The sequence below is a fragment of the Rhizobium sp. WYCCWR 11128 genome (genome assembly GCF_013416305.1).
Classification (GTDB): domain Bacteria; phylum Pseudomonadota; class Alphaproteobacteria; order Rhizobiales; family Rhizobiaceae; genus Rhizobium; species Rhizobium indicum.
On the sequence record NZ_JACCEZ010000012.1, the window covers coordinates 1 to 57336 of the forward strand.

General features: G+C 61.3%; 53 protein-coding genes (1 of these 53 only partly in view). 24 read left to right on the forward strand and 29 right to left on the reverse strand.

Annotated elements, in window-relative coordinates; genetic code table 11:
- The 6 genes from HX898_RS27465 to bcsN all read right to left on the reverse strand — a co-directional run.
- Positions 1-556 (reverse strand): HAD family hydrolase (locus HX898_RS27465; RefSeq protein ID WP_180196337.1); only part of this gene is annotated, 556 nt, incomplete at its 3' end.
- 113 nt (positions 557-669) lie between these two features.
- On the reverse strand, positions 670-3051 hold the full coding sequence (locus HX898_RS27470) for a cellulose synthase (protein WP_180196338.1): 2382 nt from the start codon (positions 3049-3051) through the stop codon (positions 670-672).
- Positions 3048-4094 (reverse strand): glycosyl hydrolase family 8, encoded by a 1047-nt coding sequence (locus HX898_RS27475; protein ID WP_138328295.1) that lies wholly within the window; start codon positions 4092-4094, stop codon positions 3048-3050. The genes HX898_RS27470 and HX898_RS27475 overlap by 4 nt, the downstream gene beginning before the upstream one ends.
- The gene (locus HX898_RS27480) at positions 4091-6541 is read right to left on the reverse strand and encodes a cellulose biosynthesis cyclic di-GMP-binding regulatory protein BcsB (protein ID WP_180196339.1); all 2451 of its coding nucleotides are present in this window, start codon (positions 6539-6541) and stop codon (positions 4091-4093) included. The genes HX898_RS27475 and HX898_RS27480 overlap by 4 nt, the downstream gene beginning before the upstream one ends.
- Positions 6538-8730, reverse strand: a complete 2193-nt coding sequence (bcsA, locus tag HX898_RS27485; protein WP_138328297.1) for a UDP-forming cellulose synthase catalytic subunit — start codon at positions 8728-8730, stop codon at positions 6538-6540. Before bcsA ends, HX898_RS27480 begins: the two co-directional genes overlap by 4 nt.
- 167 nt (positions 8731-8897) lie before the next feature.
- Complete coding sequence (bcsN, locus tag HX898_RS27490; protein WP_180196340.1) at positions 8898-9878, reverse strand: cellulose biosynthesis protein BcsN; 981 nt, start codon at positions 9876-9878, stop codon at positions 8898-8900.
- Positions 9879-10203: 325 nt separating this feature from the next.
- On the opposite strand from bcsN, the gene HX898_RS27495 reads away from it, so the two are divergent.
- Positions 10204-10518: a DUF1236 domain-containing protein gene (locus tag HX898_RS27495; protein ID WP_138328298.1), complete on the forward strand. Its 315-nt coding sequence runs from the start codon at positions 10204-10206 to the stop codon at positions 10516-10518.
- A gap of 40 nt (positions 10519-10558) precedes the next feature.
- On the opposite strand, the gene HX898_RS27500 is transcribed toward HX898_RS27495, so the two are convergent.
- Positions 10559-12205, reverse strand: a complete 1647-nt coding sequence (locus HX898_RS27500; protein ID WP_180196341.1) for a response regulator — start codon at positions 12203-12205, stop codon at positions 10559-10561.
- A 377-nt stretch (positions 12206-12582) separates the two neighbouring features.
- Between HX898_RS27500 and HX898_RS27505 the strand changes: the two genes are divergently transcribed.
- Positions 12583-12930: a response regulator gene (locus HX898_RS27505; RefSeq protein WP_138328300.1), complete on the forward strand. Its 348-nt coding sequence runs from the start codon at positions 12583-12585 to the stop codon at positions 12928-12930.
- A gap of 9 nt (positions 12931-12939) precedes the next feature.
- Here the strand turns inward: HX898_RS27505 and HX898_RS27510 are convergent, their stop codons facing one another.
- The 6 genes from HX898_RS27510 to HX898_RS27535 form a co-directional block, all read right to left on the reverse strand.
- Positions 12940-13479 carry a MerR family transcriptional regulator gene (locus HX898_RS27510; RefSeq protein ID WP_020049428.1) on the reverse strand — a complete coding sequence of 180 codons (540 nt, stop codon included), beginning with the start codon at positions 13477-13479 and terminating at the stop codon, positions 12940-12942.
- A gap of 150 nt (positions 13480-13629) precedes the next feature.
- Positions 13630-13968: an integration host factor subunit alpha gene (locus tag HX898_RS27515; RefSeq protein ID WP_180196342.1), complete on the reverse strand. Its 339-nt coding sequence runs from the start codon at positions 13966-13968 to the stop codon at positions 13630-13632.
- Positions 13969-14073: 105 nt separating this feature from the next.
- On the reverse strand, positions 14074-15045 hold the full coding sequence (locus tag HX898_RS27520; protein WP_029872898.1) for a beta-ketoacyl-ACP synthase III: 972 nt from the start codon (positions 15043-15045) through the stop codon (positions 14074-14076).
- A gap of 19 nt (positions 15046-15064) precedes the next feature.
- Entirely contained in the window at positions 15065-16111 is a 1047-nt protein-coding gene (gene plsX, locus HX898_RS27525; protein ID WP_011651316.1) for a phosphate acyltransferase PlsX, read from the reverse strand.
- Positions 16112-16209: 98 nt separating this feature from the next.
- Entirely contained in the window at positions 16210-16764 is a 555-nt protein-coding gene (locus HX898_RS27530; RefSeq protein WP_138328301.1) for a DUF177 domain-containing protein, read from the reverse strand.
- A gap of 11 nt (positions 16765-16775) precedes the next feature.
- Positions 16776-17432, reverse strand: a complete 657-nt coding sequence (locus HX898_RS27535) for a ubiquinol-cytochrome C chaperone family protein (RefSeq protein WP_180196343.1) — start codon at positions 17430-17432, stop codon at positions 16776-16778.
- Positions 17433-17569: 137 nt separating this feature from the next.
- Here HX898_RS27535 and HX898_RS27540 point away from each other — a divergent pair, with 137 nt between their 5' ends.
- Positions 17570-18103 (forward strand): outer membrane protein assembly factor BamE, encoded by a 534-nt coding sequence (locus HX898_RS27540; RefSeq protein ID WP_020049423.1) that lies wholly within the window; start codon positions 17570-17572, stop codon positions 18101-18103.
- A gap of 97 nt (positions 18104-18200) precedes the next feature.
- Here HX898_RS27540 and HX898_RS27545 read toward each other — a convergent pair whose 3' ends face one another.
- From HX898_RS27545 to ribH, 3 genes are all read right to left on the reverse strand, one after another.
- Positions 18201-20339: a sodium-translocating pyrophosphatase gene (locus HX898_RS27545; protein ID WP_138328303.1), complete on the reverse strand. Its 2139-nt coding sequence runs from the start codon at positions 20337-20339 to the stop codon at positions 18201-18203.
- A gap of 199 nt (positions 20340-20538) precedes the next feature.
- Positions 20539-21021: a transcription antitermination factor NusB gene (nusB, locus tag HX898_RS27550; RefSeq protein ID WP_003547217.1), complete on the reverse strand. Its 483-nt coding sequence runs from the start codon at positions 21019-21021 to the stop codon at positions 20539-20541.
- Between the two features lie 3 nt (positions 21022-21024).
- Positions 21025-21480, reverse strand: a complete 456-nt coding sequence (gene ribH, locus HX898_RS27555; protein WP_003547214.1) for a 6,7-dimethyl-8-ribityllumazine synthase — start codon at positions 21478-21480, stop codon at positions 21025-21027.
- Positions 21481-21827: 347 nt separating this feature from the next.
- On the opposite strand from ribH, the gene HX898_RS27560 reads away from it, so the two are divergent.
- The 9 genes from HX898_RS27560 (at position 21828) to rfbA (ending at position 30207) form a co-directional block, all read left to right on the forward strand.
- Entirely contained in the window at positions 21828-22187 is a 360-nt protein-coding gene (locus HX898_RS27560; RefSeq protein ID WP_072638854.1) for a hypothetical protein, read from the forward strand.
- Positions 22188-22391: 204 nt separating this feature from the next.
- The gene (locus HX898_RS27565; RefSeq protein WP_180196344.1) at positions 22392-22895 is read left to right on the forward strand and encodes a cupin domain-containing protein; all 504 of its coding nucleotides are present in this window, start codon (positions 22392-22394) and stop codon (positions 22893-22895) included.
- A 27-nt stretch (positions 22896-22922) separates the two neighbouring features.
- A complete protein-coding gene (locus tag HX898_RS27570; protein ID WP_180196345.1) occupies positions 22923-23438 on the forward strand; it encodes a GNAT family N-acetyltransferase in 516 nt (171 codons plus the stop codon).
- A 310-nt stretch (positions 23439-23748) separates the two neighbouring features.
- On the forward strand, positions 23749-24555 hold the full coding sequence (locus HX898_RS27575) for a hypothetical protein (protein ID WP_180196346.1): 807 nt from the start codon (positions 23749-23751) through the stop codon (positions 24553-24555).
- 249 nt (positions 24556-24804) lie between these two features.
- On the forward strand, positions 24805-26772 hold the full coding sequence (locus HX898_RS27580) for a glycosyltransferase family 1 protein (RefSeq protein ID WP_180196347.1): 1968 nt from the start codon (positions 24805-24807) through the stop codon (positions 26770-26772).
- Positions 26773-26795: 23 nt separating this feature from the next.
- Entirely contained in the window at positions 26796-27374 is a 579-nt protein-coding gene (gene rfbC, locus HX898_RS27585; protein WP_180196348.1) for a dTDP-4-dehydrorhamnose 3,5-epimerase, read from the forward strand.
- A 6-nt stretch (positions 27375-27380) separates the two neighbouring features.
- A complete protein-coding gene (gene rfbB, locus HX898_RS27590) occupies positions 27381-28436 on the forward strand; it encodes a dTDP-glucose 4,6-dehydratase (protein ID WP_180196349.1) in 1056 nt (351 codons plus the stop codon).
- Positions 28437-28439: 3 nt separating this feature from the next.
- A complete protein-coding gene (rfbD, locus tag HX898_RS27595; RefSeq protein WP_180196350.1) occupies positions 28440-29327 on the forward strand; it encodes a dTDP-4-dehydrorhamnose reductase in 888 nt (295 codons plus the stop codon).
- Positions 29328-29337: 10 nt separating this feature from the next.
- A complete protein-coding gene (gene rfbA / locus HX898_RS27600; RefSeq protein WP_138387593.1) occupies positions 29338-30207 on the forward strand; it encodes a glucose-1-phosphate thymidylyltransferase RfbA in 870 nt (289 codons plus the stop codon).
- A 119-nt stretch (positions 30208-30326) separates the two neighbouring features.
- Here the strand turns inward: rfbA and HX898_RS27605 are convergent, their stop codons facing one another.
- The 7 genes from HX898_RS27605 to HX898_RS27635 form a co-directional block, all read right to left on the reverse strand.
- Positions 30327-30938, reverse strand: coding sequence for a riboflavin synthase (locus tag HX898_RS27605; RefSeq protein ID WP_026158618.1), 612 nt, complete (start codon positions 30936-30938; stop codon positions 30327-30329).
- On the reverse strand, positions 30938-32248 hold the full coding sequence (ribD, locus tag HX898_RS27610) for a bifunctional diaminohydroxyphosphoribosylaminopyrimidine deaminase/5-amino-6-(5-phosphoribosylamino)uracil reductase RibD (RefSeq protein ID WP_180196351.1): 1311 nt from the start codon (positions 32246-32248) through the stop codon (positions 30938-30940). Before ribD ends, HX898_RS27605 begins: the two co-directional genes overlap by 1 nt.
- A gap of 3 nt (positions 32249-32251) precedes the next feature.
- Positions 32252-32728, reverse strand: coding sequence for a transcriptional regulator NrdR (gene nrdR, locus HX898_RS27615; protein WP_003547190.1), 477 nt, complete (start codon positions 32726-32728; stop codon positions 32252-32254).
- Between the two features lie 9 nt (positions 32729-32737).
- Positions 32738-34036 (reverse strand): serine hydroxymethyltransferase, encoded by a 1299-nt coding sequence (gene glyA, locus HX898_RS27620; protein WP_029872910.1) that lies wholly within the window; start codon positions 34034-34036, stop codon positions 32738-32740.
- Positions 34037-34226: 190 nt separating this feature from the next.
- Entirely contained in the window at positions 34227-35528 is a 1302-nt protein-coding gene (locus tag HX898_RS27625; RefSeq protein ID WP_012756884.1) for a L,D-transpeptidase family protein, read from the reverse strand.
- A 445-nt stretch (positions 35529-35973) separates the two neighbouring features.
- Positions 35974-36489 carry a MarR family winged helix-turn-helix transcriptional regulator gene (locus HX898_RS27630; RefSeq protein ID WP_003547156.1) on the reverse strand — a complete coding sequence of 172 codons (516 nt, stop codon included), beginning with the start codon at positions 36487-36489 and terminating at the stop codon, positions 35974-35976.
- A 128-nt stretch (positions 36490-36617) separates the two neighbouring features.
- Positions 36618-37055 carry a DUF6163 family protein gene (locus tag HX898_RS27635; RefSeq protein ID WP_064653904.1) on the reverse strand — a complete coding sequence of 146 codons (438 nt, stop codon included), beginning with the start codon at positions 37053-37055 and terminating at the stop codon, positions 36618-36620.
- A 228-nt stretch (positions 37056-37283) separates the two neighbouring features.
- On the opposite strand from HX898_RS27635, the gene hemB reads away from it, so the two are divergent.
- The 6 genes from hemB to HX898_RS27665 all read left to right on the forward strand — a co-directional run bounded on the left by hemB (position 37284) and on the right by HX898_RS27665 (position 41587).
- Entirely contained in the window at positions 37284-38297 is a 1014-nt protein-coding gene (gene hemB / locus HX898_RS27640) for a porphobilinogen synthase (protein ID WP_138328319.1), read from the forward strand.
- A 281-nt stretch (positions 38298-38578) separates the two neighbouring features.
- Positions 38579-39037 carry an RDD family protein gene (locus tag HX898_RS27645; protein WP_003547150.1) on the forward strand — a complete coding sequence of 153 codons (459 nt, stop codon included), beginning with the start codon at positions 38579-38581 and terminating at the stop codon, positions 39035-39037.
- A 217-nt stretch (positions 39038-39254) separates the two neighbouring features.
- Entirely contained in the window at positions 39255-40031 is a 777-nt protein-coding gene (locus tag HX898_RS27650; protein WP_003558295.1) for an arginyltransferase, read from the forward strand.
- The gene (locus tag HX898_RS27655; protein WP_138328321.1) at positions 40032-40919 is read left to right on the forward strand and encodes a DMT family transporter; all 888 of its coding nucleotides are present in this window, start codon (positions 40032-40034) and stop codon (positions 40917-40919) included.
- 57 nt (positions 40920-40976) lie between these two features.
- The gene (locus HX898_RS27660) at positions 40977-41198 is read left to right on the forward strand and encodes an AbrB/MazE/SpoVT family DNA-binding domain-containing protein (RefSeq protein ID WP_018070513.1); all 222 of its coding nucleotides are present in this window, start codon (positions 40977-40979) and stop codon (positions 41196-41198) included.
- Positions 41195-41587, forward strand: a complete 393-nt coding sequence (locus HX898_RS27665; RefSeq protein ID WP_138328322.1) for a type II toxin-antitoxin system death-on-curing family toxin — start codon at positions 41195-41197, stop codon at positions 41585-41587. Before HX898_RS27660 ends, HX898_RS27665 begins: the two co-directional genes overlap by 4 nt.
- Here HX898_RS27665 and HX898_RS27670 read toward each other — a convergent pair.
- Together HX898_RS27670 and parC are read right to left on the reverse strand one after the other, a co-directional pair.
- Positions 41577-42035: an SRPBCC domain-containing protein gene (locus HX898_RS27670; protein ID WP_138328323.1), complete on the reverse strand. Its 459-nt coding sequence runs from the start codon at positions 42033-42035 to the stop codon at positions 41577-41579. The genes HX898_RS27665 and HX898_RS27670 overlap by 11 nt on opposite strands.
- A 257-nt stretch (positions 42036-42292) precedes the next feature.
- Positions 42293-44548 carry a DNA topoisomerase IV subunit A gene (gene parC, locus HX898_RS27675; protein ID WP_180196352.1) on the reverse strand — a complete coding sequence of 752 codons (2256 nt, stop codon included), beginning with the start codon at positions 44546-44548 and terminating at the stop codon, positions 42293-42295.
- Between the two features lie 235 nt (positions 44549-44783).
- Here parC and HX898_RS27680 point away from each other — a divergent pair, with 235 nt between their 5' ends.
- The gene (locus tag HX898_RS27680; protein WP_138328325.1) at positions 44784-45971 is read left to right on the forward strand and encodes a DUF945 domain-containing protein; all 1188 of its coding nucleotides are present in this window, start codon (positions 44784-44786) and stop codon (positions 45969-45971) included.
- A 58-nt stretch (positions 45972-46029) separates the two neighbouring features.
- On the opposite strand, the gene HX898_RS27685 is transcribed toward HX898_RS27680, so the two are convergent.
- Entirely contained in the window at positions 46030-46671 is a 642-nt protein-coding gene (locus HX898_RS27685) for a TetR/AcrR family transcriptional regulator (protein ID WP_138328326.1), read from the reverse strand.
- Between the two features lie 83 nt (positions 46672-46754).
- Here HX898_RS27685 and HX898_RS27690 point away from each other — a divergent pair, with 83 nt between their 5' ends.
- Positions 46755-47903 carry a serine hydrolase domain-containing protein gene (locus tag HX898_RS27690; RefSeq protein ID WP_180196353.1) on the forward strand — a complete coding sequence of 383 codons (1149 nt, stop codon included), beginning with the start codon at positions 46755-46757 and terminating at the stop codon, positions 47901-47903.
- Positions 47904-47966: 63 nt separating this feature from the next.
- On the opposite strand, the gene aspS is transcribed toward HX898_RS27690, so the two are convergent.
- The gene (gene aspS, locus HX898_RS27695) at positions 47967-49757 is read right to left on the reverse strand and encodes an aspartate--tRNA ligase (RefSeq protein ID WP_138328328.1); all 1791 of its coding nucleotides are present in this window, start codon (positions 49755-49757) and stop codon (positions 47967-47969) included.
- 254 nt (positions 49758-50011) lie between these two features.
- Between aspS and HX898_RS27700 the strand changes: the two genes are divergently transcribed.
- The 4 genes from HX898_RS27700 (at position 50012) to HX898_RS27715 (ending at position 55438) form a co-directional block, all read left to right on the forward strand.
- Complete coding sequence (locus HX898_RS27700; RefSeq protein WP_180196354.1) at positions 50012-51403, forward strand: multicopper oxidase family protein; 1392 nt, start codon at positions 50012-50014, stop codon at positions 51401-51403.
- Positions 51404-51567: 164 nt separating this feature from the next.
- The gene (gene rnd, locus HX898_RS27705) at positions 51568-52713 is read left to right on the forward strand and encodes a ribonuclease D (protein ID WP_003558275.1); all 1146 of its coding nucleotides are present in this window, start codon (positions 51568-51570) and stop codon (positions 52711-52713) included.
- Between the two features lie 150 nt (positions 52714-52863).
- Positions 52864-53925 (forward strand): adenylate/guanylate cyclase domain-containing protein, encoded by a 1062-nt coding sequence (locus HX898_RS27710; RefSeq protein ID WP_062940726.1) that lies wholly within the window; start codon positions 52864-52866, stop codon positions 53923-53925.
- Positions 53926-54079: 154 nt separating this feature from the next.
- Entirely contained in the window at positions 54080-55438 is a 1359-nt protein-coding gene (locus HX898_RS27715) for an esterase-like activity of phytase family protein (protein WP_180196355.1), read from the forward strand.
- 280 nt (positions 55439-55718) lie between these two features.
- Here the strand turns inward: HX898_RS27715 and ppx are convergent, their stop codons facing one another.
- Entirely contained in the window at positions 55719-57236 is a 1518-nt protein-coding gene (gene ppx / locus HX898_RS27720; RefSeq protein ID WP_180196356.1) for an exopolyphosphatase, read from the reverse strand.
- A gap of 12 nt (positions 57237-57248) precedes the next feature.
- Positions 57249-57336: the final stretch of an RNA degradosome polyphosphate kinase gene (locus HX898_RS27725; protein ID WP_062940729.1), read on the reverse strand. It continues 2117 nt past the right edge of the window; the window shows 88 of its 2205 coding nt (coding positions 2118-2205); its start codon lies beyond the right edge, outside the window; it ends in the stop codon at positions 57249-57251.

The window sequence follows — 57336 nt, forward strand, 5'->3', positions numbered from 1 at the left end:
TGCGGGTGGCGTCGGCGCCGGCGGCCTCGCCGGCGAGGATGCCGGCGACCGCATCTTCGAAGACCAGGCATTTTTTCGGATCGACGCCGAGGCGACTTGCGCCGAGCAGATAACCTTCGGGGCTGGGCTTGCCTGATTTGACCTCTTGGCCGCTGACGATGACCCTCGGCATCGGGATGCCGGCGGCTTCCATGCGGCGCCTGGCGAGCTCGATCGGCGCCGAAGTGACGATTGCCCATCGGCCCTCAGCGATGGCGGAGAGGAAGCGGACGGCGCCGGGGATCTCGACGATGCCGGAGAGATCCTCCATTTCCTCGGCGAGCAGCAGATCCGCCTCATGGGCAGGATCGACGCCGGGCAGGCCGAGCCCGCGGATCACATCGGAGGCGCGGATGCCGTGGATCGTCTTCAGGAAGACCTCCGGCTCGAAGCCGTGGCGCCTTGCCCATTCGCTCCAGACGCGTTCGACGACCGCAATGGAATTCAAGAGCGTACCATCCATGTCGAAAAGGAAGGCGTCATAGGATCTGTCGAGGATGTTATGGAGAGCGGGCACGGGCGTTTCCTTGCGTGTCCACAGCGCCGCGCGTCTTTAAAGACGCACAAAGGGACGCTGCGGTATTTTGAAGCTACGCAGGCGACTAGCGGAGAGCGGAAGCGGCGTCAACGTCAGTTGTTGGTGTCTGGATGCGTGACGTTGCGGACGTCGGCAAGACCGCGGGCCGCGTCGCGGCTGCCGGTCGCGGCAGCGGCTTCGAAGACACGGGTCGCATCGCCGTACATTTTGAGATTGAGGTAGCAGTAGCCGCGCAGAACCATCAGGTCGATGCGTTCCTGCTGCAGCCGGGCGCGCTGATCGAGATAGATGAGGGTTTCGCGGTAACGTCCGGCGTCGAAGGCTGAAAGCGCCCGGTCGGCGAGGATCGCCACCTGAAGCTCGGCGGCCCGCTGGCGGTTCTGCGGCGCCTTGGTGGCCGCGACGGCGGCATTGCCGGAGAGGCCGGCGCGGAGATAGGCAAGGCTCTGGCCGTAGGCTGCATCTTCACGGACCTTGCGGGCCGGGCTCTGCAATGCCGCCTCGAAGGCCGAGATCGCCTCCATCGGCCGGTTGATATCCATCAGGCACCAGCCGCGCGACAGCGCGTCGGCCGGCTTAAGCTGCCCCGCATCGATGGTCGTCGAGCAGCCGCGCGTCTGGCGTGGACCGCGCGGGACGGTCACCGTGTCCATCGCCGGTCTCGCCGCACGAACGACCACTTCCGCACCCGGCTGCAGGGTCACGCGGCGTTCTGCCGGAAGCGGCTCGGCCGGGGGACGCTGCGTCGGCTGAGCCGCCGGTTGCTGTGCGGCAAGCGCCCCCTTCTCCGGCGGCGGCGTAACGGCATTCGGTATCAGGGAGGACGTGTCTTCGAGATTGGTGATTCGGCTCGACCGGCCGGCCCAGGCGCGCTGGAGGTCGAGCACGCCCTTGCGGTCGCTCAGTTGCTCGCGGGTGATGACAAGGCCATAGGCGGACGGTTCGTCGTCGGGTTTCCAGGCAAGCGCCGTCTCGAACCAGCGCGCGGCGGTCTGGAACTGGTTGAGGGAGCGGGCATACCAGCCGAATTGCTGCGCCGTCGGCACATATTTCCGGGCGATGACCTCGCCAGCGATGCGGTGCAGTACGTCTTCGGCCAGATCGGCCGGCGGCTGCAGCGCCATCAGGTTGGCGGTGGCGGCGAGATAGGTTGATGTCGCATCCTCGGAATCTGTGCGCCAGCGAAACATCACCTCTTCGGCTTCCTCAGGCGCCTTGCGGGCGATCAGCGCCAGCGCCAGCCCCTGCGAGGCGGCCGCCGAATCTTGCTTGGCTCGGGCGGCGCGGAACCATTTCTCGGCATCGGCATCATTGTTGCGGCGAAGCTGGTACCAGCCGAGCAGCAGCGCATCGGAGGCAAGCCCTTCCGTCTCGGCGAGTTTTTCGAGGCGGGCGAGATAATCTGGCGCGATGGCGAGATTCGGATCGTCATCGCCCTCGGCCATGAAGCGTCGGGCGAGGTTGTCGCGGATCGCGTCGAATTCCTTGCTGCCGTCTGCGGCAGGCCTTTCCAGCGCGAGCAGCGCCTGCATCGGCTGGTAGGCAAGCAGCGTCGAAGCCTTCTCGACCGTCGCCTGCCGCTCGGCCGGATTGGTGCAGTTCTTCAGGATATAAGTGTAGGCGTCCTGGCCGCGCTGCGCCCTCTCCGTCTGGATGAAGGCTTCGGCGACGCGCCAGAGAACATCGACCTCGCTGCAGGTCAGCAGGCTCGGTGTTGCAGCAGCGATATCGACCACAGTCGCATATTGCTTGAGGTCCGAAGCATTGACGAGGCGGGCACGGCCCTCGGCGACGTCAAGCCGGTCGAGCAGATCGGCCGGCGGCTGCCATCCGGCATCGGCTGCCTGCCGGTCGGCGACAACCTTGCGCAGTTCCGCATAGCGGCCATCGGAATAGAGCTGCCACATGGCCTCGAGCTGCTTGTCGCCATTCTGCGGCACGGCGAGCGGATCGGCCGGGGGAACCCAGTTAGGATAGAGCGCCTGAAGGCGGGAGATCTCGGCCTGCAGGCGCACCTTGTCGCCGCGGCTGGCGAAATAACGAAGCGCACTTTCATCGACGGCAGGCTGCGGCGCCGCGGCCGCCTGTTGTGGTGCCGGCGGCTCGGAAACGATGGGGGGTGTGACTGGTGCCGGCTGAGCGACCGTCTGAGCCGGCGGAGCAGCCGTCTGAGGTGCCGCAAGCTGCGGTGCTGCAGGCTGCGATGCAGCGGCATCCGGCTCGGACGTGTCCGGTGTTGGCGGCGGCGGGGAAGTGATCGCCTCTATCTTGTCGGCGACGAGTTGCGCATTGAATTCGGGATTGCCGGTAGGAGCATCGGCCGGCTTGATGCGGCCCATCATCATCAGCTCCGGCGCCGGCTTGCCGGCGGCCCCAAGGCCGAACTTTTCCTGCAGAGCGGCGCGATCTTTCAGCCCGGTGACGAGGGTCGCCACCACGACTGCCGCTGAAACCGCCACGAGAGAAGACTTCACAGACACTCCGGATGCTTCTCCCCGATATAGGCCAGCCCCAGCAGCTGGAGCGTGGACGGATAATAGAGTGCGGGCGCAAATTGCAGGGCCGAGCCCGGCAGCTTGGTCCCATCGACAACACAGGCCACAACATCGTTAACAATTCGATAACCGGGATCCTGCAACACAGTCTTCGGCCGGCCGGTGGTCAGATCGATGGTGGCGGGAACACCGTCTTGCGACATCCCTTGTTGCAGGCGGGTCAACAGCGCCTTGTCGGTGACGCCGCCACGAGCGAGATAGAGCGGGATACGGATGGCGTTGTAGGCAAACTCGGCGTCGAAACCCTGCGCCGGCTGCGGCTGGCCGCTAAGACTCACCCATTCGGCGGGAAGCTTGCGCGGGCCGAACTGCATCGTCTTCAACAGCGTTAGGCCATCGTCCGACAGTTTTTGCCAGGCATCCGACGGAGCGAGCGCAGCCATCACCGGGATCGCCTCATAAATCCAGTAGGACGGGTTGACGACGGGACCGTCCTCACGGTCGCCAGCGGCAAAACCCTGGCTCCCTGGCAACAGGAGCGTGTGGCCGGCCGAGTGCACAACGGTTTCGGCAAGCAGCGCCTGCGCCATGCGGGAGGCGGCGAGGATATAGTCGTTGCGTTTCCACGCCGTGCCGGCAAGCGCCAGCGCATAGGCGATCAGCATGTCGCCATCCGAGGCGTTGTTGGTGTCCGTGACGTGCGGCTTGCCGTTCGGATCCCACTTCCAGACGGCCAGGCCATCGTCGCGCAGCAGCAGCTCGGTGCGGGTAAAATACCAGATCTGTTCGAAGTCGGCGGGGCTGGCTGCGAGATAGGCGAGCAGCATGCCATAGCCCTGCCCTTCGCTGTGGCTGATATTGCCGTTGCCGTTATCGATGATGCGGCCGGTCCCATCGAGAAACTTCGCCTTGTAGGCACTCCATGCGCCGGCATTGATCATCGGCTGCTGCGCAACGGCGGGCGCTCCCCCGGGAGCGAGCGCGACCGATGCCGCAAGCAGGAGTGCGCGCCACCGCCTCATTTCGACCGACCCAGTCTTCTGAGCATGCTTGACGTGGTGACCCCGATCAGCAGCACGAAGACGACCAGCAGGGAGGCATAGGAGAGGATATTCGTCGACAGCCAGTTGGCGGCGATCAGGCGGTAATTGGAGATCGACCAGGGTGTGGACGGCACAAAATCGAAACGGGTGACGGGCACGGTCTCGATCTTGCCTGTCTTGCTCGAATAGGTGGTGATGTGGCCTGATATCTGTGGCCAGTTCAGCTGCGCGGTCAGAACCTCCAGCCCTTCGCGCAAATCCTTTGCCGACGGCGCCGTCACCACCGTCCATGCACCGGCTCCCGCAGGGCTGGAGCCCTGGGCAACCAAGATCGTGTCGACATTGGACGGCGTGAAAACCTCCTCCGCGCCGGGCACGAATTGCAGCGAACTGCGGGAGATATCGAAATTGCGCGACACCCACTCGCGGAAGGCAGTGATCCGGTTGCGCAAGACACCGCCGCTGACCTTGGAATTCCACTCCTCGAAGGCCGTACCGGTATCGACGACGCCCGCCTGCGTATCCGCAACGGGACGCCACGAGGCCTGGCTCGCCGTGGCGATATTGGTCTGCGTCAACGCGGTTGCCGGCATCTGCGAGACGGAGCCGATGAAGATGGCATCGCGATCGCCGATCATATTCGGCGAGGCGACGGTTTCGACGTCGATCGGATGGCCGGCGGTGATCGCCATCTGGCCGAGCAGCGTGGCGGCGGCTGAAAGCGTATCGGCATCGACGCGGTCGATGAAGAGCGGCGTCGGCTCCGTGGCCCGGCCATAGGGATAGGCGGTGCCGGCCATTGCCGCCAGGTTCGGACGCTGACCGACGCGGGCGAAATCCGGAATCTGCAATTCGGACGTATCGAACAGGGCAAAGCGCGGGGTCGCGCCGGCGGTCGCGCCCGGCGCGCAAGCCGCATCATCCTTGGTCATCAGGATCGCCTCGATCGCCACCGAATTGAGACCGGGCTTGAAGTGCCGCATCGTCACGCGGATCGGCAGATGACGGAGAATGCCGCCTGATGTCGTGGTGATCGGCACGGTGGAGGCGATGTTGTCGTTGACGTAGATATCGATGTGGCTGCCGGGCATCACGTTATCGGTATAGGCGGCGTCGAGCAGCACCTTCGCCTCGCCATAGGCATTGGCATAAAAATCGGCCGGCACGGCGATATTGAAACTGGTCCGCAGCCGCCGGCCGGAGAATTCGGTGGTCTTCACGCCGAGTTGAGACAAGGCGATGTTGGTATCGGAAAAGACCAGCGGCGCGTTCGGCGCGCTCCAGCGCTCGGTGGTCAACACGTCGCGGCGGATATCTGAGGACCGGTCTGTCGGCGAGACGATGGTATCGATCGCCGAGGAGACCGCCTGCCAGGAGGGGCCGCTGATCAGAAGCACCGGCGAGCCGCTGCGCGGATCGGTGGCGAAAGCGGCGAATGCCGCGCTTTCGGCACCGGGCGGCAGGCCGGGAAAGAGCGGCCGCAATTCCGCTGCGGTACCGACGAGCACGCTGAGCTTGCCGGGCCTGACGGCCGGAAGCGAGGTGGTGCTGAAGGCAAAGATCTGGTTCGGCATACTGCTCAGCACCGACAGGCCCTGCGCCAGTCGTAACAGCGGCTTGGTGGTTCCCGGCTGCTCCAGCGCCGGGACGACGATGTCGAACTCGGTCTTGCCAGCGCCGTCAACGCCGATGGCGCGGATTGCATCGGCGCTCGACAGTTGGGCGGCATCGCTGCCGGCAAAGCTCAGATAGGTTCCGGCCGGATCAATGTTCGACCACAGCTCATAAGTGGACTGGATGCTGCAATCGGTGCGGTGGCGCTGGTTGGCTTCAAAGGTGACAAGATTGGCGCCGGGCTGCAGCAAACCGGACGGAACCTCGAAGGTGACGGTCGACGGGCCATCCGGCGAGCCGACACGCTGCTGGCCGATCGGGCGGTTGTTGAGATAGACGGTCAGCGCCGAGGCCTCAGGCGCGACGACGATCGCATTCTGGTAGGCGAAGGTAAAGCTTGCCTTGGCCGCCGCCTGTTCCGGCGTCAGATAGACCGACCATGACCGGCGATCGTATTCGCCGCCGAGACCAAGTTTCGAAAAGGGCACGACATAGCGACGGACATCGCCGGAGCGCGGCGGCGCAGCGGTATTTGCCGCCGCGGCTGGCTGGAGCGCGGGCGCCGCCGGTTGCGGCTGGACGGCGATCGTCGGAGGAACAGGAGCAGCCGGAGCTGCAGGTGCGGGTTTGACGGAAACCGGAGGCGTGATGGGAGCCGGCGCAGGGGCTGTCGGCGGCGTCGGTGGTGTCAACCTCGGGGTAACGGATGCCCCGGGCGGCCGCTCGCCGGACATGTCGAAGGGCGCCGTCTGCGCCTGGGCGAAGGCGGAGGCATTCAACAGGAGAAGCGAGGCAGCGACGATCCTTCTCATCCGGCGTTGACCTTTGCCGCCTTCTGCTGGGCTTCCCTCTCCGGCCGCATGCTGCGGAAGAAGTAAATGAGGCCGCGGCTCGTCTGGTAGAGCGACAGGCCGAGGAACCAGATGGTGCCGCGGATCAGGCCCGGATTGCGACGGCGCGAGGCCTGGAACTCTGTCCACTGATCGGAATTGGCAAACATCAGGTCGGCGATCAGGCGATGGTCGAGCGCGCTTTTCGGCACGTACTGGCAGCCGACATTGCTGATGTCGCCCGACGGCTCGATGTTGCGGACGATGAGCGGCAGGGTTTCCAGTTCCGCGCCGCTATAGGGCCGGAAGCGGATCTCTCCGAGTGCGCCAACCAGCATCTCGTCGAGCTGCTTGTTGAAGATGTGAAGCCTCGCACCGTGGACGGAAACGTCCTCGATCGAGGCCGCGTACCACTTGCCGCTGACGCCGAATTCGCAGCGCCGGTTGACGCGGACGCGGCGGGACAAGGCGCGCTCGCCGCGCTCCGACACGACGCCCAGCGCGCAACCGGCCATGATCAGGTTGATGACATTCCATCCGCCGACGACGAGCGTGACGTCGGCCTTATAGGGCTCTGCATAGATCTTGTAGATGGTGATGATGAGCGCGACGATCTGCACTGCAAAGATGACGAAGAACGGACGGCTGATTTCCGACAGACGGCTGACGGCGATCGATTCGTCCTTGGCGGTGACCTTGAAGGTCGGTTTCCTCGGATTGAGCATGACGGAGACGACGGCCGGCAGCAGATGCACGGTCTGGACATATTCGTAGAGCTCGGAAATCCAGGGCCAGCGGAACGACCCGTAGAGATAGTTCTGCATCATCAGATTCACCAGCATATAGGCCAGCGTATAAGCGAGGAACTCACCGCCCGAGGCGGTGAAGATTTCCAGATCGAAGAACAGGTAGAAGAGCGGCGCAAACAGGAAGATCGTGCGCGGGAATGGGAAGAGCCAGAAAAGCGTGGAGGACATGTAGCAAAAGCGCTGCGGGATCGTCAGGCCGCGCTTGAGAAGCGGAAAGCGGAAGCGCAGGATCTGCATCATGCCCTGCGCCCAGCGGCTGCGCTGGCCGATGAAGCTTGCGAAAGTGGCTGGCTGCAGGCCGGCGATCAGCGGCTTGTCGACATAGATGCTGTTCCAGCCGCTGCCGTGGAGCGCCAGCGCCGTCTCGCAATCCTCGGTGATGCTGATGCCGGAAAAGCCGTTCTGCGATTCGAGCGCCTTGCGGCTCAAAACTGCGGCCGAGCCGCAGAAGAAGGCGGCGTTCCATTTATCGAGGCCGCGCTGGATGATGCCGTAGAACATCTCGTTCTCGCTCGGCATCTTGTCGAAGGTGCGCAGGTTGCGCTCCAGCGGATCGGGATTGATGAAGAAATGCGGCGTCTGGACGAGGAAGAGCTTCGGATCGTCCTCGAAGTAACCGACGGTCTCCAGCAGGAAATCGCGGGCCGGCGCGTGGTCGGCATCGAAGACGGCGATGAGTTCGCCGGTCGAATGTTTCATGCCGTTGTTGAGATTGCCGGCCTTGGCGTGCTCGTTGCGGTCGCGCGTGAGGTAGTGGACATCGAGATCGTCGCAGAGCTGCTTCAGCTCGATATGGCGGGCAGCCGCCGCCTGGGCTTCGAGCAGCTTGCCGGAATTGCGCTTCTGCAAGGTGCCGCCGTCGTCGAGCAGCCAGACATGCAGCTTCTCGGCCGGATAATCCATGGCCTTGGCGGCGGCCAGCGTGTTTCCCAGCAGGCCGGCATCCTCGTTGTAGGATGGGACGAAGACATCGACATGAGGAAGGCGCCCGGGATTGGCGGCACGCGAGGGGCGCGACGGCAACGGTGTGGCGACGATGAACAGGCTGAGCGCCAGCATCGCGACGCTATACATTTCGGCAAGATAGAGCAGCAGGCCGGGAATGAAGTTTTCCAACTGATTCAGAGGCGGCAGCGTATTGGTGGTGCGCCAGTAAACATAGCGCAGCACGATCGACGTGCCGAAGGCGAGCGCCACCAGGCGCCAGGTCCCCTCGCCCTTCAGAATCTTGATCAGCGCCATGACAGTCACGACCGTGATGCTGGTGATGAGCTGGGTCTGCAGGTTAACCGGCAGCGTGATCAGCACGATCATGCAGAGCGAAACCACGGCCCATATGATGACACTGCGGGCTTTGCGCATCGACGTTCCTTCGAAATTGCTCAACCGGTGCCAATCAGGCCCCGGGCATGCTCACTAGAACAGGATGATTTTAGGCCGGGTCGGCCTAAAATCTGAATCCTGTTCTAAATTAAAGAGTTAAAGCATGATGTCGTCCGAAAACCGCTCACACTTTTCGGCATCATGCTCTATCTCCGGCAGGCGGCCGTCATGGCCGCGTCGCCTACGCAGTCGGGCGAAGGCACGGTGACGCCGATCGCCCTTACCGATTGTTCGATTGGCGCAGCGGCCGCAGCCGGCCTTGCGCTCGTCTGTGGCGCCTCACCCGGCAGCGGCACGCGCGGGCCGATGGGTGCCGGCACCGCTGCCACACCTTGAGCCGGTTGCGCGGCCGAGGCGCTGCGAACGGCAGCGGCCCGCGGCCGGCTGACAATGGCAGGCGCCGGCTCGTAGCCGATCGGCATCGGGTTGGCGCGGTAACCGCCCTCGTCGGGATAGATCGGCACGCCGGTGCGCCCGAGTGCAGCATCGGCGGGCGGCGGATTGCCGTAAGGGTTCCAGATCTCGCCGTCGAAGGTGCCGGTGACGGTGTAGCCATAGACGATGCCGAGCAGCTGGCGCTCGCTCGCTCTCGCATCGCAAAGGCGCAGGCGCAGCTGGATCATGCCGAAATTACGCGCCTGGGTATTGGCGTTGGTGCTCGAGCGGATCTGCTGCCAGGCATAGAGGCAGGTGTCGCCGGCACGGCTGCGGCCGGAGGCATAGCCGAAGGGGCCATAGGCGTTCTGCAGGAAGGTCGCCGAGGTCGCCATCGGCACGCCCGGGGCCGAACGGGCCACCTCGCGGGCAATACCGCTCTCGTTGATCATGCTGAAGCCGGCATTGCCGGCGCCGGGATTGGCTCCGGAACCGCCGAAGAACTGGACCTTCAGCGAATTCTGACCGGGCACGGAGGATGAGGTAAACAGCGAGATCGTCTGCTCGACGCCGTTGCCACGTTTGCGCTCGACGACGCTGACGATCGACGGGCCGCCCGGCGGCGGCAGGACCAGCGCCTTTTCAGGTGCCACGGTTTCCGGCGCGGAAGGCTGGCGCACACCGCCTGTCGATGTGCAGCCGGCCATCATGCCCGCCACGGCCACCAGCAATATCGTCTTTCGCAAGCGCATGTATCGAGCCGCCGCAATCGTCTTTCTAGAGATCCATTCGCAAGCCGAAACGCGACGGATCGTCGAATCAACGACCGGTTGGTCGTCCGTTCAGAATAAACGTCCAACATGGTTAGCGAAAAGTAAACAAGCGAGCTCTAACATCACCATCTGCACTCTTTTCGAACGCTGTTCAGACAGCTCAACCGTATGATGCAAAAATTAATTTAGTAACAACTTAAATGCTCTCATTGAGTCTGTTACTGCTGTCGCGAAAAGCCCGCGGGGAACTATGCCGCATGGCCAGCGTTGCCTTGATGTCTCAGGTAGGAAAAGGAGAAATCCCATGCGCAAAACCATGCTGGCTGCGGCCGCCATGCTGACCATCAGCTCAGCCGCCTTCGCGCAGAGCACTGTCATCATCACCGATCCCGCACCGACCGGCTCCGTCGTATTGCCGGGCGAGGTGCGCACCTATGTGATGGAGCAAACCACGCCTTCCATCGTCTATGACGGCGATATCGCAGTCGGCGCGACGCTGCCCGATACCGTCGAAGTGCATACCGTGCCTGATATCGACGGCTACGGCTATACGGTCGTCAATGAGCGGCGCGTGATCGTCGAACCGAAAACCCATCGCATAATCCAGGTCCTGGAATAACGCGGATAGAGAATTGCGGACGTGCGGCTGTATCCCGGCTTCACGTCCGCTCGTCTCCCACCCTCACCGCGACATTCAGAAGTTCGCGGATCTTGTGAGCAAGCTGCTCCAGGCTGAAGGGCTTGGCGAGCAGGGAAACGCCGTGATCGAGCACACCATTGTGGACGATGGCATTGCGGGTGTAGCCCGTCGTATAGAGGATTCGGATCGCCGGCCATTTTTCCTGGACGATATCGGCAAGCTGACGTCCGCTCATCTGCGGCATGACGATATCGGTGAAGATCAGGTCGACTGCCGCATTCTGCTCCAGAAGCATAAGCGCCTCCATGCCGCTAGCCGCCTGCAACACTGTGTAACCGAGTTCATGCAGGCTTTCGGCGGTCATGGTGCGGACGTTCTCATCGTCCTCCACTACCAGGATCGTATCTTTGACGCTGCCCTGAGGAAGCGGCTGGGCGCCGGCGACGTTCAACCGCGCGTCCGCCATGCCGACATGACGGGGGAGATAGATCTTCAACGTCGTGCCCCTGTCGATCTCTGAATAGATCTTGATGTGGCCGCCGCTCTGCTTGATGTAGCCGTAGACTTGGCTGAGGCCGAGACCTGTGCCTTTGCCGGGTCCCTTGGTCGTGTAGAACGGGTCGAAGGCGCGTTCGATCACCTCCGGCGACATGCCGGTGCCGGTGTCCGTCATGCTGATCATCACATATTGACCTGCCTCGACCTCCGAATGCATGCGCGAATATCGCTCGTCGAGTTCGGTATTGGCGGTCTCGATCGTCAGATTTCCGCCGCCCGGCATGGCATCGCGAGCGTTGACGGCAAGGTTCAGGATGGCATTCTCGAGCTGGCTCAAATCGGCAAAGCTCGGCCAGAGACCGCCGGCAAGCACGGTCTCGATCCGGATGTGCTCGCCGAGCGTGCGCCGCAGCAGCTCCGACATACCGCCGACCAGTTTGTTGAGGTCGACCACCTCCGGGGCGAGCGGCTGCTGGCGCGAGAAGGCGAGAAGACGCGCAGTCAGCACCGCCGCTCTCTGCGCACCATCTCTGGCGTTCTGGATGGAGTATAGCAGGCGAGGATCCTCGCTGCCGGTCAGGCGCCGCTGGGCGAGATCGAGATTGCCGATGATGATTGCCAGCATGTTGTTGAAATCATGGGCGACGCCGCCGGTCAGCTGGCCGATCGTCTCCATCTTTTGCAACTGGCGGACCTGCGCCTGAGCGGCGGCATTCTCTTCCATCTCGTGCCTGAGCTCGGCAGTGCGCTGGACCACTGTCTGTTCGAGGCGCGTGTTGAAGCTGTTCAGCTCGCTGCGAAGGCGGCTCTGTCTGCCATGGGCGATGATGATCATCTCCATCAGGCCGACGATGATCACGGCATTGATGAGATAGGTGGAAAGGCCGACCCATTGGCCGGCGCTGGCCGGCCAGAAAACATTGTGCGGCTCGACAAAAAACTGCTGGACAATGAAACCGGCAACCAAGGTCGCGACAAATCCCGGCCCGGCGCCGCCTATGAAACTCGCGAGCAATATCGCCGGAAGGAAGCTCAGGAAGGGAAACCCGGAGAGAGTGTCGCTGGCGGCAAGCCTCAGAAGAAACGTCAGGCCAACGAAGGCAATGGCCAGCGGATATGTATAACCCGGCCTGTGACGCAGCCAATCCGTGGCACTCAGCAAATCCATTCGACACCCCTTCTGACAGCGCCGCGCGTCTTTCGAGAGCCGCAAAAGACGCTGCAACACTTTGAATTGCTGCATAATTTTTTCCATAAATCGATTCCGATTTAAGGAATTATCCAGGAGCCGTTGCAAAGACGGCATTCCAGCTTTTGCACATCGAATTTCAACCGGCAATATGCTGTTTCTCGCACTGCCGACCACGACGTCTTGACGAGCCGTGCAAGCAGTCCACATAAACCTCCATGCCTAAAGCGTGTCGCAATCTTTCAGATTCGCTCCTTGCGCTTTAGGTCTTTGTTTTTACGCATGTCGTTATCGCAAAACCGCGGCACACTTTTGCGCGACGTGCTTTAGCAAGGGGGCAATGGGTGAACCGGATCATGAAAGACATATTCATCGTCGAAGACGACGCGCTGATTGCCATGCTGCTCGAGGACATGCTCGCCGATCTGGGCTACCGGGTCTGCGCCAGCGCGCCCGACCTGGAACGGGCGCTGAAAGCCGCCAGGGATACGGAGTTCGATGCTGCCATACTCGATGTCTCGCTTGCCGGGCAGAGTTCGCTGCCGGTCGCAAAGCTGCTCGACGAACGCGGAAAACCCTATCTCTATGCGACGGGATACGGTACCGCACCTGATGGCAGCAGCCCAAGCACGCTGCCCGTGCTGCAAAAACCCTTCCAGCTCAGCGAACTTGAACAGGCGATGAAGCGGCTTACCGAAGCCTGATTTTCCTATTCAGCGCACCTGATCGAGCAGACGCTTGCATTCCAGGAGGTCGTAGAGCGCCTCCTGCAGCAGCGCCCTGTCTTCCTTGCCAACGCTCGATTTGCCGATCGAGACTTCCTGCTCGTCGTCTCCGGCGACAAAATTGAAGAACCGGCGGGTGATCGGCGGCTTGGCGCGGCCGACGATCTGGTCTTCATCGGCCATGCCGACGCGCGGTTCCCCGGCACCCATGTCCTGCACGCCCGACGCAAGCGCCTCGACGCTGGCGAGATCGCCATGACCGACCGATATGACGAACTTGTTGCCGTTGGTCTTCAGAAGCTTCTGCACACCCTTGATCGTATAGCCATGATCATAGAGCAAATGCCGGATTCCCTTGAGGAGATCCACATCCTCCGGCCGATAGTAGCGACGGCCGCCGCCGCGCTTCATCGGCTTTATCTGGGGGAAACGCGTCTCCCAGAAGCGCAGCACATGCTGCGGCAGATCAAGATCGTCTGCGACTTCGCTGATGGTGCGAAAGGCATCGGGGCTCTTGTCCAACGTCATACTGCTACGCGACCTCGCGGCTCGATCCTACGGCGACTCATCATATTTCAACGGTTTGGCGCCGACAATTCAAGTCATGTCTTGACGTTGCGCACAAGGATGGAGAGCGCGAGGGAGAAAAAAGCCGTTTCCGAAACGGGAAGCCGATTATCAGGGAGCAGGATTCAGCGGCTTCAGCTTGATCTTGCGAGCGATATGCGACTTGAGGATGCGTGTCTTCAACACGTTCGACGCCTTGAAGGTCATGACCCGGCGGGGGGAAATCGGAACCTCCTCGCCGGTCTTCGGGTTGCGGCCGATCCGCTCGTTCTTGTCGCGCACCTGGAAGGTGGCGAAGGAGGAAAGCTTGACGGTTTCGCCACGCACGATGGCGTTGCAGATCTCGTCGATGACGGTTTCGACCAGTTCCGCAGATTCGGTCCGGGAAAGCCCAACCTTTCGGAAAACGGATTCCGCCAGGTCTGCTCGCGTCACTGTTTTTCCGGTCATGGTTTCCCCGCCCATACAAAATATTTTGTGAAATCGCACGAAGAGTATTTGTCTTGCGCCTTACGGTCAAGCTCTTGTTCGCCGCCAGTTTTTTAGGATTCGTGCCTACCAGCGCAGCAGAACCGCACCCCAGGTAAAGCCGCCACCCATCGCTTCGAGCATCACCAGGTCGCCCTTCTTGATGCGGCCGTCGCCGGCAGCGGTCGCAAGCGCCAACGGGATCGAGGCGGCCGACGTATTGCCGTGCAGGTCGACGGTGATGACGACCTTCGCGGCATCGATGTTCAGCTTCTTCGCCGAACCGTCGATGATGCGGCGATTGGCCTGGTGCGGTACCAGCCAGTCGAGGTCATCGGCTGTAGTGCCGGTCGAATCGAAAGCCGCCTGAATGACATCGGTGATCATGCCGACGGCATATTTGAAGACCTCGCGGCCTTCCATGCGCAGCTTGCCGACAGTGCCCGTCGTCGACGGCCCGCCATCGACATAAAGCTTTTCCTTGTGCGAGCCGTCGGAACGCAGATGTGCGGTCAGCACGCCGCGATCGGCAGTCGTGCCCTCGCCTTCGGTCGCTTCGAGTATGATCGCGCCGGCGCCGTCGCCGAAAAGCACGCAGGTGGTGCGGTCGTTCCAGTCGAGAATGCGCGAAAAAGTTTCGGCGCCGATGACGAGAACGCGCTTGGCAAGCCCGCCGCGGATATAGGCATCCGCGGTCGTCACCGCATAGACGAAACCGGTGCAGACAGCCTGGACGTCGAAGGCGAAGCCGTGGCTCATGCCGAGCCGGTTCTGGATGTTGACCGACGTCGCCGGAAACGTGTTGTCAGGCGTCGAGGTGGCACAGATGACAAGATCGATATCGGCAGGCGTCAGGCCGCCATTGGCAAGCGCTGCGCGCGCGGCCGCCTCGCCGAGCGACGCCGTCGTTTCATCATCACCGGCGACATAACGCTGGCGGATACCGGTGCGCTGGACGATCCATTCGTCTGATGTGTCGACGATGGCCTCCATGTCACGATTGGTCATCACGCGCTTCGGAAGTGCGGCTCCGAACCCGCGAACCACTGAACGGATCATCTTGATTGAACCCCATCGCTCATGCTGCTTCCGGGCCCATCGGGGGCAGCCGCTTGGCATGATATTTCTTAAGATCGTTTTCTATTTTCTGATTGAGGCCGTTCTTGGCCATGTCGTAGCCGACCTCGATGGCGGCTGCGATGCCTTCGGCATTCGCCCCGCCATGGCTCTTGATGACGATGCCGTTCAGGCCGAGAAACACGCCGCCATTGACCTTGCTCGGATCGAGTTTCTCGCGAAGCATGTCGAAGGCGCTTTTGGCGAAGAGGTAGCCGATACGGGCGAGCAGCGTGCGCGACATGGCGGCACGCAGATATTCGCCGATCTGCTTGGCGGTGCCTTCGGCGGTCTTGAGCGCGATATTGCCGGAAAATCCCTCGGTGACGACGACGTCGACCGTGCCCTTGCCAAGGTCGTTGCCCTCGACGAAGCCGGAATATTCGAGCGAATCGATGTTCGCCTCGCGCAACAGACGGCCCGCCTCCTTGACCTCCTCCTGGCCTTTCATCTCCTCGACGCCGACGTTGAGAAGGCCGACCGTCGGACGTTCGACCTCGAAAAGCGCGCGCGCCATGGCGCCGCCCATCAGGGCAAAATCCATCAGCTGCTGCGCATCGGCGCCGATCGTTGCCCCGACATCGAGCACGATGCTTTCACCCTTCAGCGTCGGCCAGATCGCGGCGATCGCCGGACGCTCGATATTGGCCATGGTCCGCAGACAGAATTTCGCCATCGCCATCAGCGCGCCGGTATTGCCGGCCGAGACCGCGACATCGGCGTCACCCGTCTTCACCGCCGCGATCGAGCGCCACATGGTGGAGATGTAGCGGCCACGGCGTAGCGCCTGGCTCGGCTTCTCATCCATGGCGACGGCAAGCTCGCAGTCGTGAAAGATCGATTTTTCCCTGAGCTTCGGAAACTTGGCGAGAACCGGATCGCACTGTTCCTTGAGACCGTAGAGAACGAAGGAAATATCCGGATGCCGATCCAACGCCTTGGCGGCGCCGGGGATGACAACCTGGGGACCAAAGTCGCCACCCATGAGGTCGAGAGATATTCTGATCACGCGTCCCTGATCCTTCTTTTCGCCGAGGGCGAAATTTCGGCCAAAATACCGGTTTTGGCGTCGCTTACAACTGAATTGTGTCAAATGCCAGAGGGGCTTCAGTCCTTTTTCCAGTCCTTGAGGGCTGCGAAAGCGGAGGGCTTTTTGTCGTCCTCGCCGCTGTCTTCGACATGGCCTGAGAATTCGATACCCTGCTTGCGCGGATAGGGATCGATCGCCAGAGCGGCGAATTCGGCAACCACCTCGCCGGCGTCGATCGTATCGCCGACAAAGTTCTCGGGCAGATCAGGACCGTCGGGATCGAGCAGCATCTCGCCGGCGTCGTTGCCGGCCTGGCGGGCAAGCTTGGAGCCTTCCGGCACGAAGATCTGCTCGAAGCTCTCGTCGATGGCGGATTCGACCGGTTCCAGCGTCACGACGCAGGACTGGACGATCTTCGCCTGCACGCGGCCCTTGATGCGCACGCCGTCGCGCTTCCAGCGGGCAATCTGCAGATCGGCGCTGAGATCATCGACGGAGACGACGTTCCAGGTCCGGGCCAACGCCTTCAGTTCGCTGGCGTCGGCCTCGACATGGACCTCGACGGGGTTGGCCGAGATGTGGCCGACCTTGACGTGATAGGAGAAGGGAACATCGTCCCGATTATTCTGCATCGTTTCCTCCTTCAGATGACCGGTGGGCAGGCGACCGGCGGGAGCGTTGCCGAACCGGTGGCGATTACCTCTTCGGCAACGGCAGACAGATGCGATTCTGCGGCCATCATCCATCCGGCGAGACCGGACATATCGGCCGGCGTCGCGGTTTCGGGGTAAATATTGCGCTGAAGGGCATGAGCCAGGGCTTCGGCATCGCCTGTGTCCATCGCCTTCGAATAGGCTTCGAGCCGGCCGTAAAACATACCGGCGAGCTTTTTCATGCGCTTTGGCACGCTGTTGTCGCCGATGCCGAGTTCACGGATCGAATAGTCGATATCCTGGAAGAAAGCGTCGACGATCTCCTGGGCGATTTCCTGGCCGCTGGTGGCGGAAGCACGGGTGCGGCGAAAAAACAGAATCATGGCGATCGAGAGCATCTCGAAACGGCCCATGACCGTATCCGGCACATTGAGCCGCTCGTAGAGTTCCGGCATGCGCGCAGCCGCCGCCAACGCCGCATATTGCCTGTCGACGATCGCCTGATTGTTGTTTTTCTTGCGGAAGAGCCCGAGGATCATTGTTTTTTCCGGAAATGCCTCATTCTTCATGCCGGCTGGCGTATGGCCTTGTTGCATGATTTCGAAAGCTGGTTTACCGAAGCAGGCGCGAATTGCAATGCCGATCATGGCCAGTTTCGGGACGACGCCTTCGATGCGTCAGCGAAGCGAATTCGGGAAATTCGACCCGGAATGGCCACAATGGTTTTGCAGGAGGAAAGCGTGCAAGGCCCAGAATGGCTGCTATCGACACTCACAGGGAGTAGATGTCGTTGAAGAAACGGTATTTCAAGTCTGACATGAAATTCTTCAGCAGTGCGGCCATTGCCCTCATAATTGCCTCCACTACCGCTCTCTCCGGTTGCCAGACCAGCACCGTTCTCAACGGCGGCTACGTCGCCGACCAGCAGTCGCTGAACCTCGTTCCGGAAGGCTCCAGCCGCGAGCAGGTGCTGCTTTCGCTCGGCACCCCGTCGACGACGGCGACCTTCGACGGCGAAGTCTTCTATTACATCTCGCAGCGGCGCACGCGTGCGGTCGCCTTCCAGAAACTGAAGGTCGTCGATCAGAGCGTTCTGGCGATCTATTTCGACAAGGACGGCGTCGTCAGCCGCCGCGCCAACTATGCGCTGCAGGACGGCAAGGTGTTCGACACGATCGGACGCGTCACGCCGACCGGCGGCAAGGAACTCACCTTCCTGCAACAGATGCTTTCCGGCGGCAGCGCCGCGAGTGCTGCCCGCAGCCTGTTCGGCGGCGGCGCCGGCGGCACGCCGCAGAACCCAAGCAGCCTGCGCTGATCGGACACGCCTTATACGAGGAACCCGCCGGATCGCTCCGGCGGGTTTTCTAATGGTCGCTGCGTCAGCTTGAAGTGTGCCAAGCCGGCGCCGTTGTTTATCCGGCGAGAACGGCCAGCAGCAGCAGCGCGACGATGTTGGTGATCTTGATCGCCGGGTTGACGGCGGGGCCGGCGGTATCCTTGTAGGGATCGCCGACGGTATCGCCGGTGACGGAGGCCTTGTGCGCATCCGAACCCTTCATGTGACGCACGCCGTCCTTGTCGACAAAACCGTCCTCGAAGCTCTTCTTGGCATTGTCCCATGCGCCACCGCCCGATGTCATCGAGATGGCGACGAAGAGGCCGTTGATGATGACGCCGAGCAGCGATGCGCCGAGGGCGGCAAAGGCGGAGGCCTTGGAGCCGGAGATGAGAAGCACGCCGAAATAGACGACGATCGGCGCCAGCACCGGCAGCAGCGACGGCACGATCATCTCGCGGATGGCGGCCTTGGTCAGAAGGTCGACCGCCCTGCCGTAATCCGGCTTTTCCGTGCCCTGCATGATGCCGGGCTTTTCCTTGAACTGACGGCGGACTTCCTCGACGATCGCGCCGGCCGCACGGCCGACGGCGGTCATCGCGATGCCGCCGAAGAGGTAGGGAATGAGACCTCCGAAGATCAATCCCGCCACTACATAAGGGTTGGAAAGATCGAAGGAAATTTCGCCGATACCGGCGAAATAAGGGAACTTGTCGCCATTCGCCGCAAAATATTTGAGGTCGTAGGAGTAGGCCGCGAAGAGAACGAGGGCGCCGAGACCGGCGGAGCCGATCGCATAGCCCTTGGTGACGGCCTTGGTCGTATTGCCGACGGCATCGAGCGCATCGGTGGATTTACGCACCTCCGGCGGCAGATGCGCCATTTCGGCGATACCGCCGGCATTGTCCGTCACCGGTCCGAACGCGTCGAGCGCGACGATCATTCCGGCGATGCCGAGCATGGCCGTGACGGCAATGCCGGTGCCGAACAGGCCGCCGAGCTGGTAGGTGGCGAGAATGCCGCCAACGATGACGATCGCCGGCAGTGCCGTCGATTCCAGTGAAACGGCCAGGCCCTGGATGACGTTGGTGCCGTGACCGGTGACAGAGGCCTGAGCGATCGAAACGACCGGGCGCTTGCCCGTGCCGGTATAATATTCAGTGATCACGACGATCAGTGCGGTGACGACGAGGCCAATGATGCCGCAGAAGAAGAGGTTCGCGCCTGATATGTCGGCGCCTCCGACGGAGCCGATCGACCCCCAGCCGATGGTGAGCGAGGTGGCAGCGCCGAGACCGACGATCGACAGCAGGCCGGTGACGATAAGGCCCTTGTAGAGAGCGCCCATGATCGAGCCGTTCGAGCCGAGCTTGACGAAGAAGGTGCCGATGATCGAGGTGATGATGCAGGCACCACAGATTGCCAGCGGATAGACCATCGCAGACTGGAGGATCGGCGCGCCGGCAAAGAAGATCGCGGCGAGAACCATGGTGGCGACGACCGAGACCGCATAGGTCTCGAAAAGGTCGGCCGCCATACCGGCGCAGTCGCCGACATTGTCGCCGACATTATCGGCGATCGTTGCCGGGTTGCGCGGATCGTCTTCGGGAATGCCGGCTTCCACCTTGCCGACCAGATCGCCGCCGACATCGGCGCCCTTGGTGAAGATGCCGCCGCCGAGACGGGCGAAGATCGAGATCAGTGACGCGCCGAAGCCGAGCGCCACCAGCGCATCGATGACTTCGCGCGAGCCGCTCTCATGGCCGAGCCCGACGGTCAAGATCGTATAATAGATGGAGACGCCGAGCAGCGCCAGGCCAGCCACCAGCATGCCGGTGATCGCACCCGACTTGAAGGCGATGTCGAGGCCGGCGGAAAGGCTCACGGAAGCCGCCTGAGCGGTGCGCACATTGGCGCGGACGGAGACGTGCATGCCGATGAAACCAGCAGCACCGGAAAGCACGGCGCCAATCAGGAAGCCGATCGCGGCCTCGCCGGAAAGAAGCAGCCAGGCTAAAATGAAAACAACAACGCCGACAATGGCAATGGTTCTGTACTGGCGCGTCAGATAGGCTTGCGCACCTTCGCGGATATAGCCCGCGATCTCCTGCATGCGGCTATTGCCCTGATCGGCGGCAAGCACCGACCGGGTTGCCCAGGCGGCATAAACCACCGAGAGCAGACCGCATGCGATTACGCATAAAAGAATCGTCATTTCGCTCTTTCCTCCCATAGGCCGGAGATCACTCCTTCTCCGGCAGATACGCCGCCGAATCGGCTTCCTCTCCACAGAAATGCCACAGCTAAGCGTTGCGGAGATTGCGTGGTCGATCACGTGGCGTCAAGACCGCAACGGGCGAAAACCATTGCGGTGCGAAGAAAGAAGCGGGGGGGATTGTTTGGCGGCTAAAGACTTACTTCTTCGCCTCGCCGCGAACCTGCTTTGCGATGCGGTCGAGCACGGCGTTGACGAGCTTCGGCTCGTCGTCATCGAAGAAGGCCTGGGCGATCTCGACATATTCGGTGACGATGACCGCCACCGGAACGTCCTTGCGGTCGGTGATCTCGAAGACGCCGGCGCGCAGGATGGCGCGCACGGTGCTGTCGAGGCGCGACAAGGCCCAATCATCCTGCAGGGCTGCGGCAATCAACGGATCGAGGCGGACCTGATCGCGCACGACACCGGAGACGATGGAACGGAACCAGGCGGCATCGGCTTTCAGATAAGTCTCGCCATCGATTTCCTGACCAAGACGGTGCGCCTCGTATTCAGCCACGATCTCCAGAACGCCCGTGCCGCCGACATCCATCTGATACAGTGCCTGAACGGCAGCAAGACGGGCAGCGCCCCGCTGGTTCGCAGTCTTGACCGGCCGTTCCGTCTTGTCGTCGTTCATTCGCTATGCACCCAGTTTCTGCTTCAGCTCGATCATGGTCAGAGCTGCACGAGCGGCAAATCCGCCCTTGTCCTTTTCCGAGCGGCGCACGCGCGTCCAGGCCTGCTCGTCGTTTTCGACGGTCAGGATGCCATTGCCGATGGCAAGGGACTCGCTGACCGCAAGATCCATCAAGGCACGCGAGGATTCGTTCGACACGATATCGAAGTGATAGGTCTCGCCGCGAATGACCATGCCAAGGGCGACATAGCCGTCATAATGCGTTCCGCCATTGTCGTCTCCATCGAGCGACATGGCAATCGCCGCCGGAATTTCCAGTGCGCCGGGAACGGTGACGACCTCGAAGGTGGCGCCGGCCTCCGTCAATGCGAAGGTCGCGCCTTCGAGCAGGGCGTCGGCCATGTCGTCGTAGAAGCGGGCCTCAACGATCAAAATATGGGGAGCGGTCTCTCTCGACATGGTTCACCTTCGGTTGGCGGGACATTTACCCGCTCGGCAGCCCGCGGTCAAAACATGCCTTCGTCCGAATGGCAAGCAATTTCGCCCGATGCCGCAATGGGAAAGAGGAAATATCTGCAAGGGGATAGCCGCGCCCTGTATGCACGGCTGGGAAGGCCTCTGAAATCAGCTTTCCCGGACGCCTGGAAAGCGGCAATTCGAAGGCAGTTTTCATGAACAATTCTTAATGGATTTTCAGTGGCTTAACCCATTGAATCGCGAATGGGAGAACGCCAATTCCATGTCGTGACGCAGACGATCCCCTGCAACGACAGCCGACCGTCTAAGCAGATGAAAGGATACAAATCATGCACCGCGTTCTCACCATCACTATCGCTGCAACCCTCTCCTCCCTCGCCTTTGCCGGCGTCAGCCGGGCCGAAAGCCTTGGGATGAACACCCCTCAAGGCATCGAGCAGACGCTCCGGAGCTACCAGGGCAATGACTTCAATGTCCAGGAGGTTTACAACTGGCGCAACTTCGACGACGAGACGAGCGGCCCACACTCCGCACCGCAACGCTCCGGCCAGGCTATCCGCGGCATCCAGGCCTCGATCGACGCCAACAAGTCGCTTGCCCACCGGCTCAACAATGAGGGTGTCAATATTCGCAATGTCGTCAATGCCGAGCAGGCGGCCGATGGGAGCTTCACCTTCTACGTTCGTTGACGGCTCCAGCGCATACCCCGAAAATCGGATCGATTTTTGGGCTATGCGTGAGATTGGAAGCGATAGAGCGTCTTAGCGTATTGCACGCTCGGCGCTCAAAGCATGGGCGGCGGGCTCCTCTCCGCCCATGCCGGGGATTTCCGAGATAAGCATTGAATTTTCCGGCGCGATGATAGTTTCTCCTCCTGCAACAGGAGGACCATCATGACGACGGAAGCAAAAGCGGTGATCAATACCGCCGATCTCAAGCTCGACCACTGGAAACAGGGCGAATTTTATGAAAGCGCCGACACCTCGTTCGGCAAGCTTCTAAGCCTTGCCGGCCTCGGCATCAGCTACAACGAAGTGCCATCAGGCAAATCGAACTGCCCCTTCCACAATCACCATGTCGAAGACGAGCTTTTCTATGTGATCGCAGGCGCCGGCGAATACCGCTCCGGCGATGCGCGCCATGCGATCAAGGCGGGCGACGTGCTCGGCGCGCCGGCGGGCGGACCGGAAACGGCGCACCAGATCATCAACACCGGCACGGCCACACTCGTCTATCTCGGCATCTCGACCATGGCGAAGACCGAGATCGTCGAATATCCCGATTCCGGAAAGTTCCTTGCCAAGACGAATAGAGACGGTACAGAAGCCAGGCGCTTCCGCCACATCGGGCGACCGGAAGGCGACCTCGACTATTGGGACGGCGAGCCCGGCGCCTGAGGACGTGTTTTTTCACAAGGACCCATCGTGATCGACATTCCGACCCTCGAAACGGCGCGTCTGACGCTTCGCCCTCACCGCCTCGACGATTTCGACGCGCATGCAGCGCTGTGGGCGGACGAGGATGTCGTGCGCTTCATCACCGGCGCCCCATCGACGCGCGAGCAGAGCTGGAGCCGCATGCTGCGCGTTGCCGGCATGTGGCACCATATGGGCTTCGGCTTTCTGGCGATTGTGGAAAAGGAGAGCGGCCGGTTCATCGGTGAAGCGGGCTTCCTCGAAGCCCGCCGCGAGATGGAACCCTCGATCGAGGGGACGATGGAGGTCGGCTGGGCGCTGATGCCTTCGGCACACGGCCGCGGTTATGCCACCGAGGCGCTGACCGTCCTGATCGGCTGGGCGGAAACGCATTTTCCCGGAAAACCGATGAGCTGCATCATCAGCCCCGAGAACCAGGCCTCGCTGCGGGTCGCAGCCAAGCTCGGCTTCCGCGAGACGGCGCGCACGCAGTACAACGGCGAGATCATTCAGTTTTCGCGGTAGGGAATTCCACCAAGCGGGCAACATAGCGCGCGCCATTGCGGGCTTGCTGACATTTGCCGATATCGCCAACTGCAAGCTTAAGCAAAAGGATATCGACGACCTCAGCTTGCAGCGCCCGACTTCATCCCCGGATGGGTCCGGACTTCGCACCTGCTACGCGCAAGGAACGCGCTTTAGAGTCGCTGACAAGAGGCAGAAACGCTTGGAATCCTGACGTCCGCCACCTTGACACAACTAAGCATTGACGGGCGAGCCGCGTGGCAATTGCAGCCGGCAGAAACTCCCCATCCATAAGAGGCTGATCACAAATATGACCGTTTTCATTGTTTGCCATAAGGATTTGCCGAGCTACCCTCCTCCCGAGGGCGCGAAAATCATATGGCTCAATTCTAAAACTCCTTTGGAAAACAAGGGAATGGATGTCATTGCCGGCTATGATTTTTTCAGCGAGCCGGAGGAGATTCACGCGAAATTGTCAGGATCGCTGGGAACGCTAGTCATCGCGAAAGTCGTTTCGGAAGAAACTGTAAAACCTCGCAACATTACCATCTGGCAGTATCGTAAATTTTTAACAAGACTAAAAATCGGAACGCCGAATCCCGAATATCCCGGCATGAATATAGCAACTTCAGAAGAAGTAGAAATCACAAGACCAGAGAATCCGGCGTTTTTTTCCGAGAGTTTCTTTCTGCCTCGTCCATTGAATCTCCATAACATATCGTATCACTATGCAGGCTGCCACAATATTGTTGACTTTTTCAGATATACGGCGTTTTCAGTCGAAGCAAATACTTTAACGCAAGCCGAAGCTTTGCATTTTTTTAATTCCGGCACTCTCGTTCCTGGAGGCATTGAGCTCGGCACATATCCGACGGACTGGTGGCTGGATACTTTTGTGCGCCTTGTGGCGCCGTCTCTTGAATTTGCGAAACGATATCAACCGTTTCAAGCCGAAGATCCCGTGCAGAAACGTGCGATCTCATTTTGCCAGGAGCGTCTGGGAAGCTATCTTCTAATCAAGCGGTTGGCCGAGCTCTATGGCAACAACCTGCCTGGGTTCTTGTTCGGAGATATGGCTACCGTATCGAACGATGGTGTCTATAGAACCGGCGTATAAACCGAGGCAATCCCAAACGTAGTATCGCAAGTCTTTGCGATACTGGCAGCAGAAGCGCCTGAGCGAGCAAAGCTGGCTAGAGAAAACCGACCCCGGATAGGTCGAGCTCCTGCAATCCCTCCAGGCTGACCAGCGAAAGTCCTGCGAACAGTGTGGCGCAAGCTTCACATCCAATAGTCGATACCCAAACCAGCCCGAATGCCGTTTCGTGAATCGCGGAGACGGCGGCAATGCACGAAGGACGATGCCTTGACCATCAATCAGCCCATTCCCGCTCTGCCGGCCGGTCTTCCTGATCTGGCGCTTCTCACGGAAAAAGCTGCCGGCACGGGGTCCGTCATTATCTACGAGCCTTATCTCGGCCCTTCGCAGCGCAGCCAGCTCGACGCGGCTGCCGTACCGCTCGACATCTCATTCAACCCGCAGGCTGCGACCCGCGAATACGAGCTCTTCCGCATCCTGCATGCGCATCACGAGGCGATCGGCCTCGGCGAGGACGTGTTCTGGGGACTGCTGTCCAGCAAATTCGAGGTGAAGTCGGTGACGAGCTTCCCATCCTTCGTTACCGAGGCGGAAAAGGCCAGGGCGGAAGGTGCGGACGCCTATCTCTACAATCCGCTGATCGGCCACGCCGCGATCTACAGCAACGTCTGGGAGCATTCGCTGCTTGGCGGCCGTCCAGGCATGGAGCCGATCTTCCTCCATATCCAGCAGCTCGGCTATCCGATCGCGCCGCCGCAAGACAAAACCGCCTTCATGTTCTGCAACTATTTCTGCGGCAACAGGAAGTTCTGGTCCGGATATTTCGCCTTTTGCGAACGCATTCTGGAATCGCTGGAAAATGAAGGGCGCCGCGGCACGCCAGCGGGCATTGCCTATGCCGGTTCGGCGCAGTATTCACGCGACGCCAACGCGACGATGCGCCCCTTCGTGATCGAGCGTCTGCTCGGGCTCTATGTCCAGCAGGCTGCCGCCTCCGGATTGAAGATCGCCGCCTTCGTGCCGGCGCCTGCCGATTTCGAGTGGAAGTTCGGTGTCCGCCTCGGCCGGATGCTGCATGGTCTCTTCACCGCCAAGGAAGCTTTTCTTCAGAGCCCCGACGAGGCCCACTTGGCCTCTTGGCAGGAGGGCCGCCAACCACTGATCAAGCAGCCGCACCTTATCTGGTTCGCCGATGATCCGCCGGCCTGGATGCCGCGCGGCCAGTTCACGGGTGGCCGCGAACTGATGCGTGCCTATGCTCCGCAGGCTTCCGGCGCCTCCCCGGCGCCGCAGCAGGCTGTGCGTACCGAGATCCCCGCCGCCCAGAAGATCGAGCAGCCGCCTCGCGACACATTGCAGCCCTTTGCCGGTGGATGGCAGGCCCACAAGGATCGCCATTGTATCTGGATCGTAACGCCTCCCAACTACAACCACAGCCACGCCTTCGACGAGGTTGCGCTCGGTCTGCAGGGCGCCTTCCATGAGCTGGGCGGTTCTGCGCCGATCGTCAGAGACATGAACGAGTTCGCGGACCGTGCGCCGATCATTTATGGCGGCAACCTGCTTCCGGCCGAAATCGTCGGCCATCTGCCGAAGGACAGCGTCATCATCAATCTCGAGCAGGTGTCCGAAGAAAGCATCTGGATCAATTCGCGCTATATGTCGATCCTGAGGGCGATGCCGGTGCTCGACTACAGCCCGCGCAACCGCGAAAACCTTGCCGCCAAGGGTATCGATCACGCCGGTGTGCTCGAAATCGGTTACAACAGTTGCCTGAGCCAGATCCAGCACGCCATCGTCAAGGATATAGACGTGCTCTTCTATGGCTCGATGAACGAGCGCCGCCACCACATCCTGAAGACGCTTGAACAGGGCGGGCTCAAGGTCGCGCATCTCTTCAACATCTATGGTGCGGAACGCGATGCGGCGATTGCCCGCGCCAAGATCGTCATAAACATCCATCATTATGCGAGCGGCGTCTTCGAGATCGTCCGCATTTCCTATCTGCTTGCCAATCGCGTTTGCGTGCTGACGGAAGGCTACATCCGCGATCCGGACCTCCAGCCCTTCATCGGCGGCTTGGCAATTGAGCCCTATGACGACATGATCGAGCGCTGCTACAAGCTGATCGCAGATGCCGACGAGCGCGATGCCATTGCCGCGAAGGGCCTTGCGGCCATGCAGAGCCGCTCGCAGGCGGACATGCTGATGAGCGTCATGAGGGCGGGCGCTTGATAAAGGCCGCGCAAAGGTAAGTCATGCGTATTGAGACCACGGCCATCGAGGGCATCGTTGCGATCACGCCGCCACGCTTCGGCGATCACCGCGGCTACTTCTCCGAGGTATTCAAGGATGCCTGGTTCCGGGAAAATGTGGCCGACGTCACGTTTATCCAGGACAATGAATCGCTTTCGGCGCAGACCGGCACCGTCCGGGGGCTACATTTCCAGATACCACCCTTTGCACAGGGCAAGCTGGTGCGCTGCCTTGCCGGCCGGATCATGGATGTCGTCGTCGATATCCGCGAGGGATCGCCGAGCTTCGGCAAATGGCTCTCTCAGGAGCTCTCGCCGGAAAATGGCATGCAGCTCTGGGTACCGGCCGGTTTCGCACACGGATTCGCAACGCTCGAGCCGAACAGCGTCATCAGCTACAAGGTAACCGCACCCTACAGCCCGCAGCATGATCGGGGCATCGCGTGGAACGATCCGGCGATCGGTATCCGCTGGCCCTTCTATGAGAGAGACATGGTATTGTCCGACAAGGACAAGACGCTGCCGCGGCTCGCCGATCTGCCAGGCCATTTTTCCTGTTCAGCACAGCAACCCAGGGATTGATCGACGATGCGCATACTGGTCACGGGCGGAGCGGGCTTCATCGGATCGGCATTGGTGCGCCATCTCGTCAGCGAGATCGGCGCCGAGGTGCTGAATGTCGACACGCTGACCTATGCCGGCAATCTGGCATCGCTGAAATCCGTCGAAGCGGCGCCGAACTATCAATTCCTGCAGGCCGACATCTGCGACCGCGCCGGGATGCAGGAAGCATTCGCGTCCTTCCGCCCTGATATCGTCATGCATCTCGCGGCCGAGAGCCATGTCGACCGCTCGATCTCGGGCGCAGCCGATTTCATTCAGACCAACATCGTCGGCACATTCAGCCTGCTGGATACCGCACGGCACTATTGGGATGAGCTTGACGCTCGCCGCAAGAGTGCCTTCCGCTTTCTGCATGTCTCGACAGACGAGGTCTACGGCTCGCTCGGCGACGAGGGCCTCTTCGAGGAGACGACGCCTTACGATCCGTCCTCGCCCTACTCTGCCTCCAAGGCCGCCAGCGACCATCTGGCGATCGCCTGGCACCGAACCTACGGCCTGCCCGTCGTCGTCTCCAATTGCTCCAACAACTACGGCCCGTTCCATTTCCCCGAAAAGCTCATTCCGCTAATGATCCTGAACGCACTGGAGGGCAAGCCTCTTCCGGTTTACGGCAATGGCGCGAATATCCGCGACTGGCTCTATGTCGAAGACCACGCCCGCGCGCTCTTCACGATCGCTTCCCGGGGCCGGCTCGGCGAGAAATACAACGTCGGCGGCCGCAACGAGCGCAGGAACATCGATGTCGTTCATCGCATCTGCGCCATTCTCGACGGCGTCTACCAAGACAACGGACCGCATGCGCGTCTGATCACCAACGTCACGGATCGCCCCGGACACGACGCACGCTATGCGATCGACGCCTCGAAACTCGAAAGCGAGCTCGGCTGGAAGGCACAGGAAACCTTCGAGACTGGCATCGAAAAGACCGTGCACTGGTACTTGGAAAACGAATGGTGGTGGAGGCCGCTGCGCGAAAACGTCTACTCCGGCGAACGCCTCGGCGTTTTCAAGGGACGATAATCGATGCGCATTGCCGTCACCGGCAAACAGGGCCAGGTCGTTCAGTCGCTGCTTAGACGTGGCGCCGAAACGGGCGTCGAAATCAGCGCGGTCGGGCGCCCGGAAATGGACCTTGCGGATCCCGCGAGTATCGCAGCCGCCTTCTCGGCTCTGCGCCCGGATGTGATCGTCTCGGCGGCCGCCTATACGGCGGTCGACAAGGCCGAGAGCGAACCTGAGCTTGCTTTTTCCGTCAACGCAGCAGGCGCCGGGGCGGTTGCCGAGGCTGCCGCGCGGATCGGGGTCCCGGTCATCCACATTTCGACCGACTACGTCTTCAGCGGCGACAAGGCCTCCGCCTATTCCGAAGAGGATGCGACGGCGCCGATCTCCGTCTACGGGCGTTCGAAGCTCGCGGGCGAGAAGGCCGTCGCGGCGGCGAACCCGAACCACGTCATCTTGCGCACCGCCTGGGTCTATTCGCCCTTTGGCGCCAATTTCCTGAAAACGATGCTGCGGCTCTCCGAGACGCGCGATCATCTCAGCGTTGTCGCCGATCAGACAGGATGCCCGACCTCTGCACTCGACATCGCCGACGCGATTCTTGCGATCGCAACCCGTGTTGTAACGGACCCTGCGCCATCGCTCCGCGGCACCTTTCACCTGACCGGCAGCGGCGAAGCAAGTTGGGCTGATTTTGCCGAAGAGATATTCGCGGAGCTTGCTAAATCCGGCGGCGGAAACGTCGGCGTCGAGCGCATCCCGACGGCGGACTATCCGACACCGGCGAAGCGTCCCGCCAATTCACGTCTCAACGGCGACAAGCTCGCCAGAACATATGGAATCCGGCTGCCGGAGTGGAAGCAGTCTATGAAGATTGTCATGCGAGACCTTTTGAATAAAGGTCTTTAGGGAGATAGGCATGAAGGGGATTATTCTCGCCGGCGGCACGGGTACGCGTCTGCATCCGATCACGCAGGCCGTTTCGAAACAGTTGATGCCGGTCTACGACAAGCCGATGATCTACTATCCGCTGACGACGCTCATGCTCGCCGGCATCAGGGAGTTGTTGATCATCACCACGCCTCACGACGTCGAAGCCTTCAAGCGCCTTCTCGGCGACGGCTCGCAATGGGGAATTTCGCTGACCTATGCCGCACAGCCGAGCCCGGACGGCCTCGCCCAAGCGTTCATCATCGGCGCCGACTTCCTGCATGGCGACAGCTCGGCACTCGTTCTCGGCGACAACATCTTCTACGGGCACGGGCTGCCGGAAATCATGAAATCCGGCACGAGCCGGCGGGAAGGCGCGACAGTATTCGCCTATCACGTCACCGATCCGGAACGCTATGGCGTTGTCGGCTTTGACAAAAAGATGAATGCGCTGTCGATCGAGGAGAAGCCGAAGAAGCCAAAATCGAACTGGGCGGTGACCGGCCTCTATTTCTACGACCAGCAGGTGGTCGATATCGCCGCCAACCTGAAGCCGTCACCGCGCGGCGAATTGGAAATCACCGATGTCAACCGCACCTATCTCGAGCGCGGCCAGCTTTTCGTGGAGCTGATGGGCCGGGGCTATGCCTGGCTCGACACCGGCACGCCGGACAGCCTGCTCGATGCCGCAGGTTTCGTCAGCACGCTGGAGAAACGCCAGGGCTTCAAGATCGCCTGCCCCGAAGAGGTCGCCTGGCGCATGGGTTACATCTCGCAGGACGACCTCGCCAAGCTCGCGGAGAAGCTCGGCAAGAGCGCCTACGGCCAGTATCTGACGAAGCTGTCCCCGGATTGGTGAGCTATTGGGCCGGCGCCGCGTCGCAGACGTGCAGTTGGATGCGTCGACGAGCGCCTGATGTTGGTTCCGCGCCCAGCACGTCAGTCGTGTGACCCTGGAAACCGTTACAGGTTTTTGATTCAGGTGCTTGGGAATTCCGCCAGCCGGGCAGCGTAACGCGCCATGGTGTCGACTTCGAAATTGACGAAATCGCCGGCCTTGCGATCGCCCCAGGTAGTGACCTCGAGCGTGTGGCGGATGAGCAGCACGTCGAAATCCGTGCCATCGACGGCATTGACCGTCAGCGAAGTGCCGTCGAGTGCGATCGAACCCTTGGGGGCGACGAATTTCGCCAGATGTTCGGGCGCGCGCAGGCGATAGCGCGTGGCGTCGCCCTCTGCTGTCACGGAGAGGATTTCCGCCTTGCCGTCGACATGGCCGGAAACGATGTGGCCGCCGAGTTCATCGCCGATCTTCAGCGACCGTTCGAGATTGATGCGGCTGCCCTCCTGCCAGGCACCGATCGTCGTCAGCCGCAACGCCTCTTCCCAGGCCTCGACCTCGAACCAGCGACCATTGCTGCCTTCCTGCGGCAGGCCGGTGACGGTGAGGCAGATGCCGGAGTGAGAGATGGATGCGCCCATATCGATGGTCGCCGGGTCGTAACTCGTCGCAACGCGGAGCTTGATGCCCTCCTTCAGCGGCGAAACGGATTCGATCGTACCGATATCGGTGACTATTCCGGTGAACATCAAAGCCCTCTTTCGTATTCGTCCAGGCGATCTTCGCCGAACATCAGCGTGCCCGTATGGGCAAAACCCGATGGTATGTCGGTTGCATCAAGCGGCGATTCAATACCGCCCTCGCCGATGACAACAGGCGCTTGATAAAGCTGGATGCGGTCGACGAGGCCAGCCTCGAGGAAAAGCCGCGCCGTCTTTGCACCGCCCTCGACCAGGAGCGAGGAAATACCGCGCGTCGCGAGTGACGGCAACAGGACTTCCGGATGATAGGGATTGCAATGGACGACCTCGACGCCGGCGGCTTCGAGGGCTGCGCGGCGGGAGTCCATGTCGGTGGCGTCGGCGGGTAGGGTACCCCCCTCTGCCCTGCCGGGCATCTCCCCCACAAGGGGGGAGATCGGATCGGGGTTAGCCCCTTGCCCTACGTCTTGCCTCGAGGCGAAACCATCTTGATCGGAAGCTGGGGAATTCGGATCGCGCCTCTTGCCGATCTCCCCCCTTGTGGGGGAGATGCCCGGCAGGGCAGAGGGGGGTAAACCCTCCGCCTCCAACAACGATGCTTCCTCACCCGCCACCACGATGACCGGCACCTCCCGCGCCGTCTCGACGAGCTTGCTGGTCAGCGGCAATGCCAGAAAGGGATCAAGCACGATGCGGATCGGCGACTGGGCTTCGAGACCAGATGTCCGTACCGTCAGCAGCGGATCATCCGCAATCGCGGTACCGATGCCGACAAGGATCGCATCGGTTTCGGCACGCAGCGCCTGCACCTGGGCGCGGGCGAGCGGGCCGGTGATTGCCACCTGCCCCTCCCCTTGACGGCCGATCATGCCGTCGGCGGAAACGGCAAGCTTGAGAGTCACATAGGGCCGGTTCTTCGTCTGGCGGGTGAGATAGGCGGCAAGCGAGTGCCTGCCTTCAGCCTCCAGCACACCGGCATCCACTTCTATGCCGGCTTCGCGCAGCATCGCGATGCCGCGGCCGGAGACACGCGGATCGGGATCGGTGACGCTGATGACGACGCGGGCAACGCCATAGGCGATCAGCGCCTCGGAACAGGGCGGCGTCCTGCCGTGATGCGAGCAGGGTTCGAGTGTCACATAGGCGGTGGCGCCGCGGGCGAGCGCGCCGGCTTCAGCGAGTGCCTGCGTCTCGGCATGCGGGCGGCCACTGAGCGCCGTCACCGCACGGCCGACGATGACGCCGTCCCTGACGATCAGGCAGCCGACGGAGGGGTTGGTGGCGGTGCGGCCGAGATGCCAGCGCGACAGGCGGATCGCCGCCGCCATGAAACGTTCGTCATGCGGCGTGATGCTCATGGCTCACCTGTCCAGCGGGTCGCGGGCGATCTTGGCGTTGATTTCGGAAATGACCTTCTCGAAATCCTCGGCAAGCGAGAAATCCCGATAGACCGAGGCGTAGCGCACGAAGCCGACATCATCGAGGCTCTTCATGGCTTCCAGCACCTGCAGGCCGATCTGCTCGGAGGAGATCTCGGTTTCGCCGGAGCTTTCAAGCCGCCGGACGATGCCCGAGACGGCGCGCTCGATGCGATCCCGCTCGACCGGGCGTTTGCGCAGCGCCACTTCGAAGGAGCGCACCAGCTTGTCGCGGTCGAAGGGCACCTTGCGGCCGGTCTTCTTGATGACCATCAGCTCGCGCAGCTGCACACGCTCGAACGTGGTGAAGCGGCCGCCGCAATCCGGGCAGATGCGCCGCCGGCGGATGGACGTGTTGTCCTCCGCCGGGCGCGAATCCTTGACCTGAGTATCTTCCGAACCGCAATAGGGGCAGCGCATCCCTACTCCTTATCCCATGTAGCCGTACATGGGGAAGCGGTCGGTGAGGCTGACCACCTTGCCGCGCACAGCGGCTTCGACGGCGGCGTTGCCTTCATCGGAATTGGCGACCTTCAGACCGTCGAGGACCTCGACGATCAGATTGCCGATCTCGCGGAATTCCGCTTCCTTGAAGCCGCGGGTCGTGCCGGCCGGCGCGCCGAGGCGCACACCCGACGTGACGAAGGGCTTTTCCGGATCGAAGGGAATGCCGTTCTTGTTGCAGGTGACGTAGGCGCGGCCAAGCGCTGCCTCGGCGCGCTTGCCGGTGGCATTCTTCTTGCGCAGGTCGACCAGCATCAGGTGGTTGTCGGTGCCGCCGGAGACGACATCGAGGCCGCCGGCGACAAGCGTTTCAGCCAGTGCCTTGGCATTCTTGACGACCTGTGCGGCGTATTCCTTGAATTCCGGCTGCAGCGCCTCGCCGAAGGCAACGGCCTTGGCGGCGATGATGTGCATCAGCGGGCCGCCCTGCAGGCCGGGGAAGACAGCCGAATTGAACTTCTTCGCCAGATCCTCGTCATTCGTCAGAATGACGCCGCCGCGCGGGCCGCGCAACGACTTGTGGGTCGTCGTCGTGGCAACATGGCAATGCGGGAACGGCGACGGATGCACGCCACCGGCGACAAGGCCGGCGATGTGGGCCATGTCGACCATCAGGTAGGCGCCGACGCTGTCGGCGATCTCGCGGAAGCGCTTCCAGTCCCAGATGCGGGAATAAGCAGTGCCCCCGGCGATGATGAGCTTCGGCTTGGTTTCCTCGGCCTTGCGGGCGACTTCATCCATGTCGAGCAGGTTGTCGCCTTCGCGCACGCCGTAGGAGACGACGTTGAACCATTTGCCGGACATGTTGACCGGCGAACCATGCGTGAGGTGGCCGCCCGAATTCAGGTCGAGCCCCATGAAGGTATCACCCGGCTGCAGCAGCGCCAGGAACACGGCCTGGTTCATCTGCGAGCCGGAATTCGGCTGAACGTTGGCGAAATTGACGCCGAACAGCTTCTTGGCGCGCTCGATCGCCAGTTCCTCGGCGATATCGACGAACTGGCAACCGCCGTAATAACGCTTGCCGGGATAACCCTCGGCATATTTGTTGGTCATGATGGAGCCCTGGGCTTCCAGCACGGCGCGGGAGACGATGTTCTCAGAAGCGATCAGTTCGATCTCGTGCCGTTGGCGACCGAGTTCCTTTCCGATCGCGCCGAAAATGTCCGGATCGACGTCCGCAAGCGAGCGATTGAAGAAGGATTCGGTGGAAGCATTGGTCATGGGCGGGCTCCTCAACTGGAATGCGCTGAGGTATTAGCCTTCCGCCGTGGCGAGGGCAATACGGAGAACGACATTTGCTGAGCAAAGCGCGCGCTCACGCTCTTTTGCGGTCGCTCCGAGCCGCATCTCCGATATAAAAAACCGCGCCGGAAAGCGCGGTTTTCAATCACGATGCAAAAGTCGCCGCTTATTACTGAACCGGCTGTTCCATGCCGGCCGTGGTGTCGAGCGCCAGCTCGGCATTGCCGTCCATCTGATAGATGTCGTCGCGGAACTGGACAATGCCGTCGGGCATGCCCCAGGCGGAGATGTAGACGAAATAGACCGGAACTTCCGTGGCGAGTTTGACCGGCGTGTTGACGCCGGTTGCGATCACCTGCTCCATCTGCTGGCGGTTCCAGCCGGGAGTCTCGCGCAGCAGCCAGTTCGACAAGTCGCGCACGTTCTGAACGCGGACGCAGCCCGAAGATTCAAAGCGCATGAGCTTGTTGAACAGGCCCTGCTGCGGCGTGTCGTGCATATACTCGCCGTTCTTGTTATAGAAGTTGATCTTCGTCGACGCCATGGCGTTGGTCTTGCCGGGGTCCTGACGGAACATCAGGTTCGGCGCCTCGCCGTTCCAGTCGATGGTCTCGGGAGCGACTTCGTTGCCCTTGCCGTCGAGCAGACGAATGGCATTCTTTTCGAGATAAGTCGGATCCTTGCGCATCAGCGGCATGATGTCTTTCTCGACGATCGAGCGCGGCGCAGTCCAATAAGGATTGAGGATGACCTCGTAAATCTTCGAATTGACGAGATGCGTCGGGCGGCTGAGACGGCCGACAACCGCGGTGTGGCGCGTGGCGACACTGCCGTCTTCAACAGCCTCCACATAGGCGGCCGGGATGTTGACCATCAGGTGACGGCGGCCCAAGTCTTCAGGGAAGGTCTGCAGACGGACGACATTGGTGTTCAGCTGCTGCAAGCGGACATCGGCGGGGATGTTCATTGCCTTCAGCGTGAATTCGCCGAGAACGCCATCGGCCGGCAGGCCGTGACGCGCCTGGAAGCGCTTGACGGCGCCGTCGACATAGGAATCGAAGGCGTTGGACAGGCCGGCCTCGCGCGGCAGATCGCCGGTGATCGCAAGGCGCTGGCGCAGCGCCTGGACGGCGGGAGAGCTGACGCCGAGCTGCAGACGCTGGTCACCGGGATTAACCTCAGGCCAGCCGCCGGCAGCAGCGATCTGCTGATACTGCATGATTGCCTGCTGGGCGCTCGCGACCGATTGGGGGCCAAGGATCGGCGTGTTGGAAACCATGGCGGTCGCCGTGCGCGACGCCGCCTTGGCGTCGAACTGGTCGTCCCAGTTGCCGCGGCGCGGCGCATTGATCAGCGTATCGAGCGCCGATTGCGCAAATGCCGGCGCGGCAAGCGCGCTGGCGCCAACCGTTGCCGCGGACGCAAGGAAGGCGCGGCGCGAGAGAGCTTCAATTCCGTTTTTCTTCGACATAGTCCCAACCACTGAATGCCGCTATAAAGAGAACCTGCGGCCTTTTGCGATATCACTGCGCTTTAACGCAGATCCCAGTCCATTCGTTGTCCGGCGCATCAAAAAATTCCGCTTGCCCCATCACAAGATTGCGATGCGGCAGCCTGAACATTCCTGATCGGTCTATTGAAAGCGCCGGTTGTTAAGCCTTCCGCTGCCACACCAATATGGCCAATTCGTGTTGCCGGGCCGGAAGACGGACTTGCCGACTGCGGGAAACAGGACACAACGAACCATATGACGGGGTAAAGCGTGCCGGTTAATAACGGCTAAAAAACGGCTTGAATACCGGGCTTTGCGCTTGCCTGCCATGCGTTGCAAAGATGCCACGCGAGAGCAAACGGCAAAAACCGGACGCGCAGGGACGCATCCGGTTTTGATCAACCCTGAAATGAGGTCAGGGGTCTCAGAGGCGATACAGGATCTGGTCGTTCCAGAAACGGTCCAGGCGCTGGAGCAGTTTGTTCATCTGCGTGAACTCGTCGGTGCCGATGCCGCCGACCTTGTCGATCGAGGCGATGTGGCGTTCGTAGAGCTTGGCCACCGTTTCGGCGATGTCCTGGCCGGTTTCGGTCAGGCTGATGCGGACCGAGCGGCGGTCGATGCGCGAGCGCTGGTGGTTGATGAAGCCGAGATCGACCAACTTCTTGACGTTGTAGGAGACGTTGGAGCCGAGATAGTAGCCACGCGAGCGCAGCTCGCCGGCGGTCAGCTCGGAATTGCCGATGTTGAAAAGGAGCAGCGCCTGGATGGCGTTGACATCGCTGCGACCCTGGCGGTCGAATTCGTCCTTGATGACGTCGAGAAGACGACGGTGCAGACGTTCAACGAGATGAAGGGATTCCATGTAAAGATCACGGATGTCGTGGTCCTGCTGGTCACGGAAGGTCGATACCGCCTGCGGCTTGATTTTCGTGTTCATGTTAACTGCCTCACTGTTTGTTTGGCGGTGTGTTTTCTTCCCGCCTTGAGTGAGACCCTATCGAATACATATAAAATTCGACTTAAACCGCAGGCTTAACGGAGCCTTACCGGTAACTCCACGTTGTCTCAGGGTAAATCAACACTTACCTGGCGGCGATGCCGGCGCTTTTCCAGCCAGAGCAGCAGCCGGAAAATCAAGTAGACCACGGCGACAATGACATGCAGCAGGATGATCAACTGGTTGGGGCCGAAAATATTCGGCAGCAGGCCATACATGAGGATTTGTCCGCCGGCGGCCAGCACCCAGATGACCGGTCCCCAGGAGACGGTGAGCCAGAGGCCGAGGGAGGCGACGGGGAAGAGCACGGCGAGGCTGGTGCTCGCCACTTTCCATGGCAGGCTCAAAAGATCGAAGCGGCCGGCGCCGACCAGCGAATAGCCGACGAGCATGGCCCAATATTGCAGGCCGAACCAGAAGCAGGATAAGGCAACCAGTCTCAAGAAGAGAATGAAGAGGATATCCGCCAGTGTGCGTTTCGGTATCGTCGGGGATTCGGTTTCCATAGCGCAGACATCGGTTTGGGGTTGCATCTTCGCAAAAGCGCTGCGCGTCGGACAAGACGCGCCAAGGACGCTCTATAACATTGCGTTTGCGCATTACCTCGAAAATCGATTCCAGATTCGGGATTATGCGCCACCGGTTTTCCGCCGCGGCCAATCGTCCGGTTTGGATTTTCCAGGCGCCATGATAATGAGCGCTCCGATAAATGGAATGGGCCAGGGACAGATATCATGCAGGACAGGACTCATCTCGTCGACGAGATCACCGGCCATCGCCGCATGCGGCGCAACCGCAAGGCGGATTGGACACGCCGGCTGGTGCAGGAGAACCGGCTGACGGTCGACGACCTGATCTGGCCGATCTTCATCGTGCCAGGTTCCGGCATCATCGATCCGATCCCGGCCATGCCGGGCGTCAACCGGATGAGCATAGACAAGGCCGTCGAAGCCGCGCGGGAAGCGGCCGGCCTCGGCATTCCGGCCCTTGCCACCTTTCCGAATATCGAGATGGAGCTGCGCGACGAGACCGGCTCCAACAGCCTCGAAGCCAACAACCTGATCAATCAGGCGACGGCGGCGATCAAGAAGGCGGTGCCTAATATCGGTATCATTACCGATGTCGCGCTCGATCCCTTCACCAGCCACGGCCATGACGGCATTCTCAGAGGCGGCGAGATCGTCAATGACGAGACGGTCGACCAGGTGGCGCGCGCCGCCGTGATGCAGGCAGATGCCGGCGCCGATATCATCGCGCCGTCTGAGATGATGGATGGACGCATCGGCGCGATCCGCATGGCGCTCGATGCGGCCGGCCACCAGAGCGTCGGCATCATGAGCTATGCGACGAAATTCGCCTCCGCCTTCTACGGTCCCTATCGCGAGGCGATCTCGACGGGCGGGCTGCTGAAAGGCGACAAGAAGACCTATTATATCGACCCCGCCAACGGCACCGAAGCAATCCGCGACGCGGCCCTCGACGTCGAGGAAGGCGCCGACATGCTGATGGTCAAGCCCGGGCTGCCCTATCTCGATATCTGCTGGCGGATGAAGGAGGCCTTTGGCCTGCCGACCTTCGCCTACCAGGTGTCCGGCGAATATACGCAGATCAAGGCGGCGGCGATGAATGGCTGGATCGATGGCGAACGGGCGATGCTCGAAACGCTGCTGTCGTTCAAGCGGGCGGGATGCGACGGTGTCCTCACCTATTTTGCGGTCGAAGTGGCGAAAATTCTCGCAAAGCGGTGACTGCATAATTCCTTAAATCGGAATCGATTTAAGGATAAAATTATGCAGCGATTCAAAGTGCTACAGCGTCCTTTGCGCATCTCAAAAGACGCGCGGCGCTGTAGTGCATGATGCCGAAAAGTGTCCGCGGTTTTCGGACGACATCATGCTCCATTTCTTTGATTTAGATGCGGGTGGCTTTAGGCCGATCCTGCCTAAAACCACCCGCATCTGGGGCAGATTATTGCATTTTGCCCTGCGGATACCATATCAGCGGCATCGCTTTTCCTGAGGAGATTGAGATGAGCTACAACCCCAATCCGCTTTATGCCGCACCGGAGGACTGGCGCGCCTATAGCGGCGTGTTGAGCCGCCGGGTCTTCGCCTTCATCCTCGATTACGTCATCGTGGCGCTGCTCTGCATTCCCGCGGCGATCGTGCTGTTCTTCCTGTCGATCGTTACGCTGGGGCTTGGCTTCTTTCTCTACCCTGCCCTCTTCGTCATCGTCGCCGGCATTTACTTCGGCCTGACGGTGGGCGGGCCGAGCCAGGCCTCGCTCGGCATGCGCGCCATGGGGATCGCAATCGTGCGCGTCGATGGACGGCCGATGGATTTCATGACAGCGATCGTGCATCTGGCACTGTTCTGGATCCTCAACTCGGTGCTGACGCCGCTCATTCTGCTTGCCGGCCTGTTTATCGAACGCAGCCGTCTCGTTCACGACCTGCTGGTCGGCACGGCGACGGTGCGCACGGCCTGAGACTTTGGCTGAGACCTTGGCTGAAATCCTAACTGCGATCCTGGGCGGAGACGAAATAAAGTCTCCGCCTTCTCTTTGCCGGCGGGCGCCAGCGCTCCATATCTAAAATTAGAAGACTGATATGAAGGGCGAAAAGCGCCCCGCTGTTGACGTTTTTTATTCTTAGGTCATGCTGTCAGGAAACGGCACGGTCTCGACAAGGAAATTTCCGCGACAAATGAATACGCAGACGACGCCATCACCGCAGTTTTATCTGACGGCTCCGGCTGCGTGTCCGTACCTGCCGCATGAGATGGAGCGAAAGGTGTTCACCCATCTGGTCGGCCCGCGCGCCGCCGAGATGAACGACATCCTGACGCAGGGCGGTTTCCGCCGCTCGCAGAACATCGCTTATCGCCCGGCCTGCGAATCCTGTCGCGCCTGCGTTTCCGTGCGAATTCTCGCCCAGGAATTCGAGCCGACGAAGTCGATGAAGCGGGTGCTTGCCGAGAATTCCGACGTCATCGCCACCGAATTCGCAGCCCAGCCTTCCAGCGAGCAATATTCGCTGTTCCGACGCTATCTCGATTTTCGCCACCAGCAGGGCGGTATGTCCGACATGACCGTGCTCGACTATGCCATCATGGTGGAAGACACGCATGTGAATACGAGAATCATCGAATACCGCCGGCGTGAGGAAGGCTCAGGACTGGAGCAGCGTCCGAAGGGCGAGCTGCTCGCCGCCGCGCTCACCGACACGATGAGCGACGGGTTGTCGATGGTCTATTCCTATTTCAATCCGGCGCTTGAACGGCGTTCGCTCGGCACCTTCATGATTCTCGATCATGTCAGACGCACGAAAGCTCTGGGACTGCCGCATGTCTACCTCGGCTACTGGGTTCAAGGGTCGCGGAAAATGGACTACAAGACGCGCTTCCAGCCGCAGGAGCATCTGACCCCGCGCGGCTGGGAACGCTTCGATCCCTCGTCCATGCCCGAGAGCACCCACGACTGAATGTTCCCCACCGCACTTTCCGACCATCGGAAGGGCCTGCTGCTGACGGCGATCGGCGGGCTGGCGCTTTCCGTGGATATCCCCCTGATGAGGCTCGCTGACGGCGAGCTTTGGTCGATCCTTGCCGCGAGAAGCATCGCGACCCTTGGCGTGACGCTGCTGGTGGCAACGGCGCTCAGGATCGCCAAGGGGCGATGGCCAGTGCTCGTGCCGGGCTGGCCTGGCCTCGTCACCGGTCTGCTTTACGGCCTGACCACGGTGGTCTTCCTTCTCGCCGTTTTCAACACGTCGACAGCCAATGTCGTTTTTATCGTCGCCTTCAATCCGATGTTCGCCGCGCTTCTTTCCTGGATTTTCCTCAAGGAGCGGCCGGCGCTGGCAACGCTGATCGCCATGGCGGCGATGATCTTCGGCGTCGGCCTGATCGTCCGGGACGGGCTTTCGGGCGGCCATCTCTTCGGCGATACCATGGCGCTGCTTACCGCCTTCATCATTGCCGCCGCCATCACCATCAGCCGCGCCTCTCGCCGGGAGATGGGCTTCGTCTCGCTGCTTTCGACGGTGCTGCCGGCGGCGGTCGGCCTGATCTCGGTCATGCCGGCAGGCGGTTTTTCGATCGAGCATCCGGCCTGGATCCTCTTCAACGGCGCGGTGATGATGCCACTTGCCTTCTGGTGCCTGGCGACCGGGCCGCGTTACCTCTCCGCGCCGGAGGTGGGCATGTTCTACCTGCTCGAAACCGTGCTCGCACCGATCTGGGTCTGGCTGATCTTTGCGGAAACACCGGCGCCGATGACGCTGGTCGGCGGCGGCATCCTGGTGGCGGCGATCGCAGCCCATTCCGTCTGGATCGTGCGGAGGAAAAGCATCGTTCAAATGGCAGGCTAGGACATTGTCGCCTGCTCGACCTCATGTTATAACTCCGTTACCACAGAGGACAAAACGATGAACGTCACAATCCGCAAGATCGGAAATTCCGAGGGTGTAATCATCCCTAAAGAGGTGCTGCAGCGGTTGGGCCTGAGCAGCGGCGACAGCCTGGAACTGCGAGAGATCGAGGGTAATATTCAGCTTGTACCGGAATCGGCCGATCTTGCCGAGCAAATGCGGGCAGCCCGCATCGGCATGGAAAAATATCGGGTGGCGCTCCGCGAACTCGCGAAATGATACGGCTTAAGTGGCTAAGCCGCCAAGCAATTGAAAATATGCACGATGAGCAAATTGCCGAGCATGGCGGTCTGGCTGGCCTGCGGGATGCCAATGCATTGGAAACCAGCTTGGCATGCCCGCTTAACAAGGCTGCATACGGCGAGACAGACATCTTCGTACTCGCCGCAGCCTCTCTCTATGCCATTGTCAGAAACCACCCATTCGTGGATGAAAACAAGCGTACCGGCTATCTCGCGGCGTTTACCTTTCTCTACATCAACCGCTACGTCATCAATGCCGACAACGCGCAGGTCATTGCATTTGTACTAGACGTAGCCGCCGGCGAGATCGACGAAGAAGGTGCAACCCGCTTCCTGCGGGATTTCAGCATACCCCTCAGCCCGTAGCCTTGAACTGCTGCTGCTCCAATTCCCTGCCAAGACCTTCGACCACATGCGCCCAGCCTTGCCGGGTCTTTTCCTCGTGTTCGGCCCATTCGGCGCACATTTCATGGGTCAGCGTCAGACGGCTGCCGCCGCCGAGAGGCTCGATGTTGATCTCGACGCGGTCGCAATTGTGATCGTGCTCCTCGACGGAGAAACTGAAGACCATACGTTGCGGGCGCTTCAGTTCCAGGAAGACGCCCTGATGAAAAGCGTCGCCGGTCGGGCGGCGGTCGACGACGAAGAAACGGCCGCCGACATGCGGATCGATTTCGGCGCGAATGACATGACCGTCATCGGTCGCAAACAGGAAGCGGCGGGCGATTTCGGGGTTGAGCCAGGCGTCGTACACGGCAGCGGGCGGCACCCTATAGGTGTGGCTGACATGCAGTTTGATGGTGCTGGCGGGCATCGATTTTCCTCCGTTAAGGGCGCGCGCACTTTCCCCAAGCACACGGGCCGCGGCCATTCCGTCCGCCTCGGAGCCGGCCTGTTCATATTTTTGGTAACAGGGAAGAGATAGAGGAGTTGTCGCGCCCGCCAAGAGTCGGGCGCGGAATTTACTGGATAATTCCTTCAAACAGAATCGATTGAAGGATAAATTATCCAGCAATTCAAAGTGTTACAGCGTCTTTGCGCGTCTGAAAGGACGCGGGACGCTGTTATGCTTTAGCCGGCGAATTTGCCGCTGCGCGGGAAGCCCTTCGGCACGGTGCGACCGGCAGTGGCGCGATCGGCCAGCCACTCGGCGAGTTCGTCCTTGTTCTTCGTGAAGGTGCGGCCGGCGCTGTCTTCCCAGATGAGGCCGTCTGATATCGGGAAGCAGCGGACGTCGGAAATGCCGCCATCCTTGTAACGCTGGAGACGCACGCCCTTGCCGCGCGACATTTCCGGCACCTGCGCCAGCGGGAAGACCAGCAGTTTGCGGTTTTCGCCGACGACGGCGACATGGTCGCCGCTGACGGGCACGAGCAGCTGTGTTTCCTCGGGCAGCCCGACGTTCATGATCTGCTTGCCCTTGCGGGTATTGGCGACCAGCTCGGCTTCGGGAACGACGAAGCCGTTGCCGGCGGTCGAGACGATCAGCTGCTTGCGCGAGGGATCGTGGACGAAAGCGGTCAGCACCGCCTGGTCGTTATCCATATCGACGATGATGCGCAGCGGCTCGCCGTGACCGCGGCCGCCCGGCAGCTTGTCACCGCCGAGCGTAAAGGCCTTGCCGCCGGTGGTGACGATCAGGATCTTGTCCGTGGTCTGCGCCGGGAAGGCGATCTTCAAGCCGTCGCCCTCCTTGAAGGTCAGCGCCGCCGTATCGGCGATATGGCCCTTCAACGCGCGGATCCAGCCCTTTTCGGAAATGACGACGGTGATCGGTTCCTTCTCGATCATCGCCTGCTGGATTGCTTCCTCGTCGGTCTCGGGCGCGTCGGCAAACTGGGTGCGGCGCCGGCCGACCTCGGTCGCCTTGGCAAATTTCTTCTTCACTTCGCCGATTTCCCAGGCGACCGTCTGCCACTGCTTGTCGTCGGAGGAAAGCAACGCCTCGATCTCGCCCTTCTCCTTGGTGAGTTCGTCGAATTCCTTGCGGATCTCGAACTCTTCCAGCTTGCGCAAGGCGCGCAACCGCATATTGAGGATCGCCTCGACCTGATTGTCGGTGAGATCCCAGCGCGCCATCATCACCGGCTTCGGCTCGTCCTCCTCGCGGATGATGCGGATGACCTCATCGATGTTGAGGTAGGCGACCAACAGGCCGCTGAGGATTTCGAGGCGTCTGTCGATCGCCGCCAGACGGAAGCGCGAACGGCGCTGCAGAACTTCACGGCGGTGGTCCAGCCACTCCTTCAACACCTCGTTCAGCGCCATGACCCGCGGGATGCGGCCCATGGAGAGCACGTTCATGTTGAGCGGGAAACGGCTTTCGAGTTCCGTCAGCTTGAACATCGATTCCATCAGGATTGTCGGATCGACGCTGCGGGTCTTCGGCACCAGCACGACACGAATGTCTTCGGCCGATTCGTCGCGAATATCCTCCAGCAGCGGCAGCTTGCGGGCGATGAGCAGCTCGGCGATTTTCTCGATCAGCCGCGATTTCTGCACCTGGAAGGGAATTTCGGTAATGACGATCTGGTAACCGCCGCGGCCGAGATCTTCCGTCTGCCATTTCGCCCGCACGCGGAAACCGCCGCGCCCGGTGCGGTAGCTCTCGATGATGCTGTCGCGGTTGTCGATGATGATGCCGCCGGTGGGGAAATCCGGGCCGGGAATGAATTCGACCAGCTTTTCGACGGTCGCATCGGGATGTTTGATCAGATGCAGGGCGGCGTCGCATAGCTCGTGGGCATTGTGCGACGGGATCGAGGTTGCCATGCCGACGGCGATGCCGGAGGAGCCGTTGGCGAGCAGGTTCGGGAAGGCGCCGGGAAGGACGACCGGCTCGGTATTCGATTCGTCGTAAGTATCACGGAAATCGACGGCATCCTGATCGATGCCTTCGAGCAGCAGTTCCGAGACCGCCGTCATCTTCGATTCGGTGTAACGCATGGCGGCGGGGCTATCGCCGTCGATATTGCCGAAATTGCCCTGGCCGTTGACCAGCGTGTAGCGCTGCGAAAAATCCTGGGCGAGACGAGCAAGCGCATCGTAGATCGACTGGTCGCCGTGCGGATGGTAGTTACCCATCACTTCGCCGACGATCTTGGCGCATTTCCTGAAGGCTGTATTCGGCCTCAGCCCCATCTCGTTCATCGCATAGACGATGCGGCGATGGACAGGCTTCAGCCCGTCGCGCACGTCAGGCAGGGCGCGGTGCATGATGGTCGACAACGCATAGGCAAGGTAACGCTGCTCGAGCGCCGCCTTGAGGTCGACCGGCTGGATGTGATCGTCGTCTCCGCCTGAAGGCGGCAAAATCTCTTGTCCCATAGGTTCTGACTAGCTCAGAAGAGGCCGGCGGGCAAGGAATCGGGGCCATTGCAGCTGTGGATGAAGTCTTGGGACCGACATCAAAGGATGAGACAAACGCTCCGCCGCAATTTGGACTTCGTTTGCCGTTCCTCTCAACAAAAATTTAGAGGTCGGCAAATATAAAGCAGGCCCAATCCGTAGTAGCGTCACTGCAGATTTCCAACCGCCACCACGCCACCAGAGGAATCACCCCATGAACTTTTACCGGACAACGCGGCTGATGCTATCGAGCGCAGCCTTTTTATCGCTTGCCGGCTCGGCTTTCGCTCTCGACGGCGCCGATCTGCTGAAGAAGCTCAATGCCGCCTATGCCGCACAAGGCGGAACGATTTCGGCTGACAGCGTCGATATCGACGGCACGACCGCGACGCTGAAGAATGTCAGCGTCAAATCTGCCGGCGGCGAAAGCCTGGCCGTTGGCGAAGTCACCCTTTCCGGCGTCGAAGAAGACGAGGATGGCGGCTATTACATCGAAGAGGCCGCCTTCCCCGATATCGACACCACGAAAGACGGCGTCACGGTCACGGCGCAGGAGCTGACGCTCGGCGGCATCTCGATCCCGGCAACGCCGGGCGGCGACACGCTCGATACCATGATGCTCTACGAAACTGCCCATACCGGCCCACTGAAGGTGGTCAAGGATGGGGCGGAATTGTTCTCGGTGCTCGAAAGCGACGTCAACCTGACCCTGCGCGAAGACGAATCCGGCTTCGATTTCGACGGCGCCTTCAAAAGCATGAAGGCCGATCTCAGCAAGGCTGAGGATCCGCAGAGCAAGGACGCGATCGAGAAGCTGGCCCTGCAGCACATCCAGGGCGACATCACCATGAAGGGCGCCTGGGAACTGGCCCCCGGCACGATCGACATTTCGGAATTCGCCTTCGACTTCACCAACATCGGCAAGCTGAACCTTGGCTTCAAGATCTCGGGCTACACGATGGCCTTCGTGAAGTCGCTGCAGGATGCGATGAAGCAATCTGAAACCAGTGCGAACAAGGAAGAATCGCAGCAGGCGCTCGGTCTTGCCATGCTCGGCCTGATGCAGCAGCTGTCCTTCGAGGCCGCGCAGGTGCGCTTCGAAGATGCCTCGATCACCAAGCGCGCGCTCGATTATGCCGGTTCGCAGCAGAACATGTCGGGCAAGCAGATGGCGGATTCACTGAAGGCGATGACGCCGATCATGCTGGCGCAGCTCAATATCCCGGAACTGCAGAACGCCGTTTCGGCTGCCGTCAACACCTTCCTCGACGATCCGAAGAGCCTGACTGTCAAGGCAGCTCCTGAAAAGCCGGTACCGTTCCCGACGATCGTGGGCGCCGCCATGGGCGCTCCGAACACGCTGCCGCAGGTGCTCGGCGTCAAGGTTACCGCCAACGACTAATCGCTTCGATCTCGCGACGAAAGGCCCGGCAGTAGTGAACTGCCGGGCCTTTTCGTTTTCAGGCGCGATGACGGGCGACCTCGGCGATGGCGAGGACTGCGATATCAAGCAATTCCTCTAGAGATGCGCCGTCCCTCGCCTGCACCGACATGCCCTGGATGATGGCACCGAGGAACCGTGCAAGCGCGCGGGGGTTCGTCTCTGGCTTCATGTCGCCCTCGCGGATGCCACGCTCGATCCTCGCCGTGAAAGCGTCCAGCGACCGACGGCGCATCGCTGCGACATGATCGGCGATCACCTCGTTCTCGCTGGCGCAGTTCAGCACAGCCGTCGAGATCATGCAGCCTTTCGGATGCTCTGGAGCCGAGAAAATCGCCGCCGAACCCCGCAATATGCGCTCGAAGGCGGAGACGGTATCGATCGGCTCGCCGAGCGCGGAAAACGTATCGGAGCCCAGCCCTCGGTATTGCTCCAACGCGGCGCGGTAAAGATCGGCCTTCGAGTTGAAGGCGGCATAAAGGCTTTGCGGCGTGATGCCCATGGCGGCGGTGAGATCGGCGATCGAGGCGCCCTCGTATCCATGCGCCCAGAATGTCTCGCGCGCCGCCGACAGCACCGTCTCGCGGTCGAAGGCCGGCGGACGGCCGCGGCGGCGGGCGGTAGATTTTTCCACGTCTCGGCTATTTTTCACAATGATCACTCTAGAAATTTGAAGCGGCTTTCTATATTCAGGAACGGTCATTGTGATTATAGAAGGTTTAATCTGATGAGTCTTCCCTTGAAATGGCAGACGCCGACAGGAATTCATCGCTTGCAGCTGCAGTCGATGCGGCCATCACAAGTGCTCTCGACGACAAACGGCTTGTGGGAGCGGTGGTGCTTATCGCCCGTGACGGAGAGATCGTCCATCGCCGCGCCGCCGGCCTTGCCGACCGCGAATATGGTCTAGCGATGCGCGAGAACACCATTTTCAGGCTTGCCTCCATCACCAAGCCGATCGTCACCATCGCCGCGATGCGGCTCGTCGAGCAGGGAAAAATCGGGCTGGACGACACGGTGACGAGGTGGCTGCCGGACTTCCGACCGAGGCTGCCTGACGGCAGCGAAGCGATCATTCGCATCCGCCACCTGCTGACCCATACGTCCGGCCTCAGCTACAGCTTCTTCGAAGGGGACGATGCTTATGCCCGCGCCGGCGTTTCCGACGGCCTCGACGAACCGGGACTGCCGCTGGCCGAGAACCTGCGGCGGATCGCCAGCGCGCCACTGCGCTTCGCGCCGGGCAGCGACTGGCAATATTCCGTTGCCATGGATGTTCTGGGCGGCGTCATCGAGGCGGAAACCGGCGTGCCGCTGGGCGAGGCCATCGCTGATCTGGTGACGAAACCGCTTGGACTTGCCGATACCGCGTTTTCGGTTCGCGACCGCAGCCGGCTGGCAGCGGCCTATATGGACGCTTCACCCGAACCGGCGCTGATGGGCGAGACTGCGCTGGTGATGTCGCTGATGGGTCCCATCCGCTTCGCGCCGAACCGCATCTTCGACCCCACCTCCTATCATTCTGGCGGCGCCGGCATGGCGGGAACGGCGGGTGATATCCTGGCCATACTCGAAACCATCCGTAGGGGCGGCGCACCGCTGCTCTCGACCGAAACCGTAGGGATGATGATGACGGACCAGGCCGACGGCCAGCGCCAGCAGCACGAACCCGGCTCCGGCTTTGGCTTCGGCTGGTCAGTCATCACCAATCCGGCCGAGGCAGGCGTCCCCTTCCCCGAGGGCACGCTGAAATGGGGCGGCGTCTACGGCCATAGCTGGTTCATCGATCCGGTCAACGGGCTGACCGTCGTTGCGCTGACCAACACGACGCTGGAAGGCATGTGGGGCAAGTTCACAGTCGATCTTCGCGAAGCAATCTACGCGGCATTGTGAGCGACCGAACCAACAGAAAAGCCCGGCGATTTGCCGGGCTTTTGCATTCGGGATCAGACGATCTCAGTCTTTCTTGACCGGCGGGATCGGTCGGATCGAGAGTTCGCGCAGCTGTGTCGGCGCTGCCGGGCTCGGCGCGCCCATCAGCAGGTCCTGGGCCTGCTGGTTCATCGGGAACAGCGAGATTTCGCGCAGGTTCTTCGCGCCGACGAGCAGCATGACGATACGGTCGATGCCGAAGGCGGCGCCACCATGCGGGGGCGCGCCGTACTGGAAGGCGCGGTAGAGGCCGCCGAAACGATCCTCGACATCCTGCTGGCTGAGGCCGACCTTCTCGAAGGCGGCGACCATGGTTTCCGGCGACTGGTTGCGGATCGAGCCCGAGGCGATTTCGAAGCCGTTGCAGACGGCGTCATACTGGAACGCCTTGATGGTCAGCGGATCCTGGTTCTGAAGCGCATCGAGGCCGCCCTGCGGCATGGAGAAGGGGTTGTGGGCGAAATCGACCTTCTTTTCTTCCTCGCTCCATTCGAAGAACGGGAAGTCGACGATCCAGCACAGTTCGAAACGGTCGCGATCGACAAGGTTCAGCTCTTCGCCGGCCTTGGTGCGGGCTTCACCGGCAAACTTGTAGAACTTCGCCGGATCGCCGGCAACGAAGAAGCAGGCGTCACCGTCATCGAGGCCGAGCTGGGTACGGATCGCGTCGGTGCGCTCCTCGCCGATGTTCTTTGCAAGCGGGCCGGCGCCCTCGAGCTTGTCACCTTCCTTGCGCCAGAAGATGTAGCCGAGGCCAGGCTGACCGGTCGACTGCGCCCAGGCATTCATGCGATCGCAGAACGCTCTTGAACCGCCGGTCTTGGCCGGAATAGCCCAGATCTCGACCTTCGGGTTGGAGGCGATCATGCCCGCGAAAACCTTGAAGCCCGAGCCGGCAAAATGCTCGGTCACGGCCTGCATGACGATCGGGTTGCGCAGATCGGGCTTGTCGGAGCCATATTTGCGAATCGCTTCGTCATAGGGGATGCGCGGCCATTCCTTGGTGACCGGCTTGCCTTCGGCGAATTCCTCGAAGATCGAGGTCATCAGCGGGCCCATCGTGTTCCAGACGTCTTCCTGGGTGACGAAGCTCATTTCGAGGTCGAGCTGGTAGAATTCGCCCGGCAGGCGATCGGCGCGCGGGTCTTCATCGCGGAAGCACGGCGCGATCTGGAAGTAACGGTCGAAGCCGGCAACCATCAGCAGCTGCTTGTACTGCTGCGGCGCCTGCGGCAGCGCGTAGAAAGTGCCGGGATGGATGCGCGACGGCACGAGGAAGTCGCGCGCGCCTTCCGGCGAGGAGGCCGTCAGGATCGGCGTCGTATATTCGGTGAAGCCGACATTGCTCATTTCGCGGCGCATGGCCGAGATGACCTGGGTGCGCTTGACGATGTTCCGGTGCAGCGTTTCGCGGCGAAGATCGAGGAAACGATACTTCAGGCGGACGTCTTCGGGATAGTCCGGCTCGCCGAAGACCGGCAGCGGCAATTCCTTGGCGGCGGAGAGGACTTCGATCTCCTGTGCGTAGAGCTCGATTTCGCCGGTCGCCATGGTCTTGTTGACCGTGTCTTCGGTACGGGCCTTGACGAGGCCGTCAATACGGATGACCCATTCGCCGCGCACGGTTTCCGCCATCTTGAAGGCCGGGCTGTCGGGATCGGCAACGACCTGGGTGATGCCGTAATGGTCGCGAAGATCGATGAAGAGAACGCCGCCATGGTCGCGAACGCGGTGAACCCAGCCGGAGATACGGACGGTCGAGCCGACATCCGACTTGCGGAGGGCGGCGCATGTGTGGCTGCGATAGCGATGCATGATCTCAAATCCTGGCATGTGGCTTAAGACGGCAGCAAGGGTTCCAAGACCCTCAAGCGCCGACAAGAAAATCGGGCGGAAAAGCGCATGGACGCTCCGATTTGTCAAGGCTTGGCGCACGCAGCCCGGCGTTTGACACGCGTTTATGGCGAGGCTGCGACCGGTATGCTGCGGCAGTTTGGCCGCGCTTCCTGTATTGATGAAGATGCCGGTCAACTTTAAAAGGATCGGCATTCTCACCGTGGAGCATCCGCATGCCTCTCCTTAGCCGCCGCAACCTTCTCAAGGCATCCGCTGTGGCGGGTGCCTATGGCGTCGGCATCGGCATTGCCGGTAAATTCGGATTTGCCGAGGCGGCTCCCGAGCCGCAGCTGCTGACGGCGGTGAAGACCGAGGCCATGCTGACCGAGGCGGGACCGACCAGGGATATCATGAGCTGGGGCCATGACAGCATGCCGCCGATTCTCAGGATGAGGAAGGGGCGACCCTATGCGGCGCGGCTGAAAAACGGGCTCGACGAGCCGACGACGATCCACTGGCACGGGCTTCGCATCGACAACCGCATGGACGGCGTGCCGTTCATGACGCAGCCCTACGTCTATACCGGCGACAGCTTCGACTATGCCTTCACACCGCCCGATGCCGGCACATTTTGGTATCATCCACATTGCAACACGCTGACGCAGATGGGGCATGGGATGACCGGCGTCATCGTCGTCGAAGATCCGGCCGATCCGGAATTCGATGCCGAGGTGGTGCTGAACCTGCGCGACTGGCGGCTCGGCGGTGACGGGCAGTTCATCGCCGCCTTCCGGCCACGCGACGCGGCCAAGACCGGCACCTACGGCACGGTGCGCACCGCCAACTGGCACCAAGAGCCGCGATATGACGCGCCGGCCGGCGGGCTGGTGCGGCTGCGCATTGCCGTGACCGATGTGACGCGGATCTTCTCGCTGAAGATGGAAGGCGCCGAGGCCACCGTGATTGCGATCGACGGCAATCCGGTGCCGAAGCGTTTTCCCCTCGACCTCCTGCAGATCGGACCGGGCCAACGGCTCGATCTTGCCGTGCGCATGCCGGATGATGAAGGCGCGGTCGCGACGCTCGAGGATATCCGCGGCACGACGCCGAAGACGATCGCCAGCCTGCGCGCGGTCGGATCATCGTTGAAGCGCGCCATCGGCGATCTCGGGCCGCTTATCGACAATCCCGTCCAGAAGGCCGATCTTTCCGTCGCCGAGCAGATACCCCTGGTGCTGAGCGCAACTGCCGAGAATGCCGCCGTCGAAAGCATCTGCGGCACGCTCGGCTACAGTTTCTGGGCCATCAACAAGGTGCCGTGGCCGGGCGACACGCCCGATCCGACGGCGCCGCTTGCGGAATTGAAGCTCGGCAAGAGCTATATCTTCAATCTGGAGAATACCACGCCGCATGCGCATCCGATCCATCTGCACGGGATGAGCTTCACGGTGATCTCCTCCTCGACGCGGGAGGTGATGCCGCTCACCTCCGATACCTATCTGATTCAGCCGGACGAGAAGGTGCAGCTTGCCTTCGTCGCCGACAATCCCGGCGACTGGCTGCTGCATTGCCATATCATCGAGCATCAGAAGACGGGGATGACAAGTTATCTTAGGGTCAGCTGAGGCCGCCTGCACTTTCACCGCGATTGCGGCCATGCATCGTGCCTTGCCTCAGTTTGGACGTGATTCTTAGCCAGCAATGCTCGAAGCGTATGCTGTTGTATTGACATATCGAACCGAAAGGAGAAGGAAGGTTTAACCGACCTTTTCCTTGCGAATGAAATGATATGATCGAAACCACCGCCGATTTGGCGGCCGCCTGCAAAGAGCTGGCCAAGTCCGACTTCATCACCATCGACACCGAATTCCTGCGCGAAACGACCTTCTGGCCGGAGCTCTGCCTGATCCAGATGGCAAGCCCGACGACGGAAGTTCTCGTCGATCCGCTGGCCAAGGGCATCGATCTCGCCCCCTTCTTCGAGCTGATGGCCGATACGAAGGTGCTGAAGGTCTTTCATGCGGCCCGCCAGGACATCGAAATCATCTTCAATCGCGGCAATCTCATTCCGCATCCGATCTTCGACACGCAGGTCGCCGCCATGGTCTGCGGCTTTGGCGACAGCGTCTCCTATGACCAGTTGGTCAGCCGCATCAAGAACGTCCATATCGACAAGTCGTCGCGCTTCACCGACTGGAGCCGCCGGCCGCTTTCGGACAAACAGCTGGATTATGCGCTGGCCGACGTCACCCACCTGCGCGACGTCTACCTGTCGCTGAAGGCGGAACTTGATCGCGAAGGCCGCACCTCCTGGCTCTCCGAGGAAATGGACATTCTCGAGTCGCGCGAAACCTACGACATGCATCCAGACGATGCCTGGCAGCGGCTGAAGATGCGCCTGCGCAAACCGCAGGAGCTGGCGATCCTGAAATATGTCGCCGCCTGGCGCGAACGCGAGGCGCGCGCCCGCAACGTGCCGCGTTCGCGGGTGCTGAAGGATGATGCGATCTACGAGATCGCCCAGCAACAGCCCAAGGATACCGAGGCGCTCGGCCGTCTGCGCACCATTCCGAAGGGTTGGGAGCGCTCAACCTCCGGCGCCGCGGTCATCGAGGCCGTCAACACCGCGCTTGCTCTACCGAAGGCCGATATGCCGCATGCACCACGCCAGGCGCAGGCGCCCGAAGGGGCCGCTGCTGCCGTCGAATTGTTGAAGGTTCTGCTGAAGCTGATTTCGGAGAAACACGGCGTGGCGCCGAAGGTGATCGCCAACAGCGAAGATCTCGACAAGATCGCCGCCGAGGGCGAGAAGGCCGAAGTCGCTGCCCTGCACGGCTGGCGGCGCGATCTTTTCGGCGAGCCGGCACTGCAACTGATCCAGGGCGCGATCGCTCTGCGCTTCGTCGACCGGAAGGTCGAAACCGTCAGCCTCTGAGGCGGCTGCATCACGCCTTAAATCGGCATCGATTTGAGAATAGATTATGCAGCCATTCAAAGTGCTACAGCGCTGTAATTTCGAATTCGCTTGACGGTTTTTTCCGGCCTGAAACAATGGCGGGAACAAACATCACGGCGCAGAGGCGGCATGCGGGAAATATCTCCGACACAGAATTGGATCCTGATCACGATCGTCCTTGCGGCCAGCGGCGTCATCTATGATCTGATGTTTTACTCCAATCAGACGCCGGTAGTCGGGGCGATCTTCGCGCTCTTCATCGGCATGCCGATCCTCGCCTTCGAGCGCAAGGTGCTGTTTCGAGCACTCTACCGGCGCATCCAGAAGCTGCCGACCTTCGCCTTCATCATCACCGAGCTGCTGATCTACGAAATCCTGATGAGCATCGGCTTTGCCTGCGCCGGCCTGCTGCTCTGGTCGCTCGGCATGGTGAAGCCGGTGTCGCTCCTCGACCTCGTCATCATGCCGTTCGAAGTCTTCGTCTATGCGTTGGCAGTCTGCACGATGCTGATCTTCGTCTTGCGCGTGCGAGAACTGCTTGGTCGTGAAGTTTTCCTCAGCATGCTCATCAGCCGCTACCGCAATCCGGTCCGGGAAGAGCGCGTCTTCCTCTTCATCGACCTCGTCGATTCGACGGCTTTTGCCGAAAAGCACGGCGACCTCAGGGCGCAACAGCTGCTGAGCTCGCTGTTTGCGACCTTCGCCGAGCCCGTCAGGCGCCACAAGGGCATGATCAACGACTATGTCGGCGATGCAGCGATCATCACCTGGCCGCTTGCCCGCGGCGTCAAGAATGCGCGCTGCGTGCGCTGCATCTTCGATATCCTTGCCGATATCGAAGCCAATGCCGCCGGCTGGCGGAAAAATTACGGGCAGGTGCCGAAGCTCCGCGCCGCCCTTCACGGCGGCGAGATCATCACCGCCGAAATCGGCGTCGACCATCACAAGATCAGCTATTTCGGCGATACGGTGAACACCACCGCCCGGCTGGAGACGCTCTGCCGCAGTCTGAACCGATCGATTCTGATCTCCAGCGAGCTTGCCCGGCGCATGAAATTTCCCGATGACATATCCTGCGAGGATCTCGGCACCCATGCCGTGAAGGGGCGCGGCCAGGCGCTCGGCGTCATGGCGCTTTCCTCGCGCGCGGTCACCGTGCTGAACACGCCGGCGGTCATTCTGCACGGCTGATGCGTAAATTCAAAGCGTTACAGCGTCCTTTGCGCGTCTGAGAAAGACCCGCGGCGCTGTAAGTACGTCACCAAAGCTTCACCCAACCGTCAATTCGCTGACACGGAAGCCCTGCTAAGCGGAAGGCCTTTGCAATCCGTTCCACGGGGATATTATGAAGAACGTCCTTTTTGCTTCCGTATCGCTTTTGATCCTGGTCGCGGGCTCCGCTTCGGCCGACCAGCAGCAGTTCCCGGCCAAGCTCGCCGGCCAGGCGATCCTGCCTGCCAACACCATGGTTCCGGCGCCTGCCGATGCCCCCGAATTCCTCAAGCATTCCGGCAAGTTTACAACGCCGGACCGCAAGCGTACCGAAGCGCTCGGCACCGTCCCCGGTAAGGACGGCGCCCGCGTCACCGACCTGAAGCTTCCTTTCGACGGCCAGCCGATCCAGGGCTTCTCCGGCGTCAAGACGATGACCGACGGCACCTTCTGGACGCTCTCCGACAACGGTTTCGGCTCGAAGTCCAACTCGTCGGACTCCATGCTCTTCCTGCACCAGATGAAGTTCGACTGGGCCGGCAACAAGGCTGAAGTCGTCAAGAACCTCTTCCTCTCCGACCCCAACAAGATCGCCCCGTTCCCGATCGTGCTTGAAGGCACTGACACGCGTTATCTCACCGGCGCCGACTTCGATATCGAATCGATCCAGCCGGTTGCCGACGGCTTCTGGATCGGCGACGAATTCGGTCCCTACATCCTGAAGTTCGACACGTCAGGCCGCCTCACCGACGTCATCCCGACGACGCTCGACGGCAAGCCGGTGCTTTCGCCCGACAATCCGCTTCTCTCGGTTCCGGCCAACCCGGCTGCGAAGATGCCGGTCTTCAATCTGAAGCGCTCCGGCGGCTTCGAAGGCCTCGCCATGTCGAAGGACGGCGCCAAGCTCTACGGCCTGCTCGAAGGCGCCATCTACAAGGATGACGGCACTGTGGAAACCATCGATGGCCACACCGCCATCCGCGTCATCGAATTCGATGTCGCTTCCAAGAAGTGGACCGGCCGCAGCTGGCTCTATCCGTTCGAGGACAAGGGCGTGTCGATCGGCGACTTCAACATGCTCGACGACACGACTGCTCTCGTCATCGAGCGCGACAACGGCGCCGGCACGACGGACAAGGCCTGCGCTGACCCGAAGCAGCCGAAGCCGGATTGCTTCGAAGCACCGGCCGTGCTGAAGCGCGTCTACAAGATCGAGTTCAACGACGCCAATGTCGGCAAGGCGGTCCGCAAGATCGGCTATATCGACCTGCTGAACATCCAGGACCCCGACAACAAGAAGAAGGCCGGCAGCAAGGACGGCGTCTACGACATGCCGTTCGTGACGATCGAAAACGTCGACCGCGTCGACACCACGCACATCATCATCGGCAATGACAACAACCTGCCCTTCTCGGCCGGCCGCGCCGTCGACAAGGCCGACAATAACGAGTTCAGCCTGCTTGAAGTTGGCGAGTTTTTGAACGCCAAGTAAGTTCGGAATTCTCGGGTTGAAAATGCAGAGGGCGGCGCGAAGGCGGCGCCTTTTTCGTTGACGCTGTGCCGTGTGTGCCCCTCTGCCCTGCCGGGCATCTCCCCCACAGGTGGGGAGATTGGCTGGGCGCAGGGGCTTCCCCAAACAATCAGCGATTCAACTCGGCTTGACGTTCAAGATGCGGGAAGGTCATGCCACTTGTAATCTCCCCACCTGTGGGGGAGATGGCCGGCAGGCCAGAGGGGGGCCTCCTCGGCACAAGTGTGGTTGTAAATCAGACCTACTCGAACCGAAACGCCAACCGCTTGTTCGTCAGCCTCGACAACTGCTGCAGGCGGCCGTCCAGGCGTTCGCCGGCGAAGTCGCGATACTCGGGCGGCACGACAAATTCGAGGTCGATGTCCGGGCTCGACGACTTGCGGAAGGTCAGGTTCTTGACGATGCCGGGCATCGAGGCCGAGAAGAGGTAGACGACGCGCAGCATGCCGCCGAGCAGCTTGGCGCGCTCGATGAGCTGGGGCGTGGCAATCTGCGCCAGCGGACCGGTGGCGCCGTCGTCATGCAGGCCTTCGAAACGGTAATAGTTGGAGAGCGCGATGAAGGCGCGGCCGGGGTGACTGATGCCGACGAAGGAAGAGTGGGCGATGACGTTCAGCGCCTGCAGGCCGCGATAGTCCGGATGGGCGCGCCAGCTGATATCGGCCAGCAGACAGGCCGCCTGACGGTAGCGGCTTTCCTCTTGGGTTTCCTGGATGCCGAAGAGGGGCATCATGCGGCCGGTCCATTCCGCCAGCTCGCGGGCATGCTCCGGCGAACGGGCACGCAGGATCGCCAGTTCGCCGGCGGCGGCAAGCAGCGGATCCAGGCGGCGCTCGGACTCCGACAGCAGCGAATAGAGATATCCCTCGCGCACACCCTGCGCCGAGAAGGAAATCACCGACGGCTTCATCGCGCTCAGGACTTCCTTCATGGCGATAGCGCCGAAGGGCAGCAGCGAACGGCGGTGCTTGGAAACGGCCTGCAGCGCCGGCTCCCTGGAATCGCGCGCGGTCACCTGTTCGAGGAACAGCATCATCGCTTCGAGCGACACCTCATAGCCCTGCATCATATGCAGCGGATAATGGGTGATTTCCATGTGCAGCTTGGCAATGTTTCTCCAGGTGCCGCCGACGGCGTAGAAGGTGCGCCCCTCGCCTTTCGACAGCAGCTTTGCCGTCTTCAGCTGCTTTCGGGCAAAGGTCTGGGCCTTGGAAAGCGAGCCGCCGGCATATTCCGACAGGCGCAGGCCGCCGAGCGGCAGCGTGATGCCCTTGCCGAACTCCTTGCCCTTGATATCGATCAGTTCCAGCGAGCCGCCACCGAGGTCGCCGGCAATGCCATCAGGATTGTAGAAACCGCTGATGATGCCGAGCGAGGCGAATTTTGCCTCTTCCTCGCCCGAGAGCACGCGAACCTTGCGGTTAAGGATGGTTTCTGCCTGATGGATGAAATCAGGACCGTTGCTCGCCTCGCGCGCGGCCGCCGTCGCCAGCACATACATGGTGGCAGCGCGCGCCTGGTCGGACAGAGCCTTGAAACGGTGCAGCGCCGCCAAAGCCCGCGCGACGCTGTCTTCATCCATCTTGCCGGTAAGGGCGACGCCCTTGCCGAGGCCGCAGAGGACCTTTTCGTTGAAGAGGACGGTCGGCGAACGGGACATGCCTTCGTAGACGACAAGACGAATGGAATTCGATCCAATATCGACGACGGAGACCGGGGCGATCCCCGGAAGGCGCCCCTGGGCTTCAGATTCAACCATTTAGGTCCAGTATTACTTGTTGTTGCGGCCTTCGAGCAGGCCGGCGATCAGCTTCGGCGCACTGGACTTCAGAGCTTCACCACGGCCGGACAGGCTCGGA

What these genes read in the sequence shown, in the direction of transcription:
- HX898_RS27475 (WP_138328295.1), bottom strand. Translation starts at nt 4,094, where the DNA reads ATGAGGCGGTGGCGCGCACTCCTGCTTGCGGCATCGGTCGCGCTCGCT.
- HX898_RS27480 (WP_180196339.1), bottom strand. Translation starts at nt 6,541, where the DNA reads ATGAGAAGGATCGTCGCTGCCTCGCTTCTCCTGTTGAATGCCTCCGCC.
- bcsA (WP_138328297.1), bottom strand. Translation starts at nt 8,730, where the DNA reads ATGCGCAAAGCCCGCAGTGTCATCATATGGGCCGTGGTTTCGCTCTGC.
- bcsN (WP_180196340.1), bottom strand. Translation starts at nt 9,878, where the DNA reads ATGCGCTTGCGAAAGACGATATTGCTGGTGGCCGTGGCGGGCATGATG.
- HX898_RS27495 (WP_138328298.1), top strand. Translation starts at nt 10,204, where the DNA reads ATGCGCAAAACCATGCTGGCTGCGGCCGCCATGCTGACCATCAGCTCA.
- HX898_RS27500 (WP_180196341.1), bottom strand. Translation starts at nt 12,205, where the DNA reads ATGGATTTGCTGAGTGCCACGGATTGGCTGCGTCACAGGCCGGGTTAT.
- HX898_RS27505 (WP_138328300.1), top strand. Translation starts at nt 12,583, where the DNA reads ATGAAAGACATATTCATCGTCGAAGACGACGCGCTGATTGCCATGCTG.
- HX898_RS27510 (WP_020049428.1), bottom strand. Translation starts at nt 13,479, where the DNA reads ATGACGTTGGACAAGAGCCCCGATGCCTTTCGCACCATCAGCGAAGTC.
- HX898_RS27515 (WP_180196342.1), bottom strand. Translation starts at nt 13,968, where the DNA reads ATGACCGGAAAAACAGTGACGCGAGCAGACCTGGCGGAATCCGTTTTC.
- HX898_RS27520 (WP_029872898.1), bottom strand. Translation starts at nt 15,045, where the DNA reads ATGATCCGTTCAGTGGTTCGCGGGTTCGGAGCCGCACTTCCGAAGCGC.
- HX898_RS27530 (WP_138328301.1), bottom strand. Translation starts at nt 16,764, where the DNA reads ATGCAGAATAATCGGGACGATGTTCCCTTCTCCTATCACGTCAAGGTC.
- HX898_RS27535 (WP_180196343.1), bottom strand. Translation starts at nt 17,432, where the DNA reads ATGATCGGCATTGCAATTCGCGCCTGCTTCGGTAAACCAGCTTTCGAA.
- HX898_RS27540 (WP_020049423.1), top strand. Translation starts at nt 17,570, where the DNA reads ATGTCGTTGAAGAAACGGTATTTCAAGTCTGACATGAAATTCTTCAGC.
- HX898_RS27545 (WP_138328303.1), bottom strand. Translation starts at nt 20,339, where the DNA reads ATGACGATTCTTTTATGCGTAATCGCATGCGGTCTGCTCTCGGTGGTT.
- nusB (WP_003547217.1), bottom strand. Translation starts at nt 21,021, where the DNA reads ATGAACGACGACAAGACGGAACGGCCGGTCAAGACTGCGAACCAGCGG.
- ribH (WP_003547214.1), bottom strand. Translation starts at nt 21,480, where the DNA reads ATGTCGAGAGAGACCGCTCCCCATATTTTGATCGTTGAGGCCCGCTTC.
- HX898_RS27560 (WP_072638854.1), top strand. Translation starts at nt 21,828, where the DNA reads ATGCACCGCGTTCTCACCATCACTATCGCTGCAACCCTCTCCTCCCTC.
- HX898_RS27565 (WP_180196344.1), top strand. Translation starts at nt 22,392, where the DNA reads ATGACGACGGAAGCAAAAGCGGTGATCAATACCGCCGATCTCAAGCTC.
- HX898_RS27575 (WP_180196346.1), top strand. Translation starts at nt 23,749, where the DNA reads ATGACCGTTTTCATTGTTTGCCATAAGGATTTGCCGAGCTACCCTCCT.
- rfbC (WP_180196348.1), top strand. Translation starts at nt 26,796, where the DNA reads ATGCGTATTGAGACCACGGCCATCGAGGGCATCGTTGCGATCACGCCG.
- rfbB (WP_180196349.1), top strand. Translation starts at nt 27,381, where the DNA reads ATGCGCATACTGGTCACGGGCGGAGCGGGCTTCATCGGATCGGCATTG.
- rfbD (WP_180196350.1), top strand. Translation starts at nt 28,440, where the DNA reads ATGCGCATTGCCGTCACCGGCAAACAGGGCCAGGTCGTTCAGTCGCTG.
- rfbA (WP_138387593.1), top strand. Translation starts at nt 29,338, where the DNA reads ATGAAGGGGATTATTCTCGCCGGCGGCACGGGTACGCGTCTGCATCCG.
- HX898_RS27605 (WP_026158618.1), bottom strand. Translation starts at nt 30,938, where the DNA reads ATGTTCACCGGAATAGTCACCGATATCGGTACGATCGAATCCGTTTCG.
- ribD (WP_180196351.1), bottom strand. Translation starts at nt 32,248, where the DNA reads ATGAGCATCACGCCGCATGACGAACGTTTCATGGCGGCGGCGATCCGC.
- nrdR (WP_003547190.1), bottom strand. Translation starts at nt 32,728, where the DNA reads ATGCGCTGCCCCTATTGCGGTTCGGAAGATACTCAGGTCAAGGATTCG.
- glyA (WP_029872910.1), bottom strand. Translation starts at nt 34,036, where the DNA reads ATGACCAATGCTTCCACCGAATCCTTCTTCAATCGCTCGCTTGCGGAC.
- HX898_RS27625 (WP_012756884.1), bottom strand. Translation starts at nt 35,528, where the DNA reads ATGTCGAAGAAAAACGGAATTGAAGCTCTCTCGCGCCGCGCCTTCCTT.
- HX898_RS27630 (WP_003547156.1), bottom strand. Translation starts at nt 36,489, where the DNA reads ATGAACACGAAAATCAAGCCGCAGGCGGTATCGACCTTCCGTGACCAG.
- HX898_RS27635 (WP_064653904.1), bottom strand. Translation starts at nt 37,055, where the DNA reads ATGGAAACCGAATCCCCGACGATACCGAAACGCACACTGGCGGATATC.
- hemB (WP_138328319.1), top strand. Translation starts at nt 37,284, where the DNA reads ATGCAGGACAGGACTCATCTCGTCGACGAGATCACCGGCCATCGCCGC.
- HX898_RS27645 (WP_003547150.1), top strand. Translation starts at nt 38,579, where the DNA reads ATGAGCTACAACCCCAATCCGCTTTATGCCGCACCGGAGGACTGGCGC.
- HX898_RS27650 (WP_003558295.1), top strand. Translation starts at nt 39,255, where the DNA reads ATGAATACGCAGACGACGCCATCACCGCAGTTTTATCTGACGGCTCCG.
- HX898_RS27655 (WP_138328321.1), top strand. Translation starts at nt 40,032, where the DNA reads ATGTTCCCCACCGCACTTTCCGACCATCGGAAGGGCCTGCTGCTGACG.
- HX898_RS27660 (WP_018070513.1), top strand. Translation starts at nt 40,977, where the DNA reads ATGAACGTCACAATCCGCAAGATCGGAAATTCCGAGGGTGTAATCATC.
- HX898_RS27665 (WP_138328322.1), top strand. Translation starts at nt 41,195, where the DNA reads ATGATACGGCTTAAGTGGCTAAGCCGCCAAGCAATTGAAAATATGCAC.
- HX898_RS27670 (WP_138328323.1), bottom strand. Translation starts at nt 42,035, where the DNA reads ATGCCCGCCAGCACCATCAAACTGCATGTCAGCCACACCTATAGGGTG.
- parC (WP_180196352.1), bottom strand. Translation starts at nt 44,548, where the DNA reads ATGGGACAAGAGATTTTGCCGCCTTCAGGCGGAGACGACGATCACATC.
- HX898_RS27680 (WP_138328325.1), top strand. Translation starts at nt 44,784, where the DNA reads ATGAACTTTTACCGGACAACGCGGCTGATGCTATCGAGCGCAGCCTTT.
- HX898_RS27690 (WP_180196353.1), top strand. Translation starts at nt 46,755, where the DNA reads ATGGCAGACGCCGACAGGAATTCATCGCTTGCAGCTGCAGTCGATGCG.
- aspS (WP_138328328.1), bottom strand. Translation starts at nt 49,757, where the DNA reads ATGCATCGCTATCGCAGCCACACATGCGCCGCCCTCCGCAAGTCGGAT.
- HX898_RS27700 (WP_180196354.1), top strand. Translation starts at nt 50,012, where the DNA reads ATGCCTCTCCTTAGCCGCCGCAACCTTCTCAAGGCATCCGCTGTGGCG.
- rnd (WP_003558275.1), top strand. Translation starts at nt 51,568, where the DNA reads ATGATCGAAACCACCGCCGATTTGGCGGCCGCCTGCAAAGAGCTGGCC.
- HX898_RS27710 (WP_062940726.1), top strand. Translation starts at nt 52,864, where the DNA reads ATGCGGGAAATATCTCCGACACAGAATTGGATCCTGATCACGATCGTC.
- HX898_RS27715 (WP_180196355.1), top strand. Translation starts at nt 54,080, where the DNA reads ATGAAGAACGTCCTTTTTGCTTCCGTATCGCTTTTGATCCTGGTCGCG.
- ppx (WP_180196356.1), bottom strand. Translation starts at nt 57,236, where the DNA reads ATGGTTGAATCTGAAGCCCAGGGGCGCCTTCCGGGGATCGCCCCGGTC.